Origin of the sequence: Streptomyces sp. NPDC090798 (assembly GCF_044768965.1) — a bacterium.
Taxonomy (GTDB): domain Bacteria; phylum Actinomycetota; class Actinomycetes; order Streptomycetales; family Streptomycetaceae; genus Streptomyces.
Genome location: NZ_JBIVXA010000010.1, coordinates 229280 through 286183, shown reverse-complemented (window position 1 = coordinate 286183; position 56904 = coordinate 229280). Strand labels below are relative to the sequence as shown.

Here is a 56904-nt window from a genome sequence, read left to right as displayed (position 1 = left end):
GGCGGTTCGCCGTGTCGCTCGTCGGCGGTCATGGCGGCGGCGCCAACGAACTCGCCCGCGAGGTAGGCGAGTTGCTCGGGGCCGAGCCGGTGGTGACAACGGCGACGGACGCGGTCGGGGTGCCGGGGCTCGACACGCTCGGCTTCCCCGTGGAGGGCGAGGTCGCCGCGGTCACCCGGGCGCTGCTGGACGGCGAACCCGTCGCCCTGCGCGCGGAGTTGGCGTGGCCCCTGCCGCCCCTGCCGGTCACGGCGGAGGGCGCGTACGGCATTCGTGTCACCGACCGGGCCGTGGCGCCCGGCGAACGCGAAGTGCTGCTGCGGCCGCCCTCCCTCGTGGTGGGGGTCGGCGCGTCCAGGGGCGCCCCGGCGGCGGAAGTTCTCGGTCTCGTCGAGGACGCGCTCCGTGACGCCGGGCTGTCCCCGAGGTCCCTCGCGGAACTGGCCACCGTCGACGCCAAGGCCGAGGAGCCCGGCATCGTCGAGGCCGCCGAACGGCTCGGGGTGCCCGTGGTGACGTACACCGCCGAGGAGTTGGCGACGGTGGACGTGCCGAACCCCTCGAACGCGCCGCTCACCGCCGTCGGCACCCCGTCCGTGGCGGAGGCCGCCGCCCTCGTACACGGCGGTGAACTCCTCGTGCCCAAGCGGAAGTCGACGCGTGCGGACGGGCAGCCCGCGATGGCCACCTGTGCCGTCGTGCGCCGGGTGGCGCGCGGGCGGCTCGCGGTGGTCGGGCTCGGGCCCGGCGCCCGTGACCTGCTCACCCCGCGGGCGAAGGAGGAGCTGCGGCGGGCGTCCGTGCTCGTCGGGCTCGACCAGTACGTCGACCAGATCCGCGATCTGCTGCGCCCCGGCACTCTGATCCTGGAGTCCGGGCTCGGCGCCGAGGAGGAGCGGGCGCGCACGGCGGTGGCCGAGGCGCGGCGCGGGCAGGCCGTCGCGCTGATCGGCAGCGGGGACGCGGGCGTGTACGCGATGGCGTCACCCGCGCTGGCCGAGGCGTCCGACGACATCGACGTGGTCGGGGTGCCGGGCGTGACCGCCGCGCTCGCGGCCGGAGCGATCCTGGGCGCGCCGCTGGGCCACGACCATGTGTCGATCAGCCTCTCCGACCTGCACACACCGTGGGAGGTCATCGAGCGCCGGGTGCGGGCCGCCGCGGAGGCCGACATCGTCGTGACCTTCTACAACCCGCGCAGCCGGGGCCGCGACTGGCAGCTCCTGAAGGCGCTCGCGATCCTCGCCGAGCACCGGGAACCGACAACGCCGGTCGGGGTGGTCCGCAACGCCTCCCGGCCGGACGAGTCGAGCCGGGTGACGTCGCTGGGGTCCATGGATCCGGCGATCGTCGACATGATGACCGTGGTGACCGTGGGCAACACGGCGACGCGTGAGATCGCCGGGCGCATGGTGACACCGCGCGGCTACCGCTGGCAGGAGGAGCCCAAGTGAGCCGAGTGAGCCAGGTGTTCCCGGAGAACCGGGTCGTGCACCCCATCGAGCAGGAGTCCTTCCGGCGGCTGCGTGCCCGCCTGGACACCTCGCACCTCCCGCCGCTGACGCGGGCGGTCGTGGAGCGGGTCATCCACTCCGCGGCCGACCTCGACTACGCGGACGACCTCGTCACCGACGAGGACGCCCTGGCGAAGGCGCACGCGGCGCTGCACGCCGGGGCGCCGGTCGTGGTGGACGTGGAGATGGTCGCGGCGGGCATCACGCGCCGCGACACCGTCTGCCGCCTCAAGGACGCCAAGTCCGGCCCGGGGCTGACCCGTTCGGCCCACGCGATCCGGCTCGCGTACGAGGACGTCGGGCCCGGCGCGCTCTGGGTGATCGGCTGTGCGCCGACCGCGCTGGAGGAGCTGCTGACGCTCGACGCCGACCCGGCGCTCGTCATCGGGCTGCCCGTCGGCTTCGTCGGCGCTGCCGAGTCCAAGGCCGCGCTGCGCGAGAGCGGAGTGCCCGCTGTCAGCAACGTGTCCGAGAAGGGCGGCTCGGCGGTCGCCGCCGCCGCGCTCAACGCCCTGCTGTACCACCCCGCTACCAAGGAGTTTTCGTGACCACCCCGCCCCCCGCCCTGCTCATCGCCGGACACGGCACCCGGGACGCGGCCGGAGCCGAGGCCTTCCGCGACTTCGTACGGCAGTTGGGGCACCGTCACCCCGAACTGCCCGTCGCCGGAGGGTTCATCGAACTGTCGCCGCCGCCGCTGGGTGACGCCGTGACCGAACTGGTCGAGCAGGGGGTACGCCGGTTCGCCGCCGTCCCGCTGATGCTGGTGTCCGCCGGGCACGCCAAGGGGGACATCCCGGCGGCGCTGGCCCGCGAGAAGGAGCGGCACCCCGGGATCTCGTACACGTACGGGCGCCCGCTGGGCCCGCACCCGTCGCTGCTGGCGGTGCTCGAACGGCGGCTGGACGAGGCGCTCGGCTCCGCGGCCCGTTCGCCCGAGGACCGGGCCGATGTGACCGTGCTGCTCGTCGGGCGCGGCTCCACCGACCCGGACGCCAACGCCGAGGTGCACAAGGCGGCGCGGCTGCTGTGGGAGGGGCGCGGGTACGCGGGCGTCGAGACGGCGTTCGTGTCGCTGGCGGCGCCGGACGTCCCGTCGGGCCTGGACCGCTGTGTGAAGCTGGGCGCGCGGAGGGTTGTGGTGCTGCCGTATTTCCTGTTCACCGGCATCCTCCCCGACCGGGTGCGGCAGCAGACCGAGGGCTGGGCGGCCGCGCACCCGGACGTCGAGGTGCGGTCGGCCGAGGTCATCGGACCCGAGCCGGAGCTGCTCGACCTGGTCATGGAGCGGTACCGGGAGGCCGTCAAGGGCGACCTGCGGATGAACTGCGACTCCTGCGTCTACCGCATCGCGCTGCCCGGCTTCGAGGACAAGGTGGGCCTCCCCCAGCAGCCGCACTTCCACCCGGACGACGACGGGCACCACCACCACGACGGTGACCACGGGCACCACCACGGCGGGCATGCGCATGCGCACTGAGGGCGCGCATGGGGGCGGCGCGCACGATCTGCGGCACCACGGGGACGCCGAGGTGCGGGACGACGGCTCGACGCTCACCGATCTCGCCGTGAACGTCCGTGCGGACACGCCTCCGGCGTGGTTGCGCGAGCGCGTCGCCGCGTCGCTGGACGGGCTCGCGGCCTACCCGGACGGGCGGGCCGCGCGGGCCGCGGTGGCGGCTCGGCACGGGGTGCCGGTGGAGCGGGTGCTTCTGACGGCGGGGGCGGCGGAGGCGTTCGTGCTGCTGGCCCGGGCCCTGAAGGTCCGTCAGCCGGTGGTAGTCCACCCGCAGTTCACCGAGCCGGAGGTGGCGCTGCGGGAGGCCGGCCACACGGTCGACCGGGTGCTGTTGCGTGAGTCGGACGGCTTTCGGCTGGACCCCGCGGCCGTGCCCGAGGACGCGGACCTCGTCGTCATCGGCAATCCGACCAATCCGACGTCCGTGCTGCACCCGGCGGCCGCGATCGCCGCGCTCGCCCGGCCCGGGCGGACGTTGGTGGTCGACGAGGCGTTCATGGACGCGGTGCCGGGTGAGCGGGAGGCGCTCGCCGGGCGTACGGACATTCCCGGGCTTGTCGTGCTGCGCAGCCTCACGAAGACGTGGGGGCTGGCGGGGTTGCGGATCGGGTACGTCCTGGCCGCGCCCGACACGGTCCGTGAGCTGTCCCGTGCGCAGCCGCTCTGGCCCGTCTCCACGCCGGCCCTCGTGGCGGCCGAGGTGTGCGTGTCGCCCCGGGCGCTCGCGGAGGCCGCGCACGCGGCTCGGCGGGTCGGCTCCGACCGGGCCCATCTTGTCGCGGGGCTCAGGGAGTTCGAGCCCGACGGGTTGCGGGTCGTCGAACCCGCCGAGGGTCCTTTCGTGCTGATTCGGCTGCCTCGGGCGGCGGTGGTGCGGCGTCAGTTGCGGGGGCTCGGGTTTGCGGTGCGGCGTGGGGATACGTTTCCGGGGCTGGGGGAGGAGTGGCTGCGCGTGGCCGTACGGGACCGGGCGACCGTCAATGGACTCCTCCAGGCGTTGGATCGGGCGATGGCGGTGGCTGGGCGATGAGGATGGGTGCGCCCCGGGTTCCTCGCCCCCGCCGCCCCTACCCGTCCCATCCCGTTCCTGGAGGCTCCGCCCCCAGACCCCCGGGGTGCGTTCTTCGGCTGCGGGTGAGTGGGGGCTGCTCGCGCAGTTCCCCGCGCCCCTGAGGCGGGGGCTTCGCCCCGCATTCCCCGCCAGGTTCTTCGGCTGCGGATGAGTGGGGGCTGGGCGCGCAGTTCCCCGCGCCCCTCAAGGGCGCTGGCGCGCGTCTTTCAGCCTGTCCGGCGTTTGAGGACGAGGCCGTTCAGGCCGATGGGGGGTCTGGGGGCGGAGCCCCCGGGTTCGGGATGGGACGGGTAGGGGCGGCGGGGGCGAGGAACAGGTCGGGTCAGGAGTGGCGGCGGCGGGCCAGGGCGACGGCCGCTCCACCCGCGGCCAGGAGCACGACCGCGCCACCCACCACATACGGGGTCGTCGACGAACCACCGGTCTCGGCGAGGCCCGACTCCGCCGGTGCCCCCTGGGGCTTGATGTCGGGGGCGGAGGCGGGGGCAGACACGGAGACAGCGGCCGCGGCCGGAGTCTCGCAGGTGACGGACCCCAGGGTCAGGGTGCCTTCCACATCCGCCACGTTCAGCTTCAACGGGTTGACGGAGACCTTGAGTTCGAGCGCGGACGCGGCCGCCGTACGGGACGTGGTCAGCGTCCTGGAGAAGTCGAGCCGGACCTCACCGACCCCCGGTACCTTCACCTCGGTCGGACCGCCCACCGTCAACGTCACCTTCTTGCCGAGGACGGTCACCCCGCCCAGAAGGGTGGCGGAAGCCACGGGCTTGCGCCCGGCCTCACAGGTCGCCTTCGAGGTCACCTGCCCGACCTCGATGAGGGACAGCAACGGCAGCCCGGGGACATGGATCCGCGCATGGGTGAGGTTCGTGGACGCCTCGGCCCCCGACGCGGACGCCGTCGCCTTCGCGGAGGCGGCATCCGCCCGCAGCACACTGAACGGCTGCCCACCGTCGACCCCGTCCAGGCTCGCCGTCAGCGCGGTCCGCTCGGCGCTCCGCGGCGCCCGCACCTCGTTGAGGGAGACCGTGAGCGGGACGTTCACGGTCTTGTTGAGCAGGGACACGTCGAGCCCGGTGCGCAGCACGACGGCGCTCGCGCGACCGTGGTCGGCGCTCGCGTGCGCGGAACCCGCACCGGCCAGCACCACCGGACCGGCGGCGAGGACGGTGGCCGCCGCGGTGGCGGTGAAACGGCGTGCGGGCATGCGGAAGTTGGTGTTGGCGTTCAAGGGTGGGACCCCCAGGAGAGAACAGCTTGGGACCCGGTAAGAATTACGCACCGAGAGTGAACAGTCAGCAACCTGACGTGACTTCACTCCAACGTGGGGTTTCCGGGAGTTCGTTCGAATCTCACGACACCGCCGGGCACGGATGTTCCCCACTGTCACCCACTCAACTGCCCCGCCCCGAACACGCCGGTCCAAGCTCCGGAGCGCGCACGGTGGTGCGTAACGAGGCAGCCGGCGGACGCGTAACGCTCCGTCAACCGGACGACGGGACGTCCTCCCCGCCGCTAACCCACGACCCGCCCGTTCAGCACCACCCGGCGGGGAGCCGCCAGCACCCGTACGTCGGCGCGCGGATCCCCCTCGTACACCACGAGGTCGGCGGGCGCGCCCTCGTCGAGCCCCGGCCGCCCGAGCCACCGCCGGGCGCCCCAGGCCGTCGCGGACAGCGCCTCGACCGGCGGGATGCCCGCGGTGACGAGTTCGGCGACCTCGCCGGCGACCAGACCGTGGGCCAGCGAACCGCCCGCGTCGGTGCCGACGTAGACCGGGACTCCGGCGTCGTAGGCGGCGCGCACGGTGTCGTAGCGGCGTTCGTGCAGTGCCCGCATGTGCGCCGACCAGCGCGGGAACTTCGTCTCTCCCCCGGCGGCGAGCTGCGGGAAGGTGGCGATGTTGACGAGCGTGGGGACGATCGCGACCCCTCGGGCGGCGAAGAGGGGGATCGTCTCCTCGGTCAGGCCGGTCGCGTGCTCGACGCAGTCGATGCCCGCCTCGACCAGGTCCCTGAGCGAGTCCTCCGCGAAGCAGTGCGCGGTCACCCGCGCGCCGAGGCGGTGTGCCTCGGCGATCGCCGCCGCGGCGGCCTCGCGCGGCCAGCAGGCGCCGAGGTCGCCTGTCTCGCGGTCGATCCAGTCGCCGACCAGTTTCACCCAGCCGTCGCCGCGCCGGGCCTCCTGGGCGACGTACGCGACCAGGTCCTCCGGCTCGATCTCGTGCGCGTAGTTGCGGATGTAGCGGCGGGTGCGGGCGATGTGCCGGCCCGCGCGGATGATCTTCGGGAGGTCGGCGCGGTCGTCGATCCAGCGGGTGTCGGAGGGCGAGCCCGCGTCCCGGATGAGCAGGGTGCCGGCCTCGCGGTCGGTGAGCGCCTGCTTCTCGGAGACGTCGTCGGGGACGGGGCCGTGCGCGTCGAGGCCGACATGGCAGTGCGCGTCGACGAGACCGGGGAGGGCCCAGCCCTCGACGGTACGGATGTCCCGGGCGCCGGCGGGACGCTCGTAGGAGATCCTCCCGCCGACGACCCAGAGTTCGTCCCGGACGTCGTCGGGCCCGACGAGCACCCGCCCCTTCACGTGCAGCACCGCGCGATCGCTCATGCACCGCACCTTAATTCGTGCCGAACGGCGAGGTGCTACAGCCCCTTTTCCCCCTCCTCCACGTCCTCCTCGACGTCCGCCATCGCCGGGTCCAGCAGCCTGGACAGGAAGTGGCGGGTGCGCTCGTGGCTCGGGTTGCCGATGACCTGGGCGGGGGCGCCGTCCTCGACGATCACGCCGCCGTCCATGAAGACGACCCGGTCGGCGACCTCGCGCGCGAAGCTCATCTCGTGGGTGACGACCATCATCGTCATGCCCTCGTGGGCGAGCCTGCGCATGACGGCGAGTACGTCGCCGACGAGCTCCGGGTCGAGCGCCGAGGTCGGCTCGTCGAAGAGCATCACCTCGGGCCCCATGGCGAGCGCGCGGGCGATCGCGACGCGCTGCTGCTGGCCGCCGGAGAGGGAGGAGGGGTAGGCGTCGGCCTTCTCGGACAGGCCCACCCGCTCCAGGTTCTCGGCGGCGACCTTGGCCGCCTCCTCCTTGTCCCGCTTCAGCACCCGGCGCTGCGGGAGCGTGAGGTTCTCGGTCACCGACAGGTGCGGGAACAGGTTGAACTGCTGGAAGACCATGCCGATCCGGCGGCGTACGGCGTCGATGTCGACGTCGGGGTGCGTGACCTCGGTACCGCCGACGAAGACCTGCCCCTTGGTGGGTTCCTCCAGGAGGTTCACGCAGCGGAGCAGGGTGGACTTGCCGGAGCCGGAGGGTCCGATGACGCAGACGACCTCGCCCTGTCCGATCTCCAGGTCGATACCGCGCAGGACGTCGTTGTCGCCGAAGGACTTGTGCAGGTCCCGGACGTCGATCTCCGGAGTGCCGGTGCCGGTACTGCCGGTACTGCTGGTGCTGGTCACTTGGTGGCCTCCCCGGCCTTGGCCTCCAGGCGGCGTACGACGAATCCGAGCGGCACGGTGACGAGCAGGTAGCACAGGCCCGCGACCAGGATCGGTGTGGAGTTGGCGGTCTGGCTCGCCAGGTCGCGCCCGAACTTGGTGAGTTCGCGCTCCTCCAGGGTGACCCCGAGGAACAGCACCAGCGAGGAGTCCTTGAAGAGCAGGACGAGCTCGTTGGTGAGCGGCGGGATCACGATGCGGAACGCCTGCGGGATGATGATCGAGACCATGGCCCTCGCGTGCGAGAAGCCCAGCGAGCGGGCCGCCTCCATCTGGCCCTTGGGGACCGCCTGGATGCCCGCCCGGATCGTCTCGGCCATGTACGCGGCCGAGACCAGGCCGAGCGCGAGCGCCACCTTGCCGTAGGTGCCGCCGGGGATCTCCGTGCCCGGGAACGCGAGCGGTACGGCGACGCCCACGAAGACGAAGATCAGCAGGGCGGGCAGGCCCCGGAAGATCTCGATGTAGATGCCGGCGACCCAGCGGTAGGGGCCCACCGAGGACAGTCGCATCAGGGCGATGACCAGGCCGAGCACGAGACCGACGACGAAGCCGGACATCGTGTAGAGCACGGTGTTCTTCAGTGCCAGCGTGATGACGTCCGGGAACATCTGCTTGACCAGGTCCCACTGCGCGAACTGGTTCTTCAGACGTCCCCAGTCCGCCGCGACCGCGAAGGCGATCACGGCGGCGACGAAGACGACGTACTGCGCGCCGCGCGACAGGGCGCGTTTCTGGCGCCGGGTCAGGCCGGACCTGCGGGGCTGGAGTCGTGCGTCGGCATCGCTCATGAGGCGGACGGGGAGGCGGTGGCCGCGGACGCGGGGTACGGGCCGATCCACTTCTCGTAGAGCTTCTTGTACGTGCCGTCGGCCTTGGCCTGCTTGATCGCCTTGTTGATCTCGGCGAGCAGCTTGGTGTTGCCCTTCTTGACCGTGAAGCCGTACTGCTCACCGGTGTTGAGGTTGTCGACCACCTTGAAGGCGTCGGCGTTCGCCTTGTCCTTCAGCCAGCCCTGGACGACCGGGTAGTCGATGATGACGGCCTGGACCTGGCCGGTGCGCAGGCCGCTCAGAACCGCGTCGGAGGACTCGAAGGAGACCGGGTCGTAGCCGTGCTTGCGCACGTAGTCCTCACCCGTCGTCTGTGCCTGGGCGCCGAGCTTCTTGCCCTTGGCCTTCACGTCGGCGAGGGAGTTGACGCCGCTCTTCTTGTCGACCAGGACGGCCTGGGTGGCCTCGAAGTACGGGTCGGAGAAGTCGACGTTCTTCTTGCGCTCCGGCGTGATCGTCATGCCGGCCGCGGCGAGGTCGCACTGGCCGGAGTTGAGGAAGGCGCCCGTCTTGAAGTTCTCGAAGGGCGTGTCGACGACGGCCTGCTTCACGCCGAGGTCCCACGCGACCAGGTCGATCAGCGCGACGTCGAAGCCCTGCACCTTGCCGTTGATCTCCGACTGGAACGGCGGGTACGGGAGGTGGGTGCAGGTCGTGACCTGGCCCGCCTTGACCAGGGGAACGCCCTTGGCACTGCTCTGGCCCCCTCCGCCGCCCGAGGAACAGCCGGCCACGAGCAGCAGCCCGGCCGTGGCGGTGGTGGCGGCCAGAATGCGCGTCCGGCGTCCGGGGACCGAGTTCACGGGAACCTCCTGTGAGGGAACTGAGGATTCCGATTATAAGGAAAGGTTTGACTCACTCAAATCAATCCGATGGTTGTTGCGCCGTTCGGCCTCAGAAGTCATGCCTCGCGGGGCCGTACAGCCGTATGACCTGGGGGTGCCCGCCCGTACGACCGAGGATCGCCGCGGCGTGACAAGGCCGCCGGATACGCTCGGGGCTGCGCATTGGAACCCGTGAGCGAAGAGAGCACCGCCGTGACCCATCCCTTCCTGGACCTCGCCCCGCTGAGCGCCGCACACTTCGCGGCGATCGAGGACCGCGTGGCGCGGCTGCTCTCCACCGAGCAGGACGTCGTGATCATGCAGGGCGAGGCGCTGTTGCCCCTGGAGGGTGCCATTCGCGCCGCGGCCGGGCCCGGCACCACCGCGCTCAACGTGATCACCGGGCCCTACGGGCAGACCTTCGGGAACTGGCTGCGGGACTGCGGGGCGACGGTGATCGATCTCGCGGTGCCGTTCCACACGGCGGTGACGGCCTCGCAGGTGCGTGACGCCTTTGCCGAGCATCCGGCGATCGACTTCGTCTCGCTGGTGCACGCGGAAGCGGCGACGGGCAACACGAACCCCGTCGCGGAGATCGGCGAGGTGGCGCGAGCGCACGGCGCGCTGTTCTACCTGGACGCCGTCGCCTCGATCGGCGCGGAGCCGGTGCTGCCGGACGCATGGGGAGTCGACCTGTGCGTGATCGGGGCGCAGAAGGCGATGGGCGGTCCTGCCGGGGTGTCGGCCGTGTCCGTGAGCGAGCGGGCGTGGGCGCGGATGGCCGCCAATCCCGGGGCGCCGCGTCGGTCCTACCTCTCCCTGCTGGACTGGAAGGAGCGGTGGGTCGACGGCGGGCGCAAGGCGCTGCTGCACGCGCCGGCGCAGCTGGAGATGCTGGCACTGGAGGCCTGTGTCGAGCGGATCGAGGCGGAGGGGCTCGACGCGGTGATGCGCCGCCACGCCCTGGCGGCGGCGGCCACGCGGGCGGGGGCGGTCGCTCTCGGTGGCGGGCTGGAGCCGTATGTGTACGAGGCGGGGGACGCGGCGCCGGTCGCCACGACGTTGCGAGCGCCGTCCGGGGTCGATGCGGGGGTACTGGTCGCGAAGGCGTTGGCCGCGGATCCGGTGCTGCCGTTGGTCGCGGGCGGGGGTGCGCTGGCGAAGGAGATGATCCGGGTGAACCACTATGGGCCCGACGCGACGCCGGGGGTCGTGCATTCCTGCCTCGCGGCGTTGGGGGCGGCGCTGGCCGAGTCCGGCCTCACGGTCGACCTGGAAGCGGGACGCCGCGCGGCAACGCAGGCGTGGTCCTAGCCGTACCTGGCGGGCGGGTGTGTCGGGTGCGGGTGAGTGGGGGCTTGGCGCGCAGTTCCCCGCGCCCCTGGGGCGCGGGGCTACGCCCCGGCACCCCATCGGCCTCGCCCTCGCGCGCCGGACGAGCTGGGGGCTTTCAGGGGCGCGGGGAACTGCGCGTCCAGCCCCCACCCACCCGCACCCGAAGAACACACCGGGGTCCGGGGCGGAGCCCCGGCGTGTTCTCCCCACGGACTTACCTGGGCTTAATCGTGCATCAATTGACGAGGCACTCACCATGCTTATTCTTGCATTAACCCGAAGATTAGCTTCCCGTATCCTTCTGCCCGCTTTCCCCGCCCCTAAACGCAAAGATTTCGCGAACGCCAACCAGCGTAATCCGGGCACATCCCGTGGCCATTACGTGCCTGTGACGCACTCCACAGCGCGCCCGCTTCCTCCCCTATTTTCCGGGCAAACCACCCCTTTCCACCACCCGCAGCGCCGGGTTCTCACGGGCGCGTGATAACACAACAGCGCGTCGTACGTAACCCCTGACGACGATGCAATTTGAGATTTCCCTCGGTAAATTCAATCCGCATGACCGCCGCACAAGCAGACCTGCAAGCGGAATTCCTGGAAATGCCGGAGGGCCTTCGGATCGACCGTCCTAAGGTGGCGGACGGAGCCGCGCTCTGGCATATCGCCAAGGACTCCGGAACCCTCGATCTGAACTCCTCGTACAGCTATCTGCTGTGGTGCCGTGACTTCGCCGGTACGTCGGCGGTGGCGCGCGACGCGGACGGCGTGCCCGTCGGCTTCGTCACCGGGTACGTCCGGCCCGAGCACCCGGGCACCCTGCTCGTGTGGCAGGTGGCCGTCGACGCCGCCCACCGCGGACGCGGACTGGCCGCGGCCCTGCTCGACGGGCTGACCGCGCACGTCGCGGAGCAGCGGACGATCACCGCCGTCGAGACCACGATCACGCCCGGCAACACCGCCTCCGAGCGCCTGTTCACCTCGTACGCGCGGCGCCACGGCGCGAGCGTCGAGCGCGAAGTGCTGTTCGAGACGGCGCAGTTCCCGGACGGACCGCACGACCCCGAAGTGCTCTACCGGATCGGTCCGCTCCCCCACTGACCCCGGGCCGCCGCTGCCGACCCCGGGCCGGCCCCGGCCGGCCCGGGCATCCCCCTGACTTCCCCTCCCTCCCCCCACGCACCGAGGAGCCATTCGCCGTGACCATCATCCAGCCCGACCTGAGCGTCTTCGAGACCCTGGAGTCGGAGGTGCGCAGCTACTGCCGCAGCTGGCCCACCGTCTTCGACCGGGCCCGGGGCAGCCGGATGTTCGACGAGGACGGGCACGAGTACCTCGACTTCTTCGCCGGTGCGGGGTCCCTGAACTACGGGCACAACAACCCCGTACTCAAACGGGCCCTCATCGACTACCTGGAGCGCGACGGCGTCACCCACGGTCTCGACATGTCGACGACCGCCAAGCGCGCCTTCCTGGAGGCCTTCCAAAACCTGGTGCTGCGCCCGCGCGACCTGCCGTACAAGGTGATGTTCCCCGGCCCGACCGGCACCAACGCCGTCGAGTCCGCGCTGAAGCTGGCGCGGAAGGTGAAGGGGCGCGAGGCGATCGTGTCCTTCACCAACGCCTTCCACGGGATGTCGCTGGGCTCGCTCGCCGTGACCGGCAACGCCTTCAAACGGGCCGGCGCGGGGGTTCCGCTCGTGCACGGGACCCCGATGCCGTTCGACAACTACTTCGACGGGCAGGTCCCGGACTTCCTCTGGTTCGAGCGGCTGCTCGAGGACCAGGGGTCGGGGCTCAACCAGCCCGCCGCGGTCATCGTCGAGACCGTGCAGGGCGAGGGCGGCATCAACGTCGCCAGGCCCGAGTGGCTGCGCGCCCTCGCCGACCTGTGCGCGCGGCGCGACATGCTGCTCATCGTCGACGACATCCAGATGGGCTGCGGGCGGACGGGAGCGTTCTTCTCCTTCGAGGAGGCGGGGATCGTGCCCGACATCGTGACCGTGTCCAAGTCCATCAGCGGGTACGGACTGCCCATGTCGCTGTGCCTGTTCAAGCCCGAGCTGGACATCTGGGAGCCGGGCGAGCACAACGGCACGTTCCGCGGCAACAACCCCGCGTTCGTCACCGCCGCCGCGGCCCTGGAGTCGTACTGGTCCGACGGGTCGGCCATGGAGAAGCAGACCCGTGCCCGTGGCGAGCAGATCGAGCAGGCACTGATCTCCGTCACCGAGGAGAACCTCGCCGACGTGAAGGAGTACCGGGGGCGCGGTCTCGTCTGGGGCCTCGAGTTCCACGAGAAGGAGCGTGCGGGGCGGGTCGCGCAGCGCGCCTTCGAACTCGGGCTGCTCATCGAGACCTCAGGGCCGGAGAGCGAGGTCGTGAAACTCCTCCCCGCGCTCACCATCACCCCCGACGAGCTCGACGAGGGCCTGCGCACCCTCGCCCGAGCCGTACGCGAAACCGTCTGACGGACGTCCGACAGGCGTCCGCCGGATCCGACAGAAAGGCACGGCACCACCGTGATAGTCCGTTCGTTCAAGGACATCGAAGGCACCGACCGGCATGTGAAGGCCGCGACGGGTACCTGGGAGAGCAAGCGCATCGTCCTCGCCAAGGAGAAGGTGGGCTTCTCCCTCCACGAGACGGTCCTGTACGCGGGTACGGAGACGTCGATGTGGTACGCGAACCACATCGAGGCCGTGCTCTGCGTGGAGGGCGAGGCCGAGCTGACCAACGACGAGACCGGTGAGACGCACTGGATCACGCCGGGCACGATGTACCTGCTCGACGGCCACGAACGCCACACCATGCGGCCCAAGACCGACTTCCGGTGCGTCTGCGTCTTCAACCCGCCCGTCACCGGACGGGAGGACCACGACGAGAACGGCGTCTACCCGCTGCTGACCGAACCCGAGGAGGTCTGAAGCCCCATGACCACGACCACCACGACCACCGTCACCGACCTCTACCCCAGCCGCGGCGCCGCCGAGGTGTCCGTGCCCCGCCAGGACCCGGTCGTCTGGGGCGCGCCCGGCACGCCCGGGCCGTTCTCCGTGCCCGACCTCCAGGCGTACGAGCGTGACGGCTTCCTCCCGGTCGAGGAGCTGATCGGCGAGGACGACGTCGCCCTCTACCGGGCCGAGTTGGAGCGGCTGGTCACCGATCCGGCGATCCGCGCCGACGAGCGCTCGATCGTCGAGCCCGCCACGCAGGAGATCCGGTCCGTCTTCGAGGTGCACCGGATCAGCGAGGTCTTCGCCGCGCTCGTACGCGACGAGCGGGTCGTCGGGCGGGCCCGGCAGATCCTGGGCTCGGACGTCTACGTCCACCAGTCGCGGATCAACGTCAAGCCGGGCTTCGGGGCCAGCGGGTTCTACTGGCACTCGGACTTCGAGACCTGGCACGCCGAGGACGGGCTGGCGAACATGCGGACCGTGTCCGTGTCGATCGCGCTGACCGAGAACCACGACACCAACGGCGGCCTCATGATCATGCCGGGGTCGCACAAGACGTTCCTCGGCTGTGCGGGTGCCACCCCGCAGGACAACTACAAGAAGTCGCTCCAGATGCAGGACGCGGGCACCCCGTCCGACGAGGCGCTCACCCGCTTCGCCGACCGGCACGGCATCAAGCTCTTCACGGGCCGGGCCGGTTCGGCGACCTGGTTCGACTGCAACTGCATGCACGGCTCCGGGGACAACATCACCCCGTTCCCGCGCAGCAACGTCTTCATCGTGTTCAACAGCGTGGAGAACACGGCGGTGGAGCCGTTCGCGGCGCCGGTCCGCAGGCCCGAGTTCATCGGTGCCCGTGATTTCACGCCCGTGAAGTGACCGCGCGCGTGACGTAGCCGCGAGCGTGCGGGAGCCCCCGCCGGGGTCAGCCGGACAGGACGTCCAGCAGTCGGTCGACGTCGGCGGGGGTGTTGTACAGGTGGAAGGCCGCGCGCAGGTTGCCCGCCCGGTCGGAGACCTCGACCCCGGCCTCGCTCAGGTCCTGCTGGCGTCGGCCGAGTCCGGGCACGGACACGATCGGCGAGGCGGGGGCGGAAACCGGTGCGTGGCCCAGCCCCTGGAGCCCGGCGCGGAAACGGTCGGCGAGGGCGAGGTCGTGGGCGCGTACGCTCGCCACGCCCAACTCCTCCACGAGCTCCAGCGAGTGCCGGGCGCCCGCGTACGAGAAGAGGCTGGGGCTCTCGTCGAACCGCCGCGCCGAGTGGGCGAGTTCCTCCACGGGGCCATAGCAGCTGTCCCAGGGCGCCTCACCCGCGACCCAGCCGGCGAACACCGGAGTGAGCCCGCCGAGGTCCTCCGGAACGACCAGGAAGGCCACGCCCCGAGGGCAGACGAGCCACTTGAAGGCGACCGAGGAGACGAAGTCGTAGGCGTCGGCCTCGATCGGCAGCCAGCCGGCGGCCTGGGAGACGTCGACGTACGTACGCGCCCCGTGCTCGCGCGCGGCCCGGGCGATGCCCGCCAGATCGGCGATCCGCCCGTCCGCGGACTGCGCGGCGCTGACCGCGACGAGCGCCGTGCCCGGCCGTACGGACTCGGCGATCCGCTCCAGCGGTACGGCGCGCAGCTTGAGGTCGCCACGGACGTGGAAGGGGTTCACGACGGAGCTGAAGTCGTCCTCCGCGGTGAGGACTTCGGCGCCCGCCGGCAGCGAGGCGGCGATCAGTCCGCTGTAGACGGCGACCGAGGCCCCGGCCGCCACCCGGCCCGCGGGGACCCCGGCCAGCCGGGCGAAGGCGGCACGAGCGGCCTCCACGTCGTCGAACATGTCGGACGGCCGTCCGTCGGCGACGGACTCGACGGCTGCGCGCATGGCCTCGACCGTGCGCGCCGGCAGGAGTCCGCAGCTCGCGGTGTTCAGATAGGTGTTCTTCGGGGCGAACTCGGCTCGTACGAGGCTCTCGAAGGTCTCCATGGGACCTACTCTGGGGCCCCGAGCACCTCTCGTCCATTACGGAATTTTGCGTGGTTCCGGTAAGGACTGCTTATACGTCCGCCCCGACCTGCGCTTTCACCCCCGTGCCGGACGGGCTCACGGCTGCGGTACGGCGCATCCGTCCGGGCCGCAGGCCTCCGCGTCGGCGGAACCGTCCTGGATCAGCTTCAGCGGCGGCCGCTCGCCCCACGCCTGGGTCAGAGCCTGTGCGAAGACTTCGGCGGGCTGGGCGCCGGAGACGCCGTACTTGCGGTCCAGGACGAAGAACGGCACGCCGTTCGCGCCGAGCTCGGCGGCCTCGCGCTCGTCGGCGCGCACCTCGTCGGCGTACGCCTTCGCATCGGCCAGCACCTCGCGGGACGCGTCGGCGTCGAGCCCGGCGGCGACGGCCAGCTCGACGAGCCGCTCGTCGTCGTCGAAGACGGTCCGCTCCTCGGCGAAGTTCGCCTTGTACAGCAGACCGATCAGCTCGTCCTGGCGGCCCCGCTCCTTGGCGAAGTGGAGGAGGCGGTGCATGTCGAAGGTGTTGCCGTGGTCGCGGTCCCGGGTGCGGTAGTCCAGGCCCTCGGCGGCGGCCTGCGCGCCCAGGTTCTCCTCGCCGGCCTGCGCCTGTGCCTCGCTCATGCCGTACTTCTTGGTCAGCATCTTGATCACGGGCTGGATGTCGCCCTTGGCGCGACCGGGGTCCAGCTCGAAGGAGCGGTGCACGACCTCGACCTCGTCACGGTGCGGGAAGGCGTCGAGCGCCTTCTCGAAGCGGGCCTTGCCCACATAGCACCAGGGACAGGCGATATCCGACCAGATCTCGACGCGCATGTCTTCGGCTCTCTCCAGGTCGTACGGATACGGGCCCCTCCAGGGGCAGGAGTATGTGAACGTTCAAGCGGCCGATTTCATTCCCCGGCGACGGCGTAGCGCAGGTAGAGGTGGTGATCGCCTTCGGCGGGCGGGTTCTCCGGGTCCGGGACCCAGCCCTGGCGGGCGTAGAAGGCCTGGGCGCGGGCGTTGTCGACGTGCACGTCGAGGGTGGCCGTGTGCTTGCCGTCGGCCCGCCACTGTTCGAGGCAGGCCGTGTGCAGGGCGGTGCCGATGCCTTCGCGCCAGCGGTCGGGGGCCACATGGAACTGGAAGAGCGTCACGGTGTCGGCGGGGGCGCCCTCCGCGGTACGGAAGGAGGCGATGCCCACGAGGTGTCCGCCGCGCACCGCGCACAGGACGTGGCCGTCGGGGCGCTCGATGGCACCGCGCCAGCGTGCGAGCCAGTCGAAGCCGTCTTCCGGCAGGCCGTCCGGGTAGTAGCTCGCGCGGGCGCGGACGTGGAGGTCGGCGATGGTGGCGGCCTCGCTGGGCAGCGCGGTTCTGATGACGAGGGGGCCCGTCGGGCGGGGTGTGCTGATCATGCAGCGGAGGACGTGGTGGAGGGGGCCGCGGTTCCCACCACGCGGCCGGCCCCCACCCACTGGTCAGCTGCCGTCCCTCAGGTCCTTGGGCCAGTTCGGGCGGAACTCGATGCCGTCGTACGTCACCACGCACCCCTCCCCCATCGGCGACTGCGTCATGAAACCGACGAGCGCGGCGGACGTCTCCTTCTCGTCGCCCAGGGTGAACAGCCGGATGAAGGTCCAGCGCTTGCCGTCGCGGGAGGCGTGGAAGGCGAAGGCCCGCCCCGTGCGGCTGATCCGCAGCCAGACGGAACTGCCGTCCACGGTGAAGGAGTTGGCGTCGTCGGAGTGGCCCCGGGTGACCACCGTGCAGACGGTGGGCACGTCCGGGGAGTACTCCAGGCAGAGTTTCGCCCAGGCCCGCTCCCCCACATGGACGTAGAGGACCCCCGCGTCGAAGGCCGCGCCGAAGCCGACCGTGACGCGGGCGATCAGCTGGAAGTCCCCCTCCGGCGCCCCGAGAAGGCGGGGCGCGTCGGAGGCGGGGTCCTGTGCCTCGTCGGTGGGCGGTACGAAACGGTCCTGGCGGGGGCCGGCCCAGCCGGTGAGTATCCCGTCCTCGTGCGACCAGTGCCCGTCAGGTCCGTACGTACGGAGCGGGAAGGGAAGTTCGGGAAGTTCGACGTCCATTCACCAATTCTCTCAGGCCAAGTACCGTGCCCCCGAAGGGGCGCGGGGCTGTTACATGTGCGGCTCCGCCGCGTGGGCGCGATCAACCACACCGAGCCCGCAGCCCGCAGCCCGCGAACAACCGCAACCCCAACGGCGCTACCCGCGGAGCGCTACCGCTCCAGACGGCCGTCGTAGCGTCGCGGCAGCCCCAGCGGGTTGTCGTCCCGCAGCTCCGGCGGCAGGAGCGCCTCCGGCGCGTTCTGGTACGCCACCGGCCGCAGCCAGCGCTCGATCGCCGTGCCGCCGACCGACGTCGAGGTCGAGGTCGTCGCCGGGTAGGGACCGCCGTGGTGCTGGGCGGGGGCGACGGCGACACCGGTGGGCCAGCCGTTGACCAGGACGCGCCCGGCGAGCGGGGTCAGCTCGGCGAGGATCTCCGCGCCGCGGCCTTCGCCCGCCGCCTCCTCCGTCGACAGCTGCACGGTCGCGGTGAGGTTGCCGGGAAGGCGGGAGAGGACCGCGCTGGCCTCGGACTCGTCCTCGTAGCGGGCGACGACCGTGAGCGGGCCGAAGCACTCCTCCAGGAGCAGGTCGTGCTCGCCCTCGGTGGCGAGCTTCTGCGCGGGCACGGTCAGGAAACCGGGGCTCACCGTGTGCTCGCCGCCCGAGCCCGGGGTCACCGGGCTCTCGACGCCGGGAAGCCCGGCGCGCTCGGCGACACCCGCGATGAAGTTGTCGCGCATGCGGTGGTCCAGCAGGACGCCCGCGTCGGTGTCGCTGACGGCGTCGGTCAGGGACTTCACCAGGCGATCGCCCGCCGCGCCCGCGGGCGCCAGGACCAGGCCCGGCTTCACGCAGAACTGGCCGACGCCCAGCGTCATCGAGCCCGCGAGCCCGGCGCCGATCGCCTCGGCGCGTTCGGCCGCCGCGGCCTCGGTGATCACGACGGGGTTGAGGGAGCCCAGCTCGCCGTGGAAGGGGATCGGCACCGGGCGCGCTGCCGCCGCGTCGAAGAGGGCACGGCCGCCGCGGATGGAGCCGGTGAACCCGGCCGCCGCGACCAGCGGGTGCCTGACGAGTGCGACGCCCGCCTCGAAGCCGTGCACGAGGCCGACGACACCGCCCGGGATGTCGTGCTGGGCGGCGGCCCTGCGCAGTACGGCCGCGACCAGCTCGGAGAGCGCCGGGTGGTCGGGGTGGGCCTTGACCACGACCGGGCAGCCGGCCGCCAGCGCGCTCGCGGTGTCGCCGCCGGCGACGGAGAAGGCGAAGGGGAAGTTCGAGGCGGAGTAGACGGCGACGACGCCGAGCGGCACCTTGTAGCGGCGCAGGTCCGGGATCGGCGGGGTCGCCGTGTCGTCGGGGTGGTTGATGACGACGTCGAGGAACGCGCCCTCGTCGACGATGCCGCCGAAGGCCCGCAGCTGGTAGCAGGTGCGGGCGAGTTCGCCGGTGAGCCGGACCGGGCCGAGCGCGGTCTCCGCGTCGGCGGCCTCGACGAGCTGCTCCTTGGCCGATTCGAGCAGGTCCGCGGCGGTCCGCAGGAAGGCCGCACGCACGGTGCGGTCGACGAGGGCTCCCCGGGCGGCGTGCGCGGCGCGGACGGCCTCGTCGACCTCCTGGACCGTGGCCTCCACCGCAACCTGCTCGCGCTGCTTCCCGGTACGGGGGTCGACACTCCAGACTGGTGCTGCTGCCACCGCGGGTCCCTCCAGATGTAATGCCGCAGTTCTTGTCTCACCCACCAGCGGTGTTCGATATACTGAACGCTGTCTCTGATGGTGAATATGATGCGGAGACTATTTCCCGTCGAACGAGGGGGTCAAGGGCGATGTCGGCAGGCGAGACAGGCGGCGGAGCGCAGGTCAAGTCCGCGGTACGGACCGTGGAATTGCTCGAGTACTTCGCGGGCCGGCCCGGTATGCACTCCCTGGCCGCGGTCCAGGAGGCCGTCGGTTATCCGAAATCCAGCCTCTACATGCTGCTGCGCACCCTCGTGGAGCTCGGCTGGGTCGAGACGGACGCGACGGGCACGCGGTACGGCATCGGCGTACGGGCGCTGCTGGTCGGTACCTCGTACATCGACGGCGACGAGGTGGTCGCCGCGGCCCGCCCCACGCTGGACCGGCTCTCCGACGACACCACGGAGACGATCCACCTGGCGCGCCTGGACGGCACGAACGTCGTGTACCTGGCCACCCGCCAGTCGCAGCACTACCTGCGCCCCTTCACCCGGGTCGGCCGCAGGCTCCCCGCGCACTCGACCTCGCTCGGCAAGGCGCTGCTCGCCACCCACACCGACGAGCAGGTCCGCAAGATGCTGCCCGAGACGCTCCCCGCCCTGACCGAGCACACGATCACCGACCGGGAGAAGCTCATCGAGGAGCTGCACCAGGTCCGGGAGCAGGGCTTCGCCGTGGACCGTGAGGAGAACACGCTGGGGCTGCGCTGCTTCGGTGTCGCGATCCCGTACCGCACCCCCGCCCGGGACGCGATCAGCTGCTCGGTCCCGGTGGCCCGGCTCACTCCCGCGCATGAGCAGATGGTCAAGGACGCCCTGTTCGACGCCCGCGACCGGCTGACGCTCGCCACCCGGAGGCTCTGAACCATGGAAATCGCGCTCCGCCCGGTCCACGACAGCGACCTGCCGGTCTTCTACCGGCAGATGAACGACCCCGAGTCCCTCCGGATGGCCGCGTTCACCCCCGAGGACCCGGCCGACCGTGACGCCTTCGACGCCCACTGGAAACGCGTCCGCGCCTCGTCCGACGTGGTGCCGCGCACGATCCTCGCGGACGGCGACGTCGTGGGCAGCGCCGCGGTGTACGGGGAGCCCGGCGAGCGCGAGGTCACCTACTGGATCGACCGGGCGTACTGGGGCCGCGGCATCGCGACGGCCGCGCTGCGGGGCCTGCTCGCCGAGGTGCCCGAACGCCCGCTGCACGCGCGGGCGGCGGCCGACAACGCGGGGTCGCGGCGGGTCCTGGAGAAGTGCGGGTTCCGGATCACCGCGGAGGCCCGGGGGTACGCGCACGCGCGCGGCGAGGACACGGACGAGGTCGTCCTCACCCTGGAGGACTGAGCCGGACTTCATGGGAGCCGGACTTCGTGAAGGGCGCATGAGAAATGCGGGCGGAAGGGAACGATTCGCTCCCTTCCGCTCGTCCTTCTGAGCGGGATGAACAAGACGATCAGGCGTGCCGCCGTCTTCACTCTGCTGCTCGTGCTCTCCCTGCTGGTCAGGGCGACCTGGGTGCAGTTCTACGACGGCAAGGCGCTCGCGGACAACAAGAACAACCGACGGAACGCGATCGAGCAGTACGCGAACCCGCTCGGGAACATCATCGTGGGCGGCCGGGCGATCACCGGCTCCGCGCAGACGAAGGGCAGCGACCTCAAGTACAAGCGGACGTACACCGACGGCAGTCTGTACGCGGCGGTCACGGGCTACAGCTCCCAGGTGTTCGGGGCGACCCAGCTGGAGGGCGTCTACCAGGGCCTGCTCGACGGTACGGACAACCAGCTGAAGAACCCCCTCGACACGATCACCAACAAGCGCGCCAGCCCTGGTGACGTGGTCACGACCATCGACCCGGACGTGCAGAAGGCGGCGTACACGGCGCTCGGCAGCAAGAAGGGCGCGGCCGTCGCGATCGACCCGACGAACGGCAAGATCCTCGCGGTCGTCTCCACTCCGTCGTACGACCCCTCGCGGCTGAGCGCCGGCGACTCCGCCGCCTGGACCAAGCTGACGAAGGACGCGGACAAGCCGATGACGAACCGGGCGCTGCGCCAGCCGCTGCCCCCCGGGTCGACGTTCAAGCTGGTGGTCGCGGCGGCGGCGCTGGAGGACGGACTGTACAAGGACGTGGACACCCGTACGGACAGCCCGAACCCGTACACGCTGCCGAACACGAAGACCGACCTGTCGAACGAGAGCGCCTCCGCGCCCTGCAAGAACGCCTCGATCCGGGTGGCGCTCCAGTACTCGTGCAACAACGTCTTCGCGAAGATGGCCGTCGACCTCGGGCAGGACAAGGTCAAGGCGATGGCGGAGAAGTTCGGCTTCAACGACAGCTCGCAGGACGTGCCGGTACGGGCGTACCCGAGCGTCTACCCCTCGAACATGGACAAGTCGTCCACGGCGCTGACCGGCATCGGCCAGTACGACGTCACGGCGACCCCGCTGCAGATGGCCATGGTGTCGGCCGCCATCGCCAACGGTGGCAAGCTGGTCTCGCCGCACATGGTGTCGCAGACCAGTGACGCGAGCGGCAATGTGGTCAAGAACTACGACGACAGCACCCAGACCAAGGAGATCGTCAGCTCGACGACCGCCGGGCAGCTCCAGTCCGCGATGCAGACGGTCGTCACCGAGGGCACGGGCACGAACGCGAAGATCTCCGGCGCGACCGTGGGCGGCAAGACCGGTACGGCCCAGCACGGCGAGAAGAACAGCAAGACGCCGTACGCCTGGTTCACGTCGTACGCGAAGTCCGACTCGAACGGCAGGGAGGTCGCCGTGGCGGTCATCGTCGAGCAGTCCGACGCGGCGAGGTCCGAGGTCAGCGGCAACGGCCTGGCGGCACCGGTGGCCAAGGCCATCATGCGGGCGGCGCTGAAGAACTGACGCACCGCGCACGACGAAGGGCCGCCCCGCACCCCTGGGGGCGGCCCTTCCTTCGTACGGTCACTTCACGCCGAACAGCTGCCTCACGGGATCGATCGCGAAGTACACCAGGAACAGCGCCGACACGGCCCACAGCAGCCAGTGGACCTCGCGTACCTTGCCGAGCACCGTCTTGATCACGACGTAGGCGACGAAGCCGGCCCCGATGCCGTTGGTGATCGAGTAGGTGAACGGCATCGCCGCGATGGTCAGGAACGCGGGGATCGCGATCTCGTAGCTGTCCCATTCGATGTGCTTGACCTGCGTCATCATCAGGAAGCCGACCGCGACCAGGGCGGGGGCCGCCGCCTGGAGCGGGACGATGGTGAGCAGCGGGGTCAGGAACAGGGCGAGGGCGAACATGCCGCCGGTGACCAGGTTCGAGAAGCCGGTGCGCGAGCCCTCGCCGACGCCGGCCGCGGACTCGATGTAGGCGGTGTTGGAGGAGGCGGAGGCCGCGCCGCCCGCGACCGCCGCGGCGCCGTCGATGAACAGCACCCGGCCGATGCCGGGCACCTTGCCCTCCTCGTCGAGCAGTCCGGCCTCGGCGCTGATGCCGACGATCGTGCCCATGGCGTCGAAGAAGTCCGACAGGATCAGGGTGAAGATCAGCAGGACGACGGTCAGGGCGCCGGTCTCGCCGAAGCCGCCGAACAGACTGAAGTGTCCGACGAGACCGAAGTCCGGGGTGGCCACCACGTCGGAGGGGATCTTCGGCGTCGTCAGGCCCCAACTCTTGATGTCCGCGGCCGAGTTGATGATCACGGCGACCACGGTCATCGTCACGATGCTGATCAGGATGGCGCCCTTGACCTTGCGTGCCATCAGTCCGATGGTGAGCAGCACACCGAGGCAGAAGACCAGCACGGGCCAGCCGGTCAGCGAACCGGCCGCGCCCAACTGCACCGGCACGGTGGTGTTCGCGACGTCGGGGATACGGCTGACGAAACCGGCGTCCACGAAGCCGATGAAGGCGATGAAGAGTCCGATGCCCACACCGATGGCGTGCTTCAGCGGTTGCGGGATGGCGTTCATGACGGCTTCGCGCAGTCCGGTGAGGACCAGTACGCAGATGATCACGCCTTCGATGACCACCAGGCCCATCGCGTCGGGCCAGCTCATCAGCGGGGCGATCTGGAAGGCGACGACGGCGTTCAGGCCGAGGCCCGCGGCGATCGCGAGGGGCAGATTGCCGCCCACGCCCATGATGACGGTCATCACCGCGGCCACCAGGGCGGTGGCCGTGACGAGTTGGCCGCTGTCGAGCTGGTGGCCGAACTTGTCCTTGGCGCTGCCCAGGATGATCGGATTCAGGACAAGGATGTAGGCCATGGTGAAGAACGTGGCGAATCCGCCGCGTATCTCCCGGCCGAAGGTGGAGCCCCGTTCGGAGATTCTGAAGAACCGGTCGACGCTGTTCGCCGCTGGTGGCACGGCACTTGGCCGGTCGGTCACCTTCTGCGATTCGGACATGGCTGACACTCCTTGTGACCTGCGTGCTGGGTGTGCGGATGCTGGCTGGATTGTTCCCGTGTCCAGCCGCTTTCAGGTTTTCACCGTGTTACGGAATCAAGTTCGGCCCGTCATACGCTGTTCGAAGCCCTGTACGCATCGCTGGTACGCTCACGCATCTCGCCCCACAGGGGCACCATTCCTTCACGGGTGGCGCACGGGGGCCGTATACGCACGCACCCACACCGGTTGCTCAAAAGCCGCAGCAAGGAGAGGTAGCCGTGGGCACTGTCGTCGACGACGCAGCCTCCGTGGAGTTCCACGCCTTCTTCGAGCGGCACCATGCCGAACTCGCCCGCTTCGCCCATCTGTTGACCGGCGAGGCGGACGCCGCCGACGATCTGGCGGCCGACGCGCTGCTCGCGCTGTGGCACCGCTGGGACCGGGTGCGCGCGGCCGACCACCCGGTGGCGTACGCCCGCGGTGTCGTCGCGAACCTGGCCCGCACCCGGATCCGCAGCGCGGTGCGCGAGCGCAGACGGATCACACTGTTCTGGTCGCAGCGCGAGGACAAGACCGAGAACCCCGACATAGCGGGGAAGATCGATGTCCAGGAGGCGCTGCGCCGGCTGCCGTTCCGTAAGCGCGCATGTGTCGTGCTTCGGCACGCTTTCGACCTCTCGGAGAAGGACACGGCGCTGGCCCTCGGTGTTTCCGTGGGTACGGTTAAGTCCCAGACGTCGAAGGGCATGGCCGAACTGAAGCGGCTCCTCGGCACCGCAGAGGCCCCGATGCGGGTGCACGCAGGTGTGCTGCCCACGGGTGGAGCCGGAGGAAGGGACCGATGAGGAAGGCGCAGGACGTGCACGACGAGCTGCGCGCCAGGCTGCACGAGGCGGCCGAGGCGCATGAGCCCGACCGCGCGCGCATCCTGGCCCGGGTCGAGCGCGGGATGTCCGGCGCCTCCGAGCGTCGCCCCCGGCGCGCGGCCCGTCCGCCGGTGCTCGGCTGGGGACGGGTCGTCGGCGCCACGGCCGCGGTGGCCGGCGTCCTCGCGGTCGGCGGCTACTGGGTGGCCGCGGCGGTGCAGGAGGACAACCCGCCGCAGCAGACGGTCGCGGTCTCGCCGACCCCGGTCGTCTCCCCGGACGCGACGAGCCGCGCGCCCGTCGTGCCGCACCCCTCACACACCCCGGGTGCCTCGAAGCCGTCCGGGAAGGCGAGCGCCTCCCCCTCGGACACCCCCTCGGCCGCGAACTCCTCGCCCGCCGCACCCAAGGCGCCCGCCGCGGGCAACCAGGACGGCTCGCTGTGGTCCGACGGCTCGGTCGATCCGCACAGCAACGACTTCTGGGCGCAGAGCAATGTGACCCTGAAGAACGCCGACGAACTCACCTCGCTCACCGTCGAGTTGAAGATCAGGAAGACCGGCGGGGTCAGCGACGCGGGCTCCTGGCGCTCGGCACCCGAGAGCGACTTCACGACGACGGTCGCCGAGAAGGACGGGTTCCTCGTCTACACCTGGGTGCTCAAGGACGGCCACACCCTCGCGGCCGGCCAGTGGGTCTTCGCGGGCCAGTACAACCACATCCGCGGTGGCCGGGACGCCAAGGACGACCGCTACTCGGCGAACGCGAAGACCAAGGACAGCACACTGTCGGTGGCGGGCGACTTCGCCGCCGCGAGTGGCACCGCCGGCGACTCGTAAGAATCCCCCTCGGCACCGGCGCGGACGGAACCTTCCGCAGGTTTTCGTCATCTGACATCACGTACAAGTAATGGATCTGCTGGCCTGAGCCCCCCTCGGAGCCAGTCAGAGGAACGCCCCCGCCGGTGACGACCGGCGGGGGCGTTCACTTTCCCTCGTACGTCAGTGCGTGGGTACGTCAGTTCATGGTCGAGCCGATGGTCGCCGACCCCGTCGTCAGGAACGTGGTCGCGGGCAGCGAACCGCTCGCTGAGCGGGCACCGTAGGCCGTGGTCGCGTCCGTCGACCTGAACGACGGCGTCGAGGTGCCGCTGTCCCAGTTGTTGGCCGCGGAGACCGTGGCGGAACCGAGCTTGTCCAGGCCGCCCTTGTTGCTCACCGCGAGGTTCCTGGCGAGCCGTGCCCTGCCCGTCGCGAAGAAGAAGCCCGCGTCGGTGTTGGCGTAGGCGGTGTTGCGGTTGAGCACGATGGCACCGGTGTTGGAGTTCTCGGTGAAGCCGTTGCCCGCGTTGTCCCAGGCGGCGTCGTTGTTCACGACGTGGGCGACCGCCGCCCCGCCGCCGCCGAGCTTGAAGCCGTTGCCGTTGCCCTCGAAGGCGGCGTCGTTCCAGCGGTTCCTGCCGTTGCCGTACGACCACGAGTGCTCGATGGTGATCGGCGAGGAGAACTGCCAGAGGTCGAGTCCGTCGTCCGCGTTGTTGTAGAGGCGCGCGCCGGTGACCTTGTTGCCGGTGCCGGAGCCGAACTTGATGGCGATGCCGTCGGCGTTCTGCCCGTGGTTCGCGGCGTCGTAGTTGCCGTAACTGTCCAGGTTCTGCACGAGGTTGCCGGTCGTGCCGTCGCCGCGCAGCGTGAAGCCCGAGTCGCCGTTGTTCGCGGTGACGAGGTCCTTGAAGACGCCGCCGACGGAGGAGGTGGCGACGAAGCCCTGGGCGGGCGAGTTCTGCCAGGTGATGTTCTGGACGGTCCAGTAGTCGCCGTAGATCCCGGCCAGCCAGGAACCGGCGGTCAGCTTGGAACCGTCGATCCTCACCTTCTCGCTGCCGTACGCGGTGAGCGTGATCCGCGTGGAACCGGTGCCGTTCGCCGTCGACTTCAGCGTGGCCGTCGGGTAGTACGTGCCGCCGCGCACCTGGATGGTCGTACCCGCGGCGGCATCGGCGACGGCCGTCTGGAGCTGTGCGGTGGTGGAGACGGTGACCGTGGTGGCGGCGGCCTGCGCCGAGCCGTTGTTCGCGAGGCCGAGGTAGACGCCACCCGCCGCCGCGGCGACGGCCACCGCGACGGCGATCGAGAGCGTACGAGTTCTGCGGTGGCGTCCGGTGCTCAGAAGCACGGGGCGTTCCTTTCCTAGGGGGAGGGGAGACGAAGCGGGCCGGAGGGGCCGCCCCGGCCCGCTTCTGCTCCCTGGTCGCCGCGGTGGCCGGAAAGGTTGCCGAGGTTGCCCGGGTTCCTGCGAAAGCGATCGAAATTTTTCGCTCCCCCTCACCCCGTCCGCATCGATTGACGCCCCGTTCCCCGCTGGTGACACTCCGAGGGCAGTGCATTCAACAGAATCCACCAGAACCCCACAGGATGTGTCATGCGACGCCGCACCGCCCGCGCGCTCCTGATCCCCCTCCTCGCGCTCCTTCTGGGCCTGCTGGCCGCCCCACCGAGCCCCGCGTCACCGTCATCTTCGGGAGCACCGCGCGTGAACGAACCCAAGTACGCCGGCTACCTCTTCGCCTACTTCACCGGCGAGGGCACCGCCGACGGCGAGCAGATCCGCTACGCCCTGAGCCGTGGCAACGACCCACTGCACTGGCGGGAGTTGAACGCGGGCCAGCCCGTCCTGACCTCCACCATCGGCGAGAAGGGACTGCGCGACCCGTTCGTGATCCGCTCCCCCAAGGGCGACAAGTTCTTCCTGATCGCCACCGACCTGAAGATGTACCAGAACTCCAGCGGCAGCTGGGACCACGTGCAGCGGCACGGCAGCAGGTCCATCATGATCTGGGAGTCCACCGACCTGGTGCACTGGACCGACCAGCGTCTGGTGAAGGTGGCCCCCGACAACGCGGGCAACACCTGGGCGCCGGAGGCCTACTGGGACGACTCGCTCGGTGAGTACGTCGTCTTCTGGGCGTCCAAGCTGTACGCCGACGACGACCCGGACCACACCGGATCGACGTACAACAAGATGCTGTACGCCACCACGAAGGACTTCCGCACCTTCAGCGAGCCGAAGGTCTGGGACGACCCGGGCTACTCGGTGATCGACTCGACGGTCATCAAGAACAAGGGCAGTTACTACCGCTACACCAAGGACGAGCGCGACCCCAGCTCCTCCAGCCCCTGCTCGAAGTTCATCACCGGGGAGAAGTCGACCTCGCTGACCAGCACCACGTACGACTTCGTCTCGGACTGCATCGGTAGCGGCTCGATCGACCGCGGCGAGGGCCCGACGGTCTTCAAGTCCAACACCGGGAACAAGTGGTACCTGTTCATCGACGAGTACGGCAGCCGCGGTTACGTCCCCTTCGAGACGACCGACCTCGACTCGGGCAGGTGGACCATGTCGACGAACTACCAGCTGCCCGCGAGCCCCCGGCACGGCACGGTGATGCCGGTGACGCGGGCGGAGTACGACCGGCTGCTGGCCGCCTACCCGGTGACCGGCACGTCGGTCGTGGACGCGACCGCGAAGGGCCAGAACGGGTATGCGATCGTCACCGAGTCGGCCTCGAAGGTCGTCCTGCCGATGAAGCCGGACGCGGACCTCGCGCGCCTGGCCCCCACCCTCTCGGTCGGCGCGGGCGCGAGGGTCAGCCCCGCGTCGGGCACTCGCCGGGACTTCCGCACCCCGCGCACCTACACCGTGACGGCCCCGGACGGGACGAGCCGGACCTGGACGGTGGAGGCGGCGGCGACGCGCAGCCCGGTCCTCCCCGGCCTCAACGCCGACCCGGACGTCCATTACCTGAACGGCAGGTACTGGATCTATCCGACGACGGACGGCTACGCGGGCTGGAGCGGGACGAGCTTCAAGGCGTACTCGTCGAAGGACCTGGTCCACTGGCAGGACCACGGTGTGATCCTGGACCTGGGACCCGATGTGTCCTGGGCGGACAAGAACGCCTGGGCCCCGGCGATCGCCGAACGCGACGGCAGGTACTACTTCTACTTCTGTGCCGAGCAGCGGATCGGCGTGGCGGTGGCCGACTCCCCGGCCGGTCCCTTCAAGGACGCGCTGGGCAAACCCCTGGTGGCCAAGGGCGAGTTGCCGGGTCAGATGATCGACCCGGCGGTGTTCACGGACGACGACGGTCAGTCGTACCTGTACTGGGGCAACGGCCATGGGTACGTGGTGCCGCTGAACGCCGACATGGTGTCGTTCGACGCCACGAAGGTGCGGGACATCACGCAGCCCGACTTCCGTGAGGGATCCTTCGTCGTCAAGCGGCAGGGCACGTACTACTTCATGTGGTCCGAGGACGACACCCGCAGCGAGAACTACCACGTGGCCTACGCGACCGGACCGTCCCCGCTCGGTCCGTGGACCAAGCGGGGCACGATCCTGTCCAAGCGCCCGGAGTACGGCATCAAGGGCACCGGACACCACTCCGTGGTGAACGTCCCCGGCACCGACGACTGGTACATCGTCTACCACCGGTTCGCCCTGAACGGCCCCGGGAAGGCGGGCGGGGACGGCACGCACCGGGAGACCGCCATCGACCGCATGGAGTTCGCGGCCGACAAAACGATCGAACCGGTGGTACCGACCCTGGAGTCGATCCGCCCCGTGCGGAACGACCGCTCCTGAAAGGACTCGGCTAAGTACTCAGCTGACGAAGTACGTCGGGTTCGGGAGCTTGAACGTCTTGTCGGCGTAGCCCCCGTCGAGGTCGGAGTACTGGTCGCCGAAGTTGGCGACGATGTCGTATCCGAGGGACTCGATGTGCTTACGGGTGCCGGACTTGTACTGCACGGTGGTGCAGTTCCAGGCGGCGGCCGTGGCGCAGGCGCTCAGGTAGGCCGGCGGGTTGGCCGCGTCCTTGAGGAACATGTGGGCGGCGTCGAGGTTGATGTCGGCGCCGACCTTCTTCAGGTTCGTGACCGCGTCGACGCGCTGCGACTCCTTCAGGCCCGAGTTGTAGAAGACCTCGACACCCTTGGACTTGGCGTACGCGACGAGTTCGGGGGTGCCGAAGACGGCCGGACGGTCGGCCTGGGCCACGTACGCGGCCCAGGTGCCCGAGTTGTACGTGTAGTTGGTCTTCTTCTCGTAGTCGAGGGAGAGCAGCAGCGTGTCGTCGATGTCGAAGACGACCGCGGGCTTCTCGCCCCGGTGCTTCGCCTTGTGCGCCGCCTTGTCGATGTAGCGCTTGGCGTCCGACTCCAGGCGCGACAGGTCCTTGGCGTACTGGCTGTCCTTGGACGCCTGGTACACGCCGTTGCTGTCGAGCGTGGCGCCGTAGTAGGTGTCGATGTCCTTGACCAGGAGCCCGATGTTGTAGGGCTCGTGGGTCGAGTTGGCCGTCGACTGGCCGGCCGTGGCGACGCCCGTGCCGTAGAGAGCGCCGCCGGCGACGGCACAAGCGGCCGCTATGGCTGCCGCTCTGAGGGACTTCCGCATGGATTCTCCGGATCTGGGTGATGGGTGACCAGGTCATTCCGCGCCAGGTCAGGGACTGTCTACGCGCATCACGCATGCCATGCGAGAGGCTTTATCCGATCGAGACCTCACCCGCGGGCGACGTCCCCCTGGATGCATTACCCGCAGCTGGCGTTGACTTGACCTTCTCTTGAACCGGTTCTCCTAGGGTCGGAACGCACATGCGAACGATGCGTCAGACGGGGAGAGCCGCATGGGTGATGGCAACGGCGACGGCATGGTCCTGCACATCCACACCGCCGATCTGAAGCGCGCGGCGCCGGACTTCCACGAAGGGGCCAAGAACCTCAGCAAGGCACTCACCACCCTCGTCACCACCCTGGACGGCCTGGGAAAACCCTGGGGCGACGACAAACAGGGCAAGGAGTTCGGGGACGCCTACTCACCGCAGCAGAAGAAGATAGAGAGCGCGGCGGGCACCCTCGTACTCGGCCTGGTGAGCATCCACGAGGCCATGAACGACCTGGCGGACGGCACCGTCGACAACGACCAGCTGATCGCGGGAATGTTCACCGAGGTGAAGACCGACGGGACCGACAAGGCCGGGAGCGACGGTTCCGGTGAGCGTTGAGGACGAGGCCAAGAAGATCCTGCTGAAGCTGGGCCTGTGGTGGCCGGACGCCAACTCCGGTTCGCTGCGGGCCGCGGCGACCGCCTGGCGCACCTTCGCCGACGCGGTCGACGACGTACGGGGACCGGTGCACACGAGTGCGTCCTCCCTCATCCACCACAACTCCGGTGAGTCGATCGACGCGTTCGAGAAGTTCTGGGACCGCTACGCCAAGGGCAAGGACGCCGGCTGGCTGAGCGACCTGGCTGAGTCGTCCCGGGCGATGGAAAAGGCCCTGGACAAGTTCGCGGACGCCATCGACGACGCCATCAACAAACTCTGGACGCAGATCGGCATCGACGCCGCCGTGATCGCGGGCGGGGTGGCGCTGGCCTTCTTCACGGCGGGCCTCGCCTCCGGAGCCGCCGTCGTGGCGGCCGACGCCATCATCGAGTTCGGCGCCACCATGGGCATCGCCGTCTCCACCACCGTCGCGGAGATAGCGGCGGGCACCCTGGTCGCGGCGGCCTTCGGCGGAATCGAGTCGGTCACCGTCGACCTGGCCGTGGCCCAGCCCCTGAAGATGGTCACCGGTCTACAGCAGGGCTTCAGCCTGGACGAGGTCAACCAGGCCGCCAAGGACGGCATGATCTTCGGCGGCGCGCTGGGCGCGGGCAGCGGCGTACTGAAGGCGGGCGTGGAGGGCGCGTTCAGCGACACCACTCCCCTCCTGCTGCGTCCGCCGTCGCTCCGGCCCGACCTGGTCGAGCTCGGACCGGCCGCGCGCAACGCGGATCGCACGCCGTGCGTCGGCGAGCCGATCGACGTGGCGACGGGCGCCATGCTGATGACCCAGACCGACCTGACCCTGCCGGCCTCCCTCCCCCTCCTCTTCCAGCGCACCCACCTGTCCTCCTACCGGGGCGGGGTCTGTTTCGGCCCGACCTGGATCTCCACCCTCGACGAGTGCGTGCAGATCGACGGCGAGGGTGTCGTCTTCGCGGCGGCGGACGGCATGCGGCTCGTCTACCCCGTGCCGGAGCCGGATGTAGCGACCCTCCCCCTGAAGGGCGCGCGCTGGCCACTGCGCTGGGACGGCAAGCCCGACGGCGTCATGACCATCACCGATCCCGCCTCCGGAGTCGTCCGCACCTTCAGCACCCCCTTCTCCTCGGGCTCCTTCGGCGTCTTCCATCTGCCGCTGGACTCCTGGAGCGACCGGGGCGGCGCCCGCGTCGACATAGAACGCGACGACGAGGGCGTCCCGTTCGGCATCCGCCACTCCGGCGGCTACTACCTGGCCGTCGACACCCGGGGCCCCCGCATCACCGCCCTGCGCCTGCTCGACGAACCCCCCTCGCGCTACGGCCCCGACGGCCCGGTGGGCGAGGGCACGCTCGTCATGCGCTACGGCTACGACCCGGCCGGCAACCTCACCGAGGTCATCAACTCCAGCGGTGAGCCAATGCGGTTCACCTATGACGACCAGGGCCGGATGACGCGCTGGACCGACCGCAACGGCACCTGGTTCTCGTACGTCTACGACGAACACGGCCGCGTCGTGCGCACCGGGGGCGTCGACGGCATCCTGTCGGGCACGCTGACGTACGACGAGGCGGCGTCCACGACGACGTACACCGATTCGCTCGGCCGCGTCTCCAGTCATCGCTACAACTCCGAGGGCCTGGTCGTCGAGGAGACGGACCCCCTGGGGCATGTCACGCGCACGGCGTGGGACGAGTGGGGTGCCCAGCCCGTGGCGGTGACCGATCCGCTGGGGAGGACGACCCGTCACGCGTACGACGCCGCCGGGCACCTGAGCGAGGTCACCCTGCCGGACGCGTCGGTGATGCGTGCGGCTCACAACGCCCTCGGCCTGCCCACAGAGGTCGTGGAGCCGGGCGGCGCGACCTGGCGGCATACCTACGACGACCGCGGCAACCTGCTGTCCACTGTGGACCCCGCGGGTGCCGAGACGCGGTACGAGTACGACGCGTCGGGCCATCCGGCCGTGGTCACGGACGCGCTCGGCCACACACGCCGGATCACCTCGAACGCCGCCGGGCTGCCCGTCGTGCTCACGGACGAGCTGGGGCACGAGACGACCGTGCGGCGGGATGCCTTCGGCCGGATCGTCGCGGTGACCGGCCCGCTCGGCGACACCACCCGCATGGGCTGGACCGTCGAGGGCAAGCCGGAGTGGCGGGAGTACGCCGACGGCACCCGCGAGTCCTGGGCGTGGGACGCCGAGGGCAACCTGCTCGCCCACACCGACCGGGTGGGCAACACCACCCACCACACCGCCACGCACTTCGACCTCCTGGCGGCCCGCACGGATCCGGACGGCGCACGGTACGCGTTCACGTACGACACCGAGCTGCGCCTGACCAGGGTCACCAATCCCCAGGGCCTGGCCTGGTCGTACCGGTACGACCAGGCCGGCCGGCTCGTCGCGGAGACGGACTTCAACGGCCGCACGCTCACGTACGAGCACGACGCGGCGGGCCGTCTGGTCTCGCGCACCAACGGCGCCGACGAATCACTGCGCTTCACACGGGACGCGCGGGGCCGTGTCGTGGAGCAGCGCGACGACTCGGGTGAGGTGACGACGTACGCGTACGGCCCCGACGGCAGAATGTCCCGCGCCGCCAACGCGGACGCCGAGGTCGTGCTGGATCGGGACGCGGTGGGCCGCATTCTCTCGGAGACGGTGGGCGGGCGCACGACGACGTTCACGTACGACGCCGTGGGGCAGTGCACCCGCCGGGTGGCTCCATCCGGTCTGGTGTCCGACTGGACTTACGATCCTGTGGGCCACCCTGTCGAGCTGCGATCGGCAGCCGGTTCGCTCGCCTTCTCCTACGACGCCCTCGGCCGCGAGACCGAGCGCCGGATCGGCGATGCCGCGACGCTCACTCAGAGCTGGAGCGCGACAGGGCAGCTCGCCGTGCAGTCGCTGACGTCGACGGCGGGCTCGTCGCAGGCGGATCGTCTTCTCCAGCACCGCGGTCACGCCTACCGAGCGGACGGCCACCTCGTCGAAGTACGCGAACTCACCTCCGGGACGCGCCGCTTCGACCTGGACGCCATGGGCCGCGTCACGGGCGTACGCGCCCATGGCTGGCGTGAGGTCTACGCCTACGACGCGGCAGGCAGTCCGGTCCGGGCGACGGCGCCCGGCCATGCTTGTCCGGGTGAGCGCGAGTTCGAGGGCACGCTCGTCCGCCGCGCGGGGCACACCGCCCACGAGTACGACGCCCAGGGCCGTCTGGTCCGCAGGACGCGCAAGCTCCTCAACGGGCAGACGCGCACCTCGACATATGCCTGGGACGCCGAGGACCGGCTGACCGAAGCGGTCACGCCGGACGGCGAGCGATGGCGATACGCGTACGACCCGCTGGGCCGCCGGGTCTCCAAACACCGCGTGGCCGAGGACGGGTCACAGGCCGATCGCGTCGACTTCTCCTGGGACGACACCCGCCTGGCCGAACAGACCAGCCAGGACGGCAGGGTGACGACCTGGGACTACGCTCCGGGCTCTCATCGTCCGGTCGCCCAGACGCAGCACAGGGCCTCCGTCGTCGAGTCCGGCGCGTCGTTCCTCGCCCGGCTGGCCGAAGAGACCGACTCCTCGCACACGACCCGCTTCCACGCCGTGGTCACGGACCTCGTGGGCACCCCCGCCGAGTTGGTCTCGGTGTCCGGAGACCTGGTCTGGCAGCGGCGCACCTCGCTCTGGGGCACCGGTGTGCCGGCTCCGACGGACGAGGAAGCCACCGTGGACTGCCCGCTGCGCTTCCCCGGCCAGTACGCCGACCCCGAGACAGGACTCAGCTACAACCACTTCCGCTATTACGACCCCGAGACCGGACGATACGTCTCTTCGGACCCGCTGGGCCTCGCACCCTCCCCCGATCACCACGCCTACGTGCGGAATCCCCTCGTCGAGTCCGATCCGCTCGGCCTCTTCACCTGCAAGGTGGAGAACGCGCTCAAGGACTGGCAGAGCAGGAGATACCAGTTCGGCAGCGATCAGTTCATGCTCGACAAGAAGAACCTGGCACACGTCCTGGAAAGGCATCATCCGGAGTACTGGGACGGTTCGGTGAAGCAGAAGCAGTCCTTCCTCGACGGAAAGATGTCCATCAAGGATGTCGAGGACGCCATCACCGAGACGCTGAACCAGAACCGGGACAAGCTGACATCCCGCGGCCCCATGGGCATGTACCAGGTAGAAGGAAAAGTAAACGGAGTAGATTACGTCCTCGGAATCAAGAACGGCCATATCGGCCAGTTCTATCCCGGAACTCTCCCCAAGAAATAGGCCTCATGATTGAAATCACCTCCTACCTGCGCACCAAGTCAGGAGGATTCACCCCCGTACCGGACACGACCTCCGCACCTTCGGATCCCTCGTACGTCGAAGGCGCCATCGAACTGACGATCAACGGCGTACGGATCCTGGACCGGGAACTGTGGGACTATGTCGACGAACTCTGGTCGTACATCGGCGACATGGTGCTGAGTCTCAAGCGCGAGGACGAGGCGGCGACGTACTTCCCGGATCAGCCGGTCAGGCTTTCGTTCAAGCGCCTGGGCGGGGGACTCGTTCTCGTCTCTCTCACCTACGATGACACCAAGCGCGCCACCTCCGTCGACGAGCGAGAACTCGTCGAGGCGCTGCAACGGTCGGGCACGGAATTCTTCGCCAGGATGAAGGAATTGTTTCCCGGGAACGCCCCGGGATACGACGACGCGCTGGCAAGACTTATGGGACACGTCAATCCATGACGGGGCCGGGACCGTCTGGCCGAACTCCCCCGAACACGCGACGAGCTCTCTTGACGGAAGGAACAACGAGGACATGCACCATCTCGCTGCCGGGACGCATGGGCCGTCCCCAGTGATCATCGCCCTCTTCGCCCTGGGCGGCCTCGCGGCGGTCTGGTGCGGCGGGAGCTGGGCGTTCAACGTGCGCGGGATCGCCGTCCGGAGGGCCGCGAACATCCGCGAGAGGCATCAGCTGAGGAGTGGTTCGGTGCTGATGGGGGCCCAGCCCTGGTACCACCGGATGCTCGGGGCGTTTCTCACGGTCGCCGGTCTTGTGCTGCTGACCGCCGCGTACGCCCTGTGGCACCTCAACTGAGCCCACCGCACCGGTTCCTCCGGATCAGTTCATCGTGGCGCCGATCGTCGTGCTGCCCGTCGTCAGGAACGTCGTCGCGGGCAGCGAGCCGTCGGACTTGCGGGAGTTGTACGTCGTCGACGCGTCCGTGGAGACGAAGGACGGGGTGGAGATGCCCGAGTCCCAGTTGTTGCCGGAGGACGTGACGGAGGAGCCCTTGGAGACGGCCGCGCTGCCGTTGCCGACGGCCAGGTTCTTGCCGAGCTTCGCGGAGCTGGTGGCGAAGTAGTAGCCGTACTTGCCGTTGGCGTACGCGGTGGTGCGGTTGATGACGATCGAGCCGGTGTTGGAGTTCTCGGTGAAGCCGTTGCCCGCGTCGTCCCAGGCGGCGGAGTTGTTGACGACGTGCGCGACGACCTCGCCGTCGCCGCCCAGCTTGTAGCCGTTGCCGTCGCCCGCGAAGGCCGAGTCGCCCCAGCGGTTCCTGCCGTTGCCGAAGGACCAGGTGTGCTCGACGGTGACAGGGGACGAGAAGGACCAGAAGTCGATGCCGTCGTCCGAGTTGTTGTACAGGCGGGCGCCGGTGATCAGGTTGCCGGTGCCGGAGCCGAACTTCACGGCGACGCCGTCCGCGTTCTCGCCATGGGTGGCGGCGTCGTAGTTGCCGTACGAGTCGAGGTTCTTGACCGTGTTGTTGACGGTGCCGTCACCCGTGAGCGTGAAGCCGGAGTCGCCGCCGTTGATGGTCTTGATGTTGTTCCAGTTCGTGCCGGTGCAGGACTGGCAGACGACCGCGCTGTCCGGGGAGTTCTGGAAGGTGAGGTTGGAGACGTTCCAGTAGTCGGCGGTCAGCTTGAAGATCCAGTCCCCGGCGGGCAGCGAGGAGCCGTCGATCCTCACCGTCTCCGAGCCGTACGCCTGGAGGGTGACGGGGCTCGACGAGGTGCCGTTGGCCGTCGACTGGAGGGTGGCCGTCGGGTAGTACGTGCCGCCGCGCACCTGGATGACGGTGCCGGCGGTGGCGTTCTTGACGGCACTGGTGAGGTCGGCCGTGGTGCTGACGACGACGGTCGCCGCCTGGGCCTGGGTGGGCAGGACGGCGAGTCCGGCGCCGAGCGCCAGGGTGGCGCCGAGAGCGAGAGCGGTTCGACGAGACATGGAGTGCGGTCCTTTCGTCGATACGGTGGGGTTCCCTAAGGTGGGTGGACTACTTCGGGGCTTTCTTCGGGGCTTTCTTCGGGGCTTTCTTCGGGGACATCACGGGCACCAGTCGCCGAGATACGCCGCACGCGTGTGCGACACGGCTTCCGTGTCCGTGAGCTGGGGACGGTTCTCCGGCACGGTGATCGCCGCGCCGGGGCCGGTGTTGCGGTACTCGCGAAAGCGCATGGACTGCCAGGGGTAGGCCTCGCGCATGTCTACGTAGGGCGCCACCGCGTCGATGCCGGGGCCGAGTTCCGTCTCCCGTACGACCAGGGACGGCCAGGCCGTCGTCTCGTACGACGGCACCCACGGCCGCGCGATCTTGTACGCCCCGTCCTGCGCGCCGGAGGTGACCCGGCCGCGCAGGGCCAGGAAGCCGTGCGGGTTGGCGCGGGCCGTGGAGGGCGCGAAGACCATCCCCTCGGGTCTGAAGGTGACGTCCCGGTCGAGGGTGTGGAAGTGGCAGCGCTCGAAGACGGCGGTGGCCCGCCCGAAGACGAAGTCCACGTCACCCTCGACGTAACAGTCGCGGTAGTACTGGCGGTCGAAGGCGGTCAGGGCCGTCGTGTCCGCGAACAGGGTGTCCTGGTGTGCCAGCAGGCGGACGCGGGTGAAGGACGCGCGATCCCCGGTGACGTACGCCGCCACCGCCTGTGTCCCGGTGATGTCCGGGTGGTCGGCGCGCAGCCAGTCGTTGGCGAGCGTCAGCCCGTGCACGGTGAGCCCCGGCGCCGCGGAGGTGAAGGTGGCGGAGCCCGCGGTGCCGTACGTTCCGGAGCCGTCCGGCTTCTGGGTCCCGTTGGCGCGGTCGAAGACGATGACGGCGTCGCGCGGGTCGCGGGTGGCGCCGAGCAGCGTCAGGCCGGCCTTGTCGGCGGGGATGTTCACGACCTCCCGGTACGTGCCCGGGTGCACGACGATCGTCCGGCCGGCGCCTGTCACCGCGTCCACGGCGGCCTGGACGGAGTCACCGTGGCGGACGTGCAGCACCCGGCGCCCGCCCGCGAAGGCGGGAGCCGCGCCGAGGACGGTGAGCGCACCGGCCGTGGTGAGAAAGGCGCGTCGGCGCATCTCAGCACCCCTTCCACGGCGTCCAGTCGCCCAGATACGCCTCCCGGGTCGCCGACTCGGCCTCGTCGTGGCTCAGTTGGGGACGGTTCTGCGGGACGCTGATCACCGCGCCCGGACCCGTGTTCCGGTACTCGGCGAAGCGCTGGCTCTGCCAGGGGTAGGTGTCCGCCATGTCGGTATAGGGCGCGACCGCGTCGATCCCGGCGGCGAGGCGGGTCTCGCGGACGGTCAGCATCGGCCGGGCGGTGGTGTCCGAGCCGGGCACCCAGGGGCGGGCGAGCTTGTAGTACGCGTCCGGGGCCTGGCTGCTGACCCGGCCGTGGGTGACCAGGTAGCCGCGCGGGTTGGCGAGCGCGGTGGAGGGGGCGAAGACGAAGCCGTACGGGGCGGCCGTCAGGTCCGTGCGGTTCAGGGTGCAAAAGTGGCAGCGCTCGAAGACGGCGGTCGCCCGGCCGAAGACGAAGTCCACGTCACCCTCGACGTAACAGTCGCGGTAGTACTGGCGGGCGAAGGTGCCGAGCGCCGTCGAGTCGGCGTACAGCGTGTCCTGGTGGCCCAGGAACCGGCACCCCACGAAGGCCGAGCGGTCGCCCTGCACCTTGACGGCGACCGCCTGGGTGCCGGTGATCTCGGGATGGTCGGCGCGCAGCCAGTCGTTGGCGAAGGTGATCGCGCGGGCGGTGAACCCGTCGGCCTGCACGGTGGTGGTGGCCGACCCGGTGGTCCCGTAGGTGCCGCCGCCGGGCTTCGGGGTGCCGTTGGCGTTGTCGTACACGACGACGACGTCTCGCGGGTCCCCGGAGGCGCCGATCCAGGTCATCTCCGTACGGTCGACACCGACGGCGACCGTCTCCCGGTACGTTCCCGGCGCGATGACCAGCGTGTATCCGGCCCCGCTCACGGCGCTGACGGCGGCTTGGACGGTGGTGTGGTCGCCGAGGCCGCCGGCGTGGACGTACAGGGTCCGCTCGGTGAGCCGGGCGGACGGCGAACCGTGGCGCCCGAAGGGGGACTTCTCCTGGGGCCGCGCCTGGGCCCGCGCGTCAGTCGCGAGGCCGAGCGCGAGAGCGGCTCCGGCACCGGCGACGAGGAAGGTTCTCCGGCTGGGGACGGCAGGGCGGGGTGTGGTGGTGCGGGAGAGCATGGCGATGCTCCTTCGCTGTGCCGCGGGGCTCAGAAGCCGCGCGGGCTCTGCGGGAGGGACGAGGGGCCGGAGCGGCGCGCCCTGGGTGGTGGGCGGTGCGGTGCCGCTCCGGCCTGACCGGGAGGGCTGGACCGGAGCCGGGTCAGCAGATCTTTCCGGCGCCCGCCCCGTGGTCCACGATCCGCGGCACCGCCCTGGGCGAGTCGACCCTCGTCCGCAGGGTCGGCGTCCATCCGGCCCCGGACTGCAGCGTCTCCGCCGGGATCTCCGCGTTGTGCACGGCGATCAGGTCGGTGGCCGCCCCGTTGACGTAGTTGTCCGCGGCGGTGAGCGGCGCCTCCTTCCACTTCTTCAGGACGGTCGCCGCGCTGACCCCTGCGGGCAGCGTGAACGCGTTGTGTTCGGCGACGAGTTGGGACTCCATGCCGATGCCGTAGCTGTAGGAGTAGCCGTCGCCCGCGACGAAGTGGTTGTTGTACGAGTCGACCTGGCCGAAGCGGACGCGGGGCGCGCGCTCGACGAGGTTCGAGAACAGGTTGTGGTGGAAGGTGACCTTGAGGTGGCCCCGGTCGACCGCGGCGGTGGACGCGCTGTCGCTGTTGCCGACGAGGATCGTCTTGTCGTGGTCGGCGAAGACGTTCCAGGAGGCGGTCACGTAGTCCGCGCCCTTGACGATGTCCAGCTCGCCGTCGTGCTGCTCGAAGATCCGGCCGAAGTACGTGGGCAGCGTGCTGTCGGGGTGGTCCCCGTCGGTGAAGGTGTTGTGGTCCAGCCAGACGTGCGTGGAGCCGTAGACCACCGCGCTGTCGTACTCGGAGTTCCAGTTGCCCACGGAGGTGTCGGTCGGGTCCCACTGCGGGAAGCAGTCGAGCGGGCTCTCGAAGGTGAGATTGCGGACGATGACGTTGTCCACGGCCTTGATCTGGAGGCTGGCGCCCTTGAACCCCGCGCCCTTGCCGAGGCCGACGAGGGTGGTGTTGGCGGGGATCTCCGCCTTGATGGCGGTGTCCTGGCCGGCGGCGGAGGCGCGGCGCAGGCCTTCGGGGCTGTCGTCGGGCTCGGCGTCCAGGTTGGTGCCGTATCCCCAGTTCTCCGGCGAGTACTTCTGCAGATAGGCGTCGAAGTCGTAGCCCGGCGCGGCGAAGGATTCGCAGCCTTCGGCGTTGGCGTCGATCGTGCCCTTCACCCGGATGATCTTCGGGGCGGTGCCGCCGTTCTTCAGCGCGGCCTTGAACTCGGCCCAGGTGGTGACGGTGTACACGTGCGCGGCGTCGGCCGCCGCGCCGCCGGAGGTACCCGTGCCGTCGGAGCCCCAGCCGTCACCGGCGGCAAGGGTCCCCCGGCCGAGGTCGCCCGTCCGGGCCTGGGCCTGGGCGGCGGTGCCGGTGGCGGCGAGGGCCAGAGCGGTGCAACCGGCCAGCAGGGCCGTCGTCACCGGCCTTGCTGTGGCATGTCCATGCCATTTCTGTGTGTTCACTGTGCGGCTCTCCTTCTGGCGGAGGTTCTGTGGAAGGGGGTTACGCGGTGGCGTCCGGCCAGGTGATCCAGGACTCGGGGACTTCCTCGTCCAGCCGGCGCACGTCCCGGTGTGCCAGCACCCGGCGGTGCAGCAGCTCGGCCGCGACGAGACGGGCCACCGCGATCGCACCCGGCGGGTTGAAGTGGGTGTTGTCCTGCTCGGTCGCGGTCCAGTTGAAGTACTTCTTGGTCTCCTCGACACCGAGCCGCTGCCACAGGGCGATCGACAGGGCCTGGATGTCGAGCAGCGCCACGTGCTCCTCCTCGGCGAGGGCGCGCACCGCCGCCGGGTAGTCGCCGTGGGTCGCCACCGCGTTGCCGTCCGCGTCGAACTTTCTGCGCTCGACGGAGGTGGCGAGCACCGGCCGCGCGCCACGGGCCCGCGCCCCGTCGATGTACTGCCAGAGGTAGTCCTGGTACGTCGTCCAGGGCTCGGTGTAGCGCGTCGGGTCGGCGCTCTTCTCGTCGTTGTGCCCGAACTGGATGAGCAGGAAGTCGCCGGGACAGATCGCCCCGAGGATGACGCCGAGCCGCCCCTCGTCGACGAAACTTTTCGAACTCCGCCCGTTCGCGGCGTGGTTGGAGACTTCCAGGTGCTCCCGCAGAAAGAACGGCAACGCCATCCCCCAGCCGGTCTCCGGCGCGGCGTCGGCGTACTTCTGGGCGGCGGTGGAGTCACCGGCGATGTAGAGGGTGCGGCGACGCCGGGCGGCTTGTGCGGTGCCGGTTGCCGCAAGGGCAACGGGAACGGCGGCAAGGGCCGCCGAGGTGACCTGTCTACGCGTAAGGGACACGAACGTGTGCCTTTCAAGCAGAGGGGGGACCCGCGCCCCGTCTTTAGGGGCGCGGGGCTGTATCAATGTGCGGCTCCGCCGCGTGGGCGCGACCAGCCACAACGGTCCCGCAGCCAAAAACCGACCGAACCACCCGAGTTCTCAGTGGTTCGTCTTCCAGTCCGCCTGCGCCTTGTTCAACTGATCGGCCAGCGTGTCCAGGAACTGCTTCGCGCTCGTCTTCCCGAGCAGCAGCTTCTGGAAGTTCGGCTCGTTGTCGGACTTGGAGATCGTGTTCCAGTCCGGCAGGTAGTACGGCAGCTGCACGATCTTGGTGCCGGCCCCGTTCAGCGCCTCCGCGGCCAGCTTGGTGGGCTCGGCCTTCTGGATCCACGCGTCCTTCGCGGCGTCGGTGTTCGCCGGGACCTGTCCCGCCGACTCGTTGAACTTGGAGTTCTCCGCCGCCGAGAGGGCGAACTCGATGAACTTCCAGGCGGCCGCCTTGTTCTTGCTGGACTTGAACAGGCTCATCCCGTCGACCGGGTTGGACACCTGCACGCGTGTGCCGTCGTCCCGCGTCGGGTTCGGGATGCCGCGGAACTTCTCCGCGCCCAGCGCCTTCAGGTGGTCCTGGTAGGAGCCGAGGTTGTGGCTGAGCATGCCGATGGTGCCGCTGTCCCACTGGGCGACCATCTTGGTGAAGTCGTTGTTGACGTCGGCGGACGGGGTGTCCTTCTTGTACAGGGCGATGTACTTCTCGAGGGCCGCGACGTTCTTCGGGTCGTTGACGGTGGTCTTGTCGCCGTTCCAGAACGAGGTGATGCCGGTCTGGCCGTACACCGCGTCGAGGGCCGGCGCGATGGCCCCCTCGCCGCCCCGGATGGTGAAGCCGAACTTGTTCTTGCCCGTGTCGGTGAGCTTGTCGGCGGCGTCGTAGAACTTCGACCAGGTGGTCGGGGCGTCCAGTCCCGCCGCCTTGAACAGGTCCGTCCGGTACCACAGCGTGCCGTTGTTGGCGGAGGTCGGCACCTGGTACAGGGTGTCACCGCCGCCCGCGGCCCGGCTGACGTCGAGCAGGTTCTGGCTCAGCTTGCCGTTCAGCGAGCTCCCCTTGAGCCGGCTGTCCAGCGGCTCCAGCGCACCCTGGACGGCGACCTCGGCGAGCATCGCGGTACCCACGCCGCCGACGTCGGGCAGGCCGCCGCCCTGGATGGCGGTGTCGTACTTCGACTGGGCACTCGCCGCCGGGATGCCGACGTACTTGACCTTGATGTCCGGGTACTTCTTCTCGAAGTCCGCGATGATCTGCTTCCAGATGTCGGTGCGGACACCGCCGTTGTTGTCCCAGAAGGTGATCTCGCCCTTGCCGGAGCCCTCGGTGCCCTTGTCGCCCGCCGCGCCGCTGCCGTTGTCGCCGCAGGCGGTGGCGGTGAGCGCAAGCACGGAGCCCAGGGCGACGACCGTCGCGGCACGCCCGGTTCTGTGGATGTTGATCTTCATTGATCGGCTCTCTTCTTCTGGATCCAACGGGGTTGTGGGGTCTTGTCAGCGGAAGGAACTGGTGATGCGGAACCGCGTGAACGAGGCCGCGCCGGCGTGTCCCCCGCCGGCGGGCGCGAGTGCGAAAAGTCCGAGCAGGGCGCCGACCCAGCGCCAGGGGGTGGCGGCGAAGACCTGGCCGGAGGGCGTCCGGCCGCCCCCGACGTCGTAGGAGAACCGGCAGCGCGCCCCCGCCCCGCTCTCGATCCACAGCCGGGCCCGCCCCTCGGGCGCCTCTCGCGGATGCGCGGCGTCGCGCTCCGGCTCGGCGACCGGCTCGGCGAACCGGTGCACGAGCCGCACCGACCCGTCAGCCTCCCGCTGGAGCCCGATCCAGCTGAAGGCGTCCCCGAGCACCGCGAGCCCCGCCCGCGCCCCCGGCTGCTCGCTGTCGAGACGCAGCTCCACCTCGACGGTGGCCGGAGTGCCGGGTAGCCGCTGGGTGAGGACGTTCGGTAGTTTGCGCAGGTCGCACACGTCCACCGTCCGTACGCAGCTCAGCCGCAGCCCGTCCCCCGAGTGCTGGGTGGCCCAGCCGTCCTGCGGGTTGGCGGTCCACTGCCACTGCCGTCCGAACCTGCCGCCGGGGAAGTCGTCGTCGGTGGCGGGCGCGGAGGGCGGCTGCGGTGGCAGTCGCGGCTTCCGGTGTACGGCGACGGGGGCGCCCTCGTCACCGAGCACCGGCCAGCTTCCCCCACTGTCGGCTTCGCTCCCGCGGGAGGTACCCCCATCGCCCCAGCGCATCGGCTGGAGGTGGACGACACGCCCGTAGGGCCCGCGCTGCTGGAAGTGCGCGAACCAGTACTCGCCGGCCCTCGTGCGCACCCAGCCGCCCTGGTGGGGACCGTTGACCTCGGTGTCCCCCTGCTCCAGCACCACCCGCTCCTCGTACGGGCCGAAGAAGCCGCGTGAGCGGAAGGCGCCCTGCCAGCCGGTCTTCACTCCCCCGGCGGGTGCGAAGATCCAGAACCAGCCGTCGTGCCGGTAGGCCTTGGGCCCTTCGAGGGTGAACCAGCCCGGGATCCGGTCCGCGTCGATGATCACCTTGCCCTCGTCGAGCAGCCCGGTGCCGTCGGGGCGCATACGGTGGCCGGTGAGCCGGTTGTTCACACCCGCGCGGGACTTGGCCCAGGCGTGCACGAGATACGCCTCGCCGGTCTCCTCGTCCCACAGCGGGCAGGCGTCGATGAGGCCCTTGCCCTCCTTGACCAGGTGCGGCCGGGTCCAGGGACCCCGGATCTCCGGGGCGTTGACCTGGAAGATGCCGTGGTCGGGGTCGCCCCAGAAGATCCAGAAGCGGTCGTCGTGGTGCCGCAGGGACGGCGCCCACACCCCGCAGTCGTGCCTGGGCTTCCTGAATTCCCCCGCGGGTTCCAGGAGTTGGAGGGCATGACCGACGAGCGTCCAGTTGACCAGGTCGCGGGAGTGCAGGAGCGGCAGGCCCGGTACGCGGCCGAAGCTGGAGGCGGTCAGGTAGAAGTCGTCGCCCACGCACAGGAGGTCGGGGTCCGACCAGTCGGCGTCGAGGACGGGGTTGCGGTAGGTGCCGTCGCCGAGGTCGGCAAAGGCCGGCGCCATCAGGGGCTCACCGCCTTGCGTACCAGCGCCGCGGCCTCGCCGCTGCCGAGGGCGCCGTCCGCGACGACGGTGACGACCCGGCGTACGACCGTCTCCCCGGCCGGGATCGGCAGCCGTTCGGTGTGCGCGAGGGAGGAGCCGACGCCCGGGTACTCGGTGGTGCGCACGAACCAGGGGTCGCGGCGGGTCGCCGCGGTGGCCCCGGCGAAGACGAGGGTCCAGCCCGCGCCCACGAGGGCGAGCCAGTCGGCGGGGGCCCCGTGGACCGCCGCCTCGCCCTCGGTGTCGGCGGTGAGGACGCGCGGCGCCTGTGCTTCCTTGCGGGCCCGCCAGAAGAAGCCGCCGTAGGCCGCTCCGGGCCGCCCGTTGGTGGCCGGGCTGCCGATCGAGAGGGGGCGTGTGGTCGTGTTGGTGAGGGAGAAGGTGAAGTCCAGCGCCCAGGCGGAGTGGGTGAGTTCGGCGACGGCGACCGTACGGCGCTCGCGCAGCAGCTCGCCGCCCGCGGCCACCCAGCGCAGCTCCTCCACGAAGCCGTCCGGGTCGCGCAGCTGGAACCCGGCGTGCCGCTGGGCGCCGTGGTTGGCCAGCTCGGTGGGTCCCTGGTCGCGGACATAGGTGCGACCGCCCCAGAAGTTGTGCCCCTCGACGTCGGGAACGGCGACACCGACGCCGAGGTGGTGGGTGTGGTCGGCGGGGCTGAGCTCGGTGACCGCCGTGCCGGCCAGGGTGGTGACCGGGTGGAGGTAGGGGCGTGGCGAGAACCGGGGCGCCAGTTCGGGCCGGGTGACGTACCGGCCGACCGGGCGGCCCGCGACCCGCAGGACGAGCGAGTCGGTGCTCTGCGCGTGGTTCATGGGGTGCTCACCTCGTTTCCCACCTTGTTCGCGGCCTTGTTCGCGGCCTTGTTCGGGACGTCGCTTCGAACGTCGTTCGGGGCCTGGTCCGGCCGGGCCCAGGAGGCGCCGAGCTCGGAGTAGAGGGCGAGGGTGTCGGCGGCGGCCGCCACGAGTCCGTCGATGCCGGGCACGACCCGGCGGTTCTCCTCGGGGAGCGGTTTCCAGGCGTCGGCGGGCAGCGCGAGCGGGTCCGGCGCCTGCCGGATCGCCTCCACCACCTTCATGAAGGCACCCGTCGCATCCGGCGCGACCAGCAGTTCGGCGCCCTCCGTCAGATGCGCGACCAGGTTCTCCAGCAGGTCCGTGCGGCCGTACTCGATCTCCTCCGGGCCGTGCCCGGACCGCTGCACCAGCACGCGGTCCTGCTTGTACCAGAAGGTGATCCGGCCGCTGCTGCCGTGCACCAGGACGTACGGTTCGCCGGGCCGCTCGGCACAGAGCGTGGCGGCGACGGTGACCCGGCCCCGCGGGGTGCTGATCCGTACGCAGGACGTGTCGTCGGACTCGATGTCGTTGGCGTGCAGCAGCTCGGTCTCGATCGCGGTGACGTCCTCGGCGCGGGTGGACCCGTTGAGCGCGAGGGCGGTGGCGACGGCGTGCGCGAGGGGGTTGGTGAGCGCCCCGTCGATCACGTCCACGCCGTTCAGCCGGCGCCTGCCCGCCCAGGGTGCCCGCCGGTAGTACGCCTCGTCGCGCGCCCAGGCGCCCGCCCCGCCGATCCCGGCCACCTGGCCGATCACACCCCGCGCGATCAGTTCCCGGACCGCGGGCACGGCGTGCGAGCCGAGCGACTGGAAGCCGATCTGACAGACGACCCCGGCCGCGGCGACCCCGTCGGCCATCCGGCGGAACTCGGCGTACGACGGCGCGGGCGGCTTCTCCAGGAGCAGGTGTACGCCCTTGCCCGCGGCGATCAGCGCCAGGTCGGTGTGGGTGGGGATGGGCGTGCAGATCACGGCGATCGCGGCCCCGGTGGAGTCGAGGAGGGCGCCGAAGTCGGCCGACTGCTCGACCGTTCGCCCGTTCAGTTCCTCCGCACTGAGCGGGGTCAGCTCGCAGATGCCCGCCAGCCGTACGAGCCCCTGGTCCTGGAGCCGGCGGATGTTCTCCAGGTGCCAGCGGCCGTGGCCGCGCGCACCCGCGAGAACGACGGGCAGCGGCGGTTTCCTGGTGGGCGTGCTCGACGGGAATTCCTTGGCGGGCGTGCTCATCCCTTCACCGCCCCCGCGCTGAACCCGGTGATCAGCCACTTCTGGATGAAGGCGAAGACGATCACGACGGGGACGGCCGCGATGATGCCGCCCGCGGCGAGCGCGCCCAGGTCGACGCTGTCGGAGCTCATCAGCGTGTTGAGTCCCACGGGGATGGTCTGCTTGCTCTGGTCGCTGAGGAACATCAGGGCGAACAGGAAGTGGTTCCAGGCGTGCACGAAGGCGAAGGAGCCGACGGCGATCAGCCCGGGCCGCAGCAGGGGCAGGACGACGATCCGGAAGGCCGTGAAGCGGTCACAGCCGTCGACCCAGGCGGCCTCTTCGAGCGAGTACGGGACGTTCCTGATGAACCCGCTGATGAGGATCATCGACAGCGGCAGCTGGAAGACCGTCTCGGCGATGATGACGCTGCCCAGCGAGTTGATCATCTGGAGCTTGGCGAAGATCTGGAAGAGCGGGACCAGGAGCAGTGCGCCCGGCACGAACTGGGAGCAGAGCAGCGCCAGCATGAAGCCGCGCTTGATCCTGAAGTCGAAGCGGGCCAGGGCGTACCCGCCGGCGAGGGCGACGAGGGTCGTCATCACCAGCGTGGCGACGGCGATGAGCACGCTGTTCTGGAAGTAGGTCCCGAAGCTGCGGTCGTTCCACACCTTGTCGAAGTGGTCGAAGGTCACGGGCCACGGCACGAGCGAGGTCGAGCCGGCCGGGCGGAGCGCGAAGAGCAGGATCCAGTAGAAGGGGATCAGGGTGAAGAGGAGGTAGAGGGAGAGCGGAAGGTAGATGTGCCGGCGGGGGACCTCGTCCCAGGCGCGGCGCTTCCTTCCCGGGCGCTGCCGGGGCTCCTCGGCGGGCGGGGCGGGCGCCGTGGGGGCGCTGATCGTGGCGTCCTTGGTGATCACTTGTCCCCGCCTCCGAACTTGCTCAGTCGCAGATAGACGACCGAACAGAACAGCAGAATCACGAACGCGACCGTGGTGAGGGCGGACGCGTAGCCGAAGTTGTGGGCGTCGACGCCGGTGTTGGCGATGTAGAGCGGGAGGGTCGTCGTCTCGCCCGCGGGACCACCGCCCGTCAGCGTGTAGAGCAGGTCGACGTTGTTGAACTCCCACACCGCGCGCAGCAGGGTGGACAGGATGATGGCGTCCTTCAGGTGCGGCAGTGTGATGTGCAGGAACTGCCGGAAGCGGCTGGCGCCGTCGACCTCGGCGGCCTCGTACAGGTCCTTGGAGACGGACTGGAGGTCGGCGAGGATCAGGATCGCGAAGAAGGGGACACCGCGCCACAGGTCGGCGACCACGGCCGCCGGGAAGACGGTGGAGGTGTCCGACAGCCAGCTGGTGCCGTACTGGCCGATGCCCGCGTCGGCCAGGTAACGGGTGATGCCGGTCTGGGAGTTGTAGAGCAGCACCCAGATCGCGGAGGTCAGCACACCGGAGACGGCCCAGGGCGAGAAGACCAGCGCGCGGCCGACGGCCCGTCCCACGAAGGTCTGGTTGACGATCAGTGCGAGCGCGAGCCCGAAGAGCAGTTGCAGGCCGACCTCGACGAAGACCCACTTGGCGCTGAAGGTCAGCGTGTCCCAGAACTGGGGGTCGCTGGTGAAGGCGTGGGTGAAGTTGTCGAAGCCCGCGAAGCCGTTGCGCCACGGTTTGGTGGGGTTGTAGTTCTGCAGGCTGTAGTAGAAGACGCTGATGACCGGGTAGGCGATGAAGCCCAGCATCAGCAGGCCCGCCGGGGCGATCAGCAGATACGGGAGCTTGCGGGGCGTCGCCGAGCCACGGCGCCGCCGGGGTGGCGCGGGCTGTTTCGCCACGACTGCGGCTTGGGCCATGACTGTTCTCCGTTCTGGCGGGTGCCGTGGAACGCTTGCCGTGCTGACAGGAAGCGCTTGCTACGTACACATGGGTGAAGCGCTTGCCGTCCACCGTTCGAGATGTCGACCGGACGATCGATCAGATGCTGGGCAGATGTTGGCCGTTGGTGCTCAGGGGAGAGCGGCCCTGGCGGGCACGCTCAGCCCGCGTACGGGTCCGGCACCTTCCCCGGCCGGGCCAGGAAAGCGAAGTCGCAGCCGGTGTCCGCCTGGGTGATCTGCTCGTTGTAGAGCGCCCCGTACCCGCGCTCGTACCGTTCGGGCGGCGCCGTCCACTGTGCCCTGCGCCGCTCCAACTCCTCGTCGTGCACGTTGAGTTGGAGTGACCGCGCCTCGACGTCGAGGGTGATCGTGTCCCCGGTGCGTACCAGGGCGAGCGGTCCGCCGATGTGCGACTCGGGCGCCACGTGCAGCACACAGGCGCCGTAACTCGTGCCGCTCATCCGGGCGTCGGAGATCCGCACCATGTCCCGTACCCCCTGCTTCAGCAGATGGTCGGGGATGGGCAGCATCCCGTACTCCGGCATGCCGGGACCGCCCTTGGGCCCGGAGCCCCGCAGCACCAGCACGCTGTCCGCCGTGATGCCGAGCGACGGGTCGTTGATGGTCCGCTGCATGGTCTTGTAGTCGTCGAAGACGACCGCGGGACCGGTGTGCTTGAGCAGGTGCGGCTCGGCGGCGATGTGCTTGATGACGGCGCCGTCGGGGCAGAGGTTGCCGCGCAGTACGGCGACTCCGCCCTCGGCCGCGACCGAGTTGTGCCGGGTGCGGATGACGTCGTCGTCGTGCACCTGGGCGCCGGCCAGTTGCTCGCGCATGCTGTCGTACGACACCGTCGGCCGGTCCAGGTGCAGCAGATCGGTGATCCGCGACAGGAACCCGGGCAGTCCGCCGGCGAAGTGGAAGTCCTCCATGAGGTACTTCCGGCCGCCGGGCCGGACGTTCGCGAGCACCGGCACGGTCCGCGCGATGCGGTCGAAGTCGTCGAGCGTGAGGGTGACGCCCGCCCGGCCCGCCATGGCGATCAGATGGATCACGGCGTTGGTGGAGCCGCCGAGCCCGAGGACGGTCGTCACCGCGTCCTCGAACGCGTCCGCGGTGAGGATGTCGGACAGTTTCCGGTCCTGGCGGACGAGTTCGACGATCCTCAGGCCCGCCGCGGCCGCCATCCGGTCGTGCCCGGAGTCGACGGCGGGGATGCTGGACGCGCCGGGGACGGTCACCCCGAGCGCCTCGGCGGCAGCCGTCAGCGTGGACGCCGTACCCATGGTCATGCAGTGCCCCGGGGACCGCGCGAGCCCGCTCTCCAGCTCGGTCATCTCGCACTCGCCGATGAGTCCGGCGCGCTTGTCGTCCCAGTACTTCCACATGTCGGTGCCGGAGCCGAGGACTTCGCCCCGCCAGTGTCCGGGCAGCATGGGCCCGGCGGGCACGAAGACGGCGGGCAGGTCGACGGACGCGGCGCCCATGAGCAGGGCGGGCGTGGACTTGTCGCAGCCGCCCATCAGTACCGCGCCGTCGACGGGATACGAGCGCAGCAGTTCCTCGGTCTCCATCGCCAGCAGGTTGCGGTAGAGCATCGGGGTCGGCTTCTGGAAGGTCTCGCTGAGAGTGGAGACCGGGAATTCGAGCGGGAAGCCCCCGGCCTGCCACACCCCCCGCTTCACGGCCTGCGCGCGGTCGCGCAGATGGACGTGACAGGGGTTGATGTCGGACCAGGTGTTCAGGATCGCGATGACCGGCTTGCCGAGGTGTTCCTCGGGAAGGTAGCCGAGCTGGCGGGTGCGGGCCCGGTGGCTGAAGGAGCGCAGACCCGACGAGACGCCGCTGCCGTACCACTGATGGCTCCGGAGCTCCTCGGGGCGCTTCGGCGCCCCTCTTCCCTGGCTCATATGGACCACCCCGCGGCGATGGCGGCGACTTCCGCGCGCTCGGACTCGGGCAGCAGCGTGCTCGGCGGGCGGACCTCGCGGCGGCACAGGCCGAGCGAGGCGAGGGCCTCCTTGACCACGGTGACGTTGTTGGCGGAGGTGTTCGCCGCGCGCAGCTCCTCGAAGCGGCGGATCTGCTCCCAGACCTTCATGGCGGCCGGGTAGTCACCGGCCCGAAGGGCTTCGATCATGTTCAGGGAGACGGCCGGTGCGACGTTCACGAGGCCCGAGGTGAAGCCCGTGGCACCGGCCGAGAAGTAGGACGGGGCGTACGGTTCGGCGAGGCCCGCGACCCACACGAACCGGTCGAGCCCCGCGTCCCTGGCGAAGGCGGCGAAGCGGGCCGCGTCCGGGACGGCGTACTTCACTCCGATCACGTTCGGGCAGACGTCGGCGAGGTCGGCGAGCCGGGCGCCGGGCAGCACCGGGTTGCGGATGTAGGGCACGACGCCCAGCTCCGGCACGGCCTCGGCGATGGCACGGTGGTAGTCGACCCAGCCGCCCTCCGAGACGTAGGGGTGCACGGGCTGATGGACCATCACCATCCGCGCCCCGAGCTCCCGGGCGTGCCGGGCGGAGGCGACGGCGGTCGGCAGGTCGTGTCCGACCCCGACCAGGACGGCGGCGCGGTCGCCGGCCTCGTCGATCGTCAACTCGGTGACGAGCTGCCGCTCTTCGGGGGTCAGAGCGTAGAACTCACCGGTGTTGCCGTTCGGTGTGAGGGTACGGATGCCGCCGTCGAGCAGCCGACGCAGCAGGGCCCGGTGGGTGTCGCCGTCGATCGTCCCGTCCTCCGTGAAGGGGGTCACGGGGATCGCCACGACCTCGGCGAGCGCCGCCCGCTGGGTCTCGTACGTCGCTGTCATTCCTGTCCAACCTCTTCCTGGGTCTCGGGGAAGGCCCGTCGCACGAACGACTCGATGTGGGCGTGCAGCGCGCGGGCCGCGCCGTCGGCGTCACCGTCGAGGGCGAGACGCAGGATCTCCCGGTGCTCGCCGGCCTCGCGCTCCCAGGACGGGTCGGCGGCCCAGGCGACCGCCGACACGAGAGCGGCCTGGTCACGCACTTCGTCGAGCATCCGGCCGAGCAGCGGGTTGCCGCAGGAGACGTACAGGGCGCGGTGGAACTCCCGGTTGGCGAGCGAGCGTTCGGCGGTGTCGGAGGCGTCGTCGGCGCGGGTCAGCGCGTCGCGCGCGGCGTCGAGCGACGCCTCGCGCCGTACGGTCCGCCGCAGCGCCTCCGGCTCCAGCAGCAGCCGCACGTCGTACACCTCGCGCGCCATGTCCGCGTCCACCATGCGCACCGTGACGCCCTTGTACTGGTTCATCACGACGAGCCCGGTACCGGCCAGGGTCTTGAGCGCCTCGCGCACGGGTGTCTTCGACACCCCGAACCGCGCGGCGAGCTCGGTCTCGACCAGGGCCTGCCCCGGGGACAACTGCCCGGTGAGGATGCGGTGTTTGATCCCCTCCAGCACGAACTGCGTGCGGGACGGGATCGGAATGGGCACAGAGGTCATGCGCGCCTCTCGGATCTGTATCTGATCTCGTGTATCGCGTCTCATATATGACGTACGAAGTACGACGCGTTGAAGGTAGGAGCGCGGTCGTGTTTCGTCAACGCTTCCGACAAAAGAAGTTGGAGTGACCGAGGAGGTCCGGGCCGCCGGACGGTCATCCACGATTCGCTTTCGCGATGCGGTCGAGGTCCGCCTCGCGGAGGAACGCGAGAGCCCTCCCCTCACACTCGGCCCGCAGCCCGTGCGCACTCGACGCCCAGCCCGGGCTCACTCGGCCCGCAGCCCGTGCGTGTCGATCTCGGCACGATCAGATCGCGCACGGTCCTTCCGGATATGCATCTGCAACTCGGCGAAGGTGCCGGGCACCCCCGTCCCGGCACCGCGCTTCAGCAGTACCCGGGTCTCCGGCGAGGCCGGGCTACGGCTTCCAGCCGGGGTCGCGGCCGCTGAGGCCGATCACGCGGTCGAGGAGGGGCGCATCGTCGGGCACCGGCACCACGGGGCCGAACAGACCTCCGCCCGGGCCGGAGTTCTCGGCCGCGGCGGCGAGGAAGCCGTACGCCGCCCGCAGCGCGACCTCGTCGGGCTCGTACTCCTGGCCGGTGGCCCGGGCCAGGTCCCAGCCGTGCACCACCAGCTCGTCGGCGGCCACGGCCCCGGCGACCGCACCCGGCAGCGGCACCCCGCCCGCACGGGTCTCGCCGGTCCACGCGGCCGGCTCGCGCCAGGCCTCGGCGAGCTCGTCGAGGGCCTTCGGCAGGGTCTCGCGCCAGTCGGGCCCGATGTCCGGCACCACTGAACCGGGACTGGTGTCGGTCGTGACGCCCAGATCCTTGCGCCCGGCGTCACGGAAGGCGACGGCCAGTCCGCCCACATGCCCGAGCATGTTGTGCACCGCGAGCCCGGGACAGGGCGTGTCGCGGTCCAGCTGCTCCCGCGTCATCCCCGCCGCGAGGCGCGCCACGATCAGGGCCTGCGGCCCGAGGTCGAAGATGTCGAAAGTCCGGTCGTCCGTCATCCGCTGCTCCCCAGATTCTTCAGCTCTTGGCTCTTCGGTTCTTGGCTCTTCGGCTCTTCTGTGGCTCCGCTCCGGAAGTAGACCGAAACCGCGCCCGGAACTCATCGCTCCCGGCCGAGGGGATAGGGCACATGCCCGATCCTCGACCGCCCTCCTTAGCACCACGATCAGCTGCCATGACATGGACGGTGACGCGTGTTCTGGGTGACCGCAACGCGGGGTTGTACCTGGCCGGAGTGGTGGTCTCCGGGTTCGGTTCGTCGGCGATGTGGCTGGTGTCGGGCATCTGGGTCAAGGACCTGACGGGCTCGAACGGTCTGGCGGCCCTGTGCGTGTTCGCCCTCTGGGCCCCCACGCTCGTCGGTCCCGTCCTCGGCGTGCTCGCGGACCGCACCCGCCGCCGGCCGCTCCTGATCGCCGTGAACGTGGCCCTGGCCGCGCTCCTGCCGACGCTCTTCGCCGTGACCACCCGGGACCGCCTGTGGATCCTGTTCACGGTGCTTTTGATCTACGGGGCGGCGGGTGTCGTCCATGACGCGGCGGAGTCGGCGCTCGTGGCCACGGCCGTCGACAGGCGCCTCCTCGGCGACTTCAACGGCCTGCGCATGACGGCGGGCGAGGGCGTGAAGCTCCTGGCGCCGCTGACCGGGGCGGGCCTGTACGCGGCGTACGGCGGTGCGAGGGTGGCCGTCCTGGACGCCGTGACGTTCGCCCTCGCGGCCGGGCTGTACGCGCTGCTGCGGGTCCGCGAGGCCCCGCCCGCCCCGGACCCCTCGGCCTGGCGGGCCCGGACCGCGGCGGGCATCCACCACATCCGGCATCACCCGGAACTCCGGCCACTGATCCTGGCCGCCGCCACGACGATGCTCTTCGCCGGCCTCAACGGCGCCACGGTCTACGCCGTCGCCGAGGGTCTTGGCCACTCCCCCGCGTACGTCGGCCTCCTCTACGTCGCCCAAGGCGTCGGCTCGGTGCTGACCGGCCTGGTCTCGGGTCCCCTGCTCCGCCGACTGGGCGAGCGCCGCTTCGCCGTGTACGGCATCGCCCTCACGGCGGTCGCGGTCGCGCTGCGCGCGGTCCCGTCCGACACGGTGGCCCTGGTCTGCGGCGCGGTGATCGGCTTCGGTCTCCCCTGCGTCCTGATCGCCGCGTACACCGCCGTCCAGCGCGAGACTCCGGCCCCGCTCCTCGGCCGCACCTCCGCCACCGCGAACACCTTGATGTACGCCCCGAACGCGCTCGGACTGGCCGTCGGCGCGGGCCTGATCGAACTGGTCGACTACCGGCCCCTGCTCCTGACCCTCGGGCTGACCCGCCTCCTGACCCTGCGCCCACTCCTCAAGCGCCGGACGACCCGAGGCTCATAGGGCCCCGGGGTCCGGGCTCAGACCGAGCCCGTCAACACCGCCCGTACGGCGTCCAGATCCCCGTCCGAGGCCAACCCCGCGTGATACAGCCGCAGTTCGGTCGCGCCCGCCGAAGCCGCCCGAGCCGCGTCGTCCGCCAAGGTGCCCGGGCTGCCTCCCATCCCCGACACGACCGTGAAGTTGGCGGCCAGTACGGCCGCGTCCCGCCCCTGTTCCGCGAACGGCGTGAGCGGGCCCACCCCACCCGTGCACGGCACCACCACCCCGTCCGCCACGGACAGAATGTGCCCGGGATCGACCCCGGCGTTCGCCCCGCAGTGGTACGACACGGGATCGGCGTGCAGCAGCACCTGGAAGCCGGCCGGCGCGGCCGCGCGTACCGCCGCGACCGCCGTCTCCTGGAGCGAACGGGCCACGCCCTCACGCCACGCGCGCGTGGCGGCCGCCGTCTCACCCCCGAGCAGCTTCTCGACCACCGGCCAGCCGCCGTCCGACGGCACGTCCCCGCGCCACACCGGCTCCAGCGCCTCCCGGACGGCCGACGCCAGGAAATCCGCGTCGAGCCCGTATCCCCCGTACCCCTCCCGGCAGGCCGCGCAGAAGCAGAGCGACATCAGGTACTGGCCGGCGTCCCCGAGCCCCACCCCGCCGATCTTGTCGTGGGCGTGCAGATGCGTGAGGCCGTACCAGCCGAGCGACTCCAGCTCCGTACCCAGCGCCCCGGGCCGCGGCGCCGCCTCCACCGCGAGGTCGACGAGGTACGTCCGGGTGTCGGCCTGCGCGATGCACGGCGCCCACGCATAGCGGTCCCCGTAGGCGTTGACGACGGAGGTGGACGGATGCTCGGCCCCCATCCGGGAGTTGTGCGCGAGGACCACCCAGGTGTGGACGTCAAGGCCGGCCTCCGCGAGCGCGGCGGCCGCCTCCCCGTACGCGTCCCCCGGCGCCCACTCCCCGGCGGCGTAAGGCCGCAGCGCGCGCCCCTCCCACCGCGCGTCGTCGACGGGGTACAGGACGGCGGCGTGCGAGGCCGTCACGATCCGGTGCCGGTGGTGGCGAGGGGTCAGCGCGCGCGTGGAGTGGTACGCGGAGGCGAGCGTCACCTGTCGCACCCCGAGCCCGGCGATCCGCTCGGCCGCCCCCGGATCCCCTACGACGTCCCACGGATAGACGAAAGCGGACGCCTTCACTCGCCCTCCCCCAGCCGTCCTTCTCCCTCGGGTCCCTCAAGCGCTGCGTCAGACCCCTCGAGCGCTCCCTCGGGCCCCTCGAGGGGCTCCAGCAGCGCATACCCCCGCTCGATCAGCTGAGCGAGCTGTTTCACATGGTCCTCGGTCGGCTCGTGCAGCGGCGGCCGTACCTCACCCACGTCCAGCCCCCGCAGCCGTACCCCCGCCTTGACCAGGGAGACCGCGTAGCCGCGGCCCTGGGCCCGCAGGTCGACGAAGGGGCGGTAGAAGCCGTCCAGCAGCCGGTTCGCCGTCTCGTCGTCGCCCGCGTTCAGCGCCGCGTGGAACGCCAGAGCGATCTCGGGTGCGAAGCAGAAGACCGCCGACGAGTAGAGCGTGATGCCGATGCCCCGGTACGCGAGCCCTGTCAGCTCGGCGGTCGGCAGCCCGTTGAAGTACAGGAAGTCGCCGGGGACCTCGCTGCGCACGGCGCTCACGATCCGCTGCATCAGGTCGAGGTCGCCCACCCCGTCCTTGAAACCGATGATCCCCTCGGTGCGGGCGAGTTCGACCACGGTCTCGGGCGTGAACACGGCGTTGTCGCGCTGGTAGACCACCATGTCCAGCGAGGTGGCGGCGGCGAGTTCCCGGTAGTGCCGCAGGAGTCCCTCCTGCCCCGCCACCACCAGATACGGCGGCATCGCGAGCAGCCCGTCGGCCCCGGCCTCCTCGGCGAGGCGTGCGAACCGTACGGCGAGGGCGGTCCCGTATCCGGCGCCCGCGACGACCGGAACCCGCCCGGCCGTCTCCTCCGCGGCCGCCCGCACGCACTCCTGGAACTCCTCGGGCGTGAGCGCGTGGAACTCCCCGGTGCCGCAGCAGGCGAAGACGGCGGCGGCACCCGCCTCGACGCCGCGGCGCACATGCGCGCGGTAGGTGTCGAGATCGAGGGCACCGTCGGGGCCGTACGCCGTGACGGGGAAGAACAGCGGCCCGCTGGGGACGCTGAGCCGAGCGGCAAGGGGGGCTGACGTCACGGACTCTCCCTGGGGCAGGTGCTCACGCACACGACAGCGGGTGCATGTTTCTGATCCATGTCCATATTTCTGAACGCCACCACGCTAAAGCGCGACCTTGGGGCCGGTCAAGCGCGCACACCCGCGACACAGCAGCGGATTCGCCACCTTCGCGCGACACTTGACGGAGCAGGTCGGCGCTCCTTAGCGTGTCCATGGATGTGAATGCCGTACACGAATACGGCCACTCACGTGGCCGTGAGGAGACACCCGCATGCCCGCTCCCCGCACCGTTCTGCTCACCGGCGCCGCC

Annotated in this window: 51 protein-coding genes (2 of these 51 only partly in view); 21 read left to right on the top strand and 30 right to left on the bottom strand. The window is 70.3% G+C overall.

Annotation, left to right across the window (positions count from 1 at the left end):
* The 4 genes in view from cobJ to cobC are tightly spaced (at most 5 nt apart) and all read left to right on the top strand, a layout consistent with a single transcriptional unit that may run on beyond the window.
* Nucleotides 1-1454: the 3' portion of a precorrin-3B C(17)-methyltransferase gene (gene cobJ, locus ACIQTP_RS23405; protein ID WP_403402545.1), read on the top strand. 295 nt of this gene lie to the left of the window's left edge; the window shows 1454 of its 1749 coding nt (coding positions 296-1749); its start codon lies off the left edge, out of view; its stop codon occupies nt 1452-1454.
* A gap of 5 nt (nt 1455-1459) precedes the next feature.
* A complete protein-coding gene (locus tag ACIQTP_RS23400) occupies nt 1460-2062 on the top strand; it encodes a precorrin-8X methylmutase (RefSeq protein ID WP_403402759.1) in 603 nt (200 codons plus the stop codon).
* Complete coding sequence (locus ACIQTP_RS23395; RefSeq protein WP_403402542.1) at nt 2059-2994, top strand: sirohydrochlorin chelatase; 936 nt, start codon at nt 2059-2061, stop codon at nt 2992-2994. The genes ACIQTP_RS23400 and ACIQTP_RS23395 overlap by 4 nt, the downstream gene beginning before the upstream one ends.
* Complete coding sequence (gene cobC, locus ACIQTP_RS23390) at nt 2978-4063, top strand: Rv2231c family pyridoxal phosphate-dependent protein CobC (RefSeq protein ID WP_403402539.1); 1086 nt, start codon at nt 2978-2980, stop codon at nt 4061-4063. Before ACIQTP_RS23395 ends, cobC begins: the two co-directional genes overlap by 17 nt.
* Before the next feature lie 364 nt (nt 4064-4427).
* Here the strand turns inward: cobC and ACIQTP_RS23385 are convergent, their stop codons facing one another.
* The 5 genes from ACIQTP_RS23385 to ACIQTP_RS23365 form a co-directional block, all read right to left on the bottom strand.
* Complete coding sequence (locus ACIQTP_RS23385) at nt 4428-5336, bottom strand: SCO1860 family LAETG-anchored protein (RefSeq protein ID WP_403402537.1); 909 nt, start codon at nt 5334-5336, stop codon at nt 4428-4430.
* Between the two features lie 284 nt (nt 5337-5620).
* A complete protein-coding gene (locus ACIQTP_RS23380) occupies nt 5621-6712 on the bottom strand; it encodes an amidohydrolase family protein (RefSeq protein WP_403402534.1) in 1092 nt (363 codons plus the stop codon).
* A gap of 35 nt (nt 6713-6747) precedes the next feature.
* Nucleotides 6748-7569 carry an amino acid ABC transporter ATP-binding protein gene (locus ACIQTP_RS23375; RefSeq protein WP_403402531.1) on the bottom strand — a complete coding sequence of 274 codons (822 nt, stop codon included), beginning with the start codon at nt 7567-7569 and terminating at the stop codon, nt 6748-6750.
* Complete coding sequence (locus ACIQTP_RS23370; RefSeq protein ID WP_402043015.1) at nt 7566-8399, bottom strand: amino acid ABC transporter permease; 834 nt, start codon at nt 8397-8399, stop codon at nt 7566-7568. The genes ACIQTP_RS23375 and ACIQTP_RS23370 overlap by 4 nt, the downstream gene beginning before the upstream one ends.
* A complete protein-coding gene (locus ACIQTP_RS23365; RefSeq protein WP_403402529.1) occupies nt 8396-9244 on the bottom strand; it encodes a transporter substrate-binding domain-containing protein in 849 nt (282 codons plus the stop codon). Before ACIQTP_RS23365 ends, ACIQTP_RS23370 begins: the two co-directional genes overlap by 4 nt.
* 234 nt (nt 9245-9478) lie before the next feature.
* On the opposite strand from ACIQTP_RS23365, the gene ACIQTP_RS23360 reads away from it, so the two are divergent.
* From ACIQTP_RS23360 to thpD, 5 genes are all read left to right on the top strand, one after another.
* Nucleotides 9479-10579 (top strand): pyridoxal-phosphate-dependent aminotransferase family protein, encoded by a 1101-nt coding sequence (locus ACIQTP_RS23360; protein WP_403402758.1) that lies wholly within the window; start codon nt 9479-9481, stop codon nt 10577-10579.
* A gap of 579 nt (nt 10580-11158) precedes the next feature.
* A complete protein-coding gene (gene ectA / locus ACIQTP_RS23355) occupies nt 11159-11698 on the top strand; it encodes a diaminobutyrate acetyltransferase (RefSeq protein ID WP_403402526.1) in 540 nt (179 codons plus the stop codon).
* A gap of 98 nt (nt 11699-11796) precedes the next feature.
* Nucleotides 11797-13068: a diaminobutyrate--2-oxoglutarate transaminase gene (ectB, locus tag ACIQTP_RS23350; protein ID WP_402043024.1), complete on the top strand. Its 1272-nt coding sequence runs from the start codon at nt 11797-11799 to the stop codon at nt 13066-13068.
* Nucleotides 13069-13119: 51 nt separating this feature from the next.
* Entirely contained in the window at nt 13120-13524 is a 405-nt protein-coding gene (locus ACIQTP_RS23345; protein WP_402043027.1) for an ectoine synthase, read from the top strand.
* A gap of 6 nt (nt 13525-13530) precedes the next feature.
* Nucleotides 13531-14433 (top strand): ectoine hydroxylase, encoded by a 903-nt coding sequence (thpD, locus tag ACIQTP_RS23340; protein ID WP_403402523.1) that lies wholly within the window; start codon nt 13531-13533, stop codon nt 14431-14433.
* Nucleotides 14434-14479: 46 nt separating this feature from the next.
* On the opposite strand, the gene ACIQTP_RS23335 is transcribed toward thpD, so the two are convergent.
* The 5 genes from ACIQTP_RS23335 to ACIQTP_RS23315 all read right to left on the bottom strand — a co-directional run bounded on the left by ACIQTP_RS23335 (nt 14480) and on the right by ACIQTP_RS23315 (nt 19304).
* The gene (locus ACIQTP_RS23335; protein ID WP_403402520.1) at nt 14480-15529 is read right to left on the bottom strand and encodes an aminotransferase class V-fold PLP-dependent enzyme; all 1050 of its coding nucleotides are present in this window, start codon (nt 15527-15529) and stop codon (nt 14480-14482) included.
* A 117-nt stretch (nt 15530-15646) separates the two neighbouring features.
* Nucleotides 15647-16366 (bottom strand): DsbA family oxidoreductase, encoded by a 720-nt coding sequence (locus tag ACIQTP_RS23330; protein WP_403402518.1) that lies wholly within the window; start codon nt 16364-16366, stop codon nt 15647-15649.
* A 77-nt stretch (nt 16367-16443) separates the two neighbouring features.
* A complete protein-coding gene (locus ACIQTP_RS23325; protein ID WP_403402515.1) occupies nt 16444-16950 on the bottom strand; it encodes a GNAT family N-acetyltransferase in 507 nt (168 codons plus the stop codon).
* Between the two features lie 63 nt (nt 16951-17013).
* A complete protein-coding gene (locus ACIQTP_RS23320) occupies nt 17014-17622 on the bottom strand; it encodes a DUF1349 domain-containing protein (protein WP_403402512.1) in 609 nt (202 codons plus the stop codon).
* A gap of 152 nt (nt 17623-17774) precedes the next feature.
* Nucleotides 17775-19304, bottom strand: coding sequence for an aldehyde dehydrogenase (NADP(+)) (locus ACIQTP_RS23315; RefSeq protein WP_403402509.1), 1530 nt, complete (start codon nt 19302-19304; stop codon nt 17775-17777).
* 131 nt (nt 19305-19435) lie between these two features.
* Here ACIQTP_RS23315 and ACIQTP_RS23310 point away from each other — a divergent pair, with 131 nt between their 5' ends.
* The 3 genes from ACIQTP_RS23310 (at nt 19436) to ACIQTP_RS23300 (ending at nt 22234) form a co-directional block, all read left to right on the top strand.
* The gene (locus ACIQTP_RS23310; protein WP_028803360.1) at nt 19436-20209 is read left to right on the top strand and encodes an IclR family transcriptional regulator; all 774 of its coding nucleotides are present in this window, start codon (nt 19436-19438) and stop codon (nt 20207-20209) included.
* A gap of 3 nt (nt 20210-20212) precedes the next feature.
* On the top strand, nt 20213-20686 hold the full coding sequence (locus tag ACIQTP_RS23305) for a GNAT family N-acetyltransferase (RefSeq protein ID WP_403402506.1): 474 nt from the start codon (nt 20213-20215) through the stop codon (nt 20684-20686).
* Between the two features lie 96 nt (nt 20687-20782).
* Nucleotides 20783-22234, top strand: coding sequence for a peptidoglycan D,D-transpeptidase FtsI family protein (locus ACIQTP_RS23300; RefSeq protein ID WP_403402503.1), 1452 nt, complete (start codon nt 20783-20785; stop codon nt 22232-22234).
* A 60-nt stretch (nt 22235-22294) separates the two neighbouring features.
* On the opposite strand, the gene ACIQTP_RS23295 is transcribed toward ACIQTP_RS23300, so the two are convergent.
* A complete protein-coding gene (locus ACIQTP_RS23295; protein WP_403402500.1) occupies nt 22295-23746 on the bottom strand; it encodes an NCS2 family permease in 1452 nt (483 codons plus the stop codon).
* Nucleotides 23747-24006: 260 nt separating this feature from the next.
* On the opposite strand from ACIQTP_RS23295, the gene ACIQTP_RS23290 reads away from it, so the two are divergent.
* Together ACIQTP_RS23290 and ACIQTP_RS23285 are read left to right on the top strand one after the other, a co-directional pair.
* The gene (locus ACIQTP_RS23290) at nt 24007-24573 is read left to right on the top strand and encodes a SigE family RNA polymerase sigma factor (protein WP_403402497.1); all 567 of its coding nucleotides are present in this window, start codon (nt 24007-24009) and stop codon (nt 24571-24573) included.
* On the top strand, nt 24570-25433 hold the full coding sequence (locus tag ACIQTP_RS23285) for a hypothetical protein (protein WP_403402495.1): 864 nt from the start codon (nt 24570-24572) through the stop codon (nt 25431-25433). Before ACIQTP_RS23290 ends, ACIQTP_RS23285 begins: the two co-directional genes overlap by 4 nt.
* A 178-nt stretch (nt 25434-25611) precedes the next feature.
* On the opposite strand, the gene ACIQTP_RS23280 is transcribed toward ACIQTP_RS23285, so the two are convergent.
* Nucleotides 25612-26769, bottom strand: coding sequence for a pectate lyase (locus ACIQTP_RS23280; RefSeq protein ID WP_403402492.1), 1158 nt, complete (start codon nt 26767-26769; stop codon nt 25612-25614).
* A gap of 246 nt (nt 26770-27015) precedes the next feature.
* Between ACIQTP_RS23280 and ACIQTP_RS23275 the strand changes: the two genes are divergently transcribed.
* Nucleotides 27016-29238, top strand: coding sequence for a family 43 glycosylhydrolase (locus ACIQTP_RS23275; protein ID WP_403402489.1), 2223 nt, complete (start codon nt 27016-27018; stop codon nt 29236-29238).
* An 18-nt stretch (nt 29239-29256) separates the two neighbouring features.
* Here the strand turns inward: ACIQTP_RS23275 and ACIQTP_RS23270 are convergent, their stop codons facing one another.
* On the bottom strand, nt 29257-30051 hold the full coding sequence (locus ACIQTP_RS23270) for an HAD family acid phosphatase (protein ID WP_403402486.1): 795 nt from the start codon (nt 30049-30051) through the stop codon (nt 29257-29259).
* Between the two features lie 232 nt (nt 30052-30283).
* Here ACIQTP_RS23270 and ACIQTP_RS23265 point away from each other — a divergent pair, with 232 nt between their 5' ends.
* The 4 genes from ACIQTP_RS23265 to ACIQTP_RS23250 all read left to right on the top strand — a co-directional run bounded on the left by ACIQTP_RS23265 (nt 30284) and on the right by ACIQTP_RS23250 (nt 35786).
* A complete protein-coding gene (locus ACIQTP_RS23265; RefSeq protein ID WP_403402483.1) occupies nt 30284-30661 on the top strand; it encodes a hypothetical protein in 378 nt (125 codons plus the stop codon).
* Nucleotides 30651-34964, top strand: coding sequence for a DUF6531 domain-containing protein (locus tag ACIQTP_RS23260; protein WP_403402480.1), 4314 nt, complete (start codon nt 30651-30653; stop codon nt 34962-34964). Before ACIQTP_RS23265 ends, ACIQTP_RS23260 begins: the two co-directional genes overlap by 11 nt.
* Before the next feature lie 5 nt (nt 34965-34969).
* Nucleotides 34970-35431, top strand: a complete 462-nt coding sequence (locus ACIQTP_RS23255) for a hypothetical protein (RefSeq protein ID WP_403402477.1) — start codon at nt 34970-34972, stop codon at nt 35429-35431.
* Nucleotides 35432-35504: 73 nt separating this feature from the next.
* On the top strand, nt 35505-35786 hold the full coding sequence (locus ACIQTP_RS23250) for a hypothetical protein (protein WP_403402474.1): 282 nt from the start codon (nt 35505-35507) through the stop codon (nt 35784-35786).
* Between the two features lie 24 nt (nt 35787-35810).
* On the opposite strand, the gene ACIQTP_RS23245 is transcribed toward ACIQTP_RS23250, so the two are convergent.
* The 15 genes from ACIQTP_RS23245 to ACIQTP_RS23175 all read right to left on the bottom strand — a co-directional run bounded on the left by ACIQTP_RS23245 (nt 35811) and on the right by ACIQTP_RS23175 (nt 53039).
* Nucleotides 35811-36923 (bottom strand): chondroitinase-B domain-containing protein, encoded by a 1113-nt coding sequence (locus ACIQTP_RS23245; protein WP_403402471.1) that lies wholly within the window; start codon nt 36921-36923, stop codon nt 35811-35813.
* Nucleotides 36924-37022: 99 nt separating this feature from the next.
* Complete coding sequence (locus ACIQTP_RS23240; protein ID WP_403402468.1) at nt 37023-38039, bottom strand: pectinesterase family protein; 1017 nt, start codon at nt 38037-38039, stop codon at nt 37023-37025.
* Between the two features lies 1 nt (nt 38040).
* On the bottom strand, nt 38041-39183 hold the full coding sequence (locus tag ACIQTP_RS23235; RefSeq protein ID WP_403402465.1) for a pectinesterase family protein: 1143 nt from the start codon (nt 39181-39183) through the stop codon (nt 38041-38043).
* Between the two features lie 142 nt (nt 39184-39325).
* On the bottom strand, nt 39326-40660 hold the full coding sequence (locus ACIQTP_RS23230) for a polysaccharide lyase family 1 protein (RefSeq protein ID WP_403402462.1): 1335 nt from the start codon (nt 40658-40660) through the stop codon (nt 39326-39328).
* Between the two features lie 40 nt (nt 40661-40700).
* Entirely contained in the window at nt 40701-41495 is a 795-nt protein-coding gene (locus tag ACIQTP_RS23225) for a rhamnogalacturonan acetylesterase (RefSeq protein WP_403402459.1), read from the bottom strand.
* 141 nt (nt 41496-41636) lie between these two features.
* A complete protein-coding gene (locus ACIQTP_RS23220; RefSeq protein WP_403402456.1) occupies nt 41637-42974 on the bottom strand; it encodes an ABC transporter substrate-binding protein in 1338 nt (445 codons plus the stop codon).
* Nucleotides 42975-43019: 45 nt separating this feature from the next.
* Complete coding sequence (locus ACIQTP_RS23215; RefSeq protein WP_403402454.1) at nt 43020-44591, bottom strand: family 43 glycosylhydrolase; 1572 nt, start codon at nt 44589-44591, stop codon at nt 43020-43022.
* Complete coding sequence (locus ACIQTP_RS23210; RefSeq protein ID WP_403402452.1) at nt 44591-45445, bottom strand: PmoA family protein; 855 nt, start codon at nt 45443-45445, stop codon at nt 44591-44593. The genes ACIQTP_RS23215 and ACIQTP_RS23210 overlap by 1 nt, the downstream gene beginning before the upstream one ends.
* Complete coding sequence (locus ACIQTP_RS23205) at nt 45442-46698, bottom strand: Gfo/Idh/MocA family protein (protein WP_403402450.1); 1257 nt, start codon at nt 46696-46698, stop codon at nt 45442-45444. The genes ACIQTP_RS23210 and ACIQTP_RS23205 overlap by 4 nt, the downstream gene beginning before the upstream one ends.
* On the bottom strand, nt 46695-47597 hold the full coding sequence (locus tag ACIQTP_RS23200; RefSeq protein WP_403402448.1) for a carbohydrate ABC transporter permease: 903 nt from the start codon (nt 47595-47597) through the stop codon (nt 46695-46697). The genes ACIQTP_RS23205 and ACIQTP_RS23200 overlap by 4 nt, the downstream gene beginning before the upstream one ends.
* Entirely contained in the window at nt 47594-48529 is a 936-nt protein-coding gene (locus ACIQTP_RS23195) for a carbohydrate ABC transporter permease (RefSeq protein WP_403402445.1), read from the bottom strand. The genes ACIQTP_RS23200 and ACIQTP_RS23195 overlap by 4 nt, the downstream gene beginning before the upstream one ends.
* A 182-nt stretch (nt 48530-48711) precedes the next feature.
* Nucleotides 48712-50463: an L-arabinonate dehydratase gene (araD, locus tag ACIQTP_RS23190; RefSeq protein WP_403402443.1), complete on the bottom strand. Its 1752-nt coding sequence runs from the start codon at nt 50461-50463 to the stop codon at nt 48712-48714.
* Entirely contained in the window at nt 50460-51368 is a 909-nt protein-coding gene (locus ACIQTP_RS23185; RefSeq protein ID WP_403402440.1) for a dihydrodipicolinate synthase family protein, read from the bottom strand. The genes araD and ACIQTP_RS23185 overlap by 4 nt, the downstream gene beginning before the upstream one ends.
* The gene (locus ACIQTP_RS23180; protein ID WP_403402437.1) at nt 51365-52021 is read right to left on the bottom strand and encodes a GntR family transcriptional regulator; all 657 of its coding nucleotides are present in this window, start codon (nt 52019-52021) and stop codon (nt 51365-51367) included. The genes ACIQTP_RS23185 and ACIQTP_RS23180 overlap by 4 nt, the downstream gene beginning before the upstream one ends.
* A 418-nt stretch (nt 52022-52439) precedes the next feature.
* Nucleotides 52440-53039: a TIGR03086 family metal-binding protein gene (locus tag ACIQTP_RS23175; RefSeq protein WP_403402434.1), complete on the bottom strand. Its 600-nt coding sequence runs from the start codon at nt 53037-53039 to the stop codon at nt 52440-52442.
* A 176-nt stretch (nt 53040-53215) separates the two neighbouring features.
* Between ACIQTP_RS23175 and ACIQTP_RS23170 the strand changes: the two genes are divergently transcribed.
* Nucleotides 53216-54406: an MFS transporter gene (locus ACIQTP_RS23170; RefSeq protein WP_403402431.1), complete on the top strand. Its 1191-nt coding sequence runs from the start codon at nt 53216-53218 to the stop codon at nt 54404-54406.
* A gap of 17 nt (nt 54407-54423) precedes the next feature.
* Here the strand turns inward: ACIQTP_RS23170 and ACIQTP_RS23165 are convergent, their stop codons facing one another.
* The gene (locus tag ACIQTP_RS23165) at nt 54424-55596 is read right to left on the bottom strand and encodes a hypothetical protein (protein WP_403402429.1); all 1173 of its coding nucleotides are present in this window, start codon (nt 55594-55596) and stop codon (nt 54424-54426) included.
* Nucleotides 55593-56612, bottom strand: a complete 1020-nt coding sequence (locus tag ACIQTP_RS23160) for a 5-dehydro-4-deoxyglucarate dehydratase (protein ID WP_403402426.1) — start codon at nt 56610-56612, stop codon at nt 55593-55595. Before ACIQTP_RS23160 ends, ACIQTP_RS23165 begins: the two co-directional genes overlap by 4 nt.
* A 253-nt stretch (nt 56613-56865) precedes the next feature.
* On the opposite strand from ACIQTP_RS23160, the gene ACIQTP_RS23155 reads away from it, so the two are divergent.
* On the top strand, nt 56866-56904 hold the 5' end (the start) of the coding sequence (locus ACIQTP_RS23155; RefSeq protein ID WP_403402423.1) for an NAD-dependent epimerase/dehydratase family protein. Its footprint extends 786 nt past the window's final position; the window shows 39 of its 825 coding nt (coding positions 1-39); the start codon lies at nt 56866-56868; its stop codon lies beyond the right edge, outside the window.

Excerpts from the sequence above, each read along its gene's own strand:
- ACIQTP_RS23240 (WP_403402468.1), bottom strand. The coding sequence starts at position 38,039 with ATGCGCCGACGCGCCTTTCTCACCACGGCCGGTGCGCTCACCGTCCTC.
- ACIQTP_RS23265 (WP_403402483.1), top strand. The coding sequence starts at position 30,284 with ATGGGTGATGGCAACGGCGACGGCATGGTCCTGCACATCCACACCGCC.
- ACIQTP_RS23195 (WP_403402445.1), bottom strand. The coding sequence starts at position 48,529 with ATGGCCCAAGCCGCAGTCGTGGCGAAACAGCCCGCGCCACCCCGGCGG.
- ACIQTP_RS23210 (WP_403402452.1), bottom strand. The coding sequence starts at position 45,445 with ATGAACCACGCGCAGAGCACCGACTCGCTCGTCCTGCGGGTCGCGGGC.
- ACIQTP_RS23380 (WP_403402534.1), bottom strand. The coding sequence starts at position 6,712 with ATGAGCGATCGCGCGGTGCTGCACGTGAAGGGGCGGGTGCTCGTCGGG.
- ectA (WP_403402526.1), top strand. The coding sequence starts at position 11,159 with ATGACCGCCGCACAAGCAGACCTGCAAGCGGAATTCCTGGAAATGCCG.
- ACIQTP_RS23325 (WP_403402515.1), bottom strand. The coding sequence starts at position 16,950 with ATGATCAGCACACCCCGCCCGACGGGCCCCCTCGTCATCAGAACCGCG.
- ACIQTP_RS23170 (WP_403402431.1), top strand. The coding sequence starts at position 53,216 with ATGACATGGACGGTGACGCGTGTTCTGGGTGACCGCAACGCGGGGTTG.
- ACIQTP_RS23245 (WP_403402471.1), bottom strand. The coding sequence starts at position 36,923 with ATGTCTCGTCGAACCGCTCTCGCTCTCGGCGCCACCCTGGCGCTCGGC.
- araD (WP_403402443.1), bottom strand. The coding sequence starts at position 50,463 with ATGAGCCAGGGAAGAGGGGCGCCGAAGCGCCCCGAGGAGCTCCGGAGC.
- ACIQTP_RS23310 (WP_028803360.1), top strand. The coding sequence starts at position 19,436 with ATGTCGGCAGGCGAGACAGGCGGCGGAGCGCAGGTCAAGTCCGCGGTA.
- ACIQTP_RS23180 (WP_403402437.1), bottom strand. The coding sequence starts at position 52,021 with ATGACCTCTGTGCCCATTCCGATCCCGTCCCGCACGCAGTTCGTGCTG.
- ACIQTP_RS23305 (WP_403402506.1), top strand. The coding sequence starts at position 20,213 with ATGGAAATCGCGCTCCGCCCGGTCCACGACAGCGACCTGCCGGTCTTC.
- ACIQTP_RS23300 (WP_403402503.1), top strand. The coding sequence starts at position 20,783 with ATGAACAAGACGATCAGGCGTGCCGCCGTCTTCACTCTGCTGCTCGTG.
- ACIQTP_RS23270 (WP_403402486.1), bottom strand. The coding sequence starts at position 30,051 with ATGCGGAAGTCCCTCAGAGCGGCAGCCATAGCGGCCGCTTGTGCCGTC.
- cobC (WP_403402539.1), top strand. The coding sequence starts at position 2,978 with ATGCGCATGCGCACTGAGGGCGCGCATGGGGGCGGCGCGCACGATCTG.
- ACIQTP_RS23220 (WP_403402456.1), bottom strand. The coding sequence starts at position 42,974 with ATGAAGATCAACATCCACAGAACCGGGCGTGCCGCGACGGTCGTCGCC.
- ACIQTP_RS23275 (WP_403402489.1), top strand. The coding sequence starts at position 27,016 with ATGCGACGCCGCACCGCCCGCGCGCTCCTGATCCCCCTCCTCGCGCTC.
- ACIQTP_RS23285 (WP_403402495.1), top strand. The coding sequence starts at position 24,570 with ATGAGGAAGGCGCAGGACGTGCACGACGAGCTGCGCGCCAGGCTGCAC.
- ACIQTP_RS23215 (WP_403402454.1), bottom strand. The coding sequence starts at position 44,591 with ATGGCGCCGGCCTTTGCCGACCTCGGCGACGGCACCTACCGCAACCCC.
- thpD (WP_403402523.1), top strand. The coding sequence starts at position 13,531 with ATGACCACGACCACCACGACCACCGTCACCGACCTCTACCCCAGCCGC.
- ACIQTP_RS23235 (WP_403402465.1), bottom strand. The coding sequence starts at position 39,183 with ATGCTCTCCCGCACCACCACACCCCGCCCTGCCGTCCCCAGCCGGAGA.
- ACIQTP_RS23250 (WP_403402474.1), top strand. The coding sequence starts at position 35,505 with ATGCACCATCTCGCTGCCGGGACGCATGGGCCGTCCCCAGTGATCATC.
- ACIQTP_RS23335 (WP_403402520.1), bottom strand. The coding sequence starts at position 15,529 with ATGGAGACCTTCGAGAGCCTCGTACGAGCCGAGTTCGCCCCGAAGAAC.
- ACIQTP_RS23370 (WP_402043015.1), bottom strand. The coding sequence starts at position 8,399 with ATGAGCGATGCCGACGCACGACTCCAGCCCCGCAGGTCCGGCCTGACC.
- ACIQTP_RS23205 (WP_403402450.1), bottom strand. The coding sequence starts at position 46,698 with ATGAGCACGCCCGCCAAGGAATTCCCGTCGAGCACGCCCACCAGGAAA.
- ACIQTP_RS23255 (WP_403402477.1), top strand. The coding sequence starts at position 34,970 with ATGATTGAAATCACCTCCTACCTGCGCACCAAGTCAGGAGGATTCACC.
- ACIQTP_RS23295 (WP_403402500.1), bottom strand. The coding sequence starts at position 23,746 with ATGTCCGAATCGCAGAAGGTGACCGACCGGCCAAGTGCCGTGCCACCA.
- ACIQTP_RS23175 (WP_403402434.1), bottom strand. The coding sequence starts at position 53,039 with ATGACGGACGACCGGACTTTCGACATCTTCGACCTCGGGCCGCAGGCC.
- ACIQTP_RS23185 (WP_403402440.1), bottom strand. The coding sequence starts at position 51,368 with ATGACAGCGACGTACGAGACCCAGCGGGCGGCGCTCGCCGAGGTCGTG.
- ACIQTP_RS23320 (WP_403402512.1), bottom strand. The coding sequence starts at position 17,622 with ATGGACGTCGAACTTCCCGAACTTCCCTTCCCGCTCCGTACGTACGGA.
- ACIQTP_RS23330 (WP_403402518.1), bottom strand. The coding sequence starts at position 16,366 with ATGCGCGTCGAGATCTGGTCGGATATCGCCTGTCCCTGGTGCTATGTG.